At 35.9% G+C, this 57,671-nt stretch carries 40 protein-coding genes (2 of these 40 cut by a window edge); 22 read left to right on the plus strand and 18 right to left on the minus strand.

Features of this window, described 5'->3' with window-relative positions:
• On the plus strand, window positions 1-638 hold the end of the coding sequence (locus ACODST_RS16495; RefSeq protein WP_488933201.1) for a lipopolysaccharide biosynthesis protein. The gene continues 805 nt to the left of window position 1, outside the view; the window shows 638 of its 1,443 coding nt (coding positions 806-1,443); its start codon lies beyond the left edge, outside the window; it ends in the stop codon at window positions 636-638.
• Between the two features lie 87 nt (window positions 639-725).
• Here ACODST_RS16495 and ACODST_RS16500 read toward each other — a convergent pair whose 3' ends face one another.
• The gene (locus tag ACODST_RS16500; RefSeq protein ID WP_488933202.1) at window positions 726-1,865 is read right to left on the minus strand and encodes a glycosyltransferase; all 1,140 of its coding nucleotides are present in this window, start codon (window positions 1,863-1,865) and stop codon (window positions 726-728) included.
• A 109-nt stretch (window positions 1,866-1,974) separates the two neighbouring features.
• Here ACODST_RS16500 and ACODST_RS16505 point away from each other — a divergent pair, with 109 nt between their 5' ends.
• Window positions 1,975-3,084 carry a glycosyltransferase gene (locus tag ACODST_RS16505; RefSeq protein WP_488933203.1) on the plus strand — a complete coding sequence of 370 codons (1,110 nt, stop codon included), beginning with the start codon at window positions 1,975-1,977 and terminating at the stop codon, window positions 3,082-3,084.
• Window positions 3,081-3,488: a sugar 3,4-ketoisomerase gene (locus ACODST_RS16510; protein WP_488933204.1), complete on the plus strand. Its 408-nt coding sequence runs from the start codon at window positions 3,081-3,083 to the stop codon at window positions 3,486-3,488. The genes ACODST_RS16505 and ACODST_RS16510 overlap by 4 nt, the downstream gene beginning before the upstream one ends.
• Here ACODST_RS16510 and ACODST_RS16515 read toward each other — a convergent pair.
• Genes ACODST_RS16515 through ACODST_RS16525 form a run of 3 tightly spaced genes read right to left on the minus strand, consistent with a single transcriptional unit; the run spans window position 3,466 to window position 5,975 of the window.
• Window positions 3,466-4,401, minus strand: a complete 936-nt coding sequence (locus tag ACODST_RS16515; protein WP_488933205.1) for a glycosyltransferase family 2 protein — start codon at window positions 4,399-4,401, stop codon at window positions 3,466-3,468. The genes ACODST_RS16510 and ACODST_RS16515 overlap by 23 nt on opposite strands.
• A 6-nt stretch (window positions 4,402-4,407) precedes the next feature.
• Window positions 4,408-5,292 (minus strand): glycosyltransferase family 2 protein, encoded by an 885-nt coding sequence (locus ACODST_RS16520; protein ID WP_488933206.1) that lies wholly within the window; start codon window positions 5,290-5,292, stop codon window positions 4,408-4,410.
• Entirely contained in the window at window positions 5,292-5,975 is a 684-nt protein-coding gene (locus ACODST_RS16525) for a cell division ATP-binding protein FtsE (RefSeq protein ID WP_488933207.1), read from the minus strand. Before ACODST_RS16525 ends, ACODST_RS16520 begins: the two co-directional genes overlap by 1 nt.
• Before the next feature lie 240 nt (window positions 5,976-6,215).
• Between ACODST_RS16525 and ACODST_RS16530 the strand changes: the two genes are divergently transcribed.
• From ACODST_RS16530 to ACODST_RS16585, 12 genes are all read left to right on the plus strand, one after another.
• Window positions 6,216-9,233 carry a tetratricopeptide repeat protein gene (locus tag ACODST_RS16530; RefSeq protein ID WP_488933208.1) on the plus strand — a complete coding sequence of 1,006 codons (3,018 nt, stop codon included), beginning with the start codon at window positions 6,216-6,218 and terminating at the stop codon, window positions 9,231-9,233.
• Between the two features lie 133 nt (window positions 9,234-9,366).
• The gene (locus ACODST_RS16535; RefSeq protein WP_488933209.1) at window positions 9,367-10,230 is read left to right on the plus strand and encodes a PhzF family phenazine biosynthesis protein; all 864 of its coding nucleotides are present in this window, start codon (window positions 9,367-9,369) and stop codon (window positions 10,228-10,230) included.
• Window positions 10,231-10,373: 143 nt separating this feature from the next.
• The gene (locus tag ACODST_RS16540) at window positions 10,374-12,131 is read left to right on the plus strand and encodes a TonB-dependent receptor (RefSeq protein WP_488933210.1); all 1,758 of its coding nucleotides are present in this window, start codon (window positions 10,374-10,376) and stop codon (window positions 12,129-12,131) included.
• A gap of 131 nt (window positions 12,132-12,262) precedes the next feature.
• On the plus strand, window positions 12,263-12,793 hold the full coding sequence (locus ACODST_RS16545; protein WP_488933211.1) for a GNAT family N-acetyltransferase: 531 nt from the start codon (window positions 12,263-12,265) through the stop codon (window positions 12,791-12,793).
• A 63-nt stretch (window positions 12,794-12,856) separates the two neighbouring features.
• Window positions 12,857-13,306, plus strand: coding sequence for a hypothetical protein (locus ACODST_RS16550; protein WP_488933212.1), 450 nt, complete (start codon window positions 12,857-12,859; stop codon window positions 13,304-13,306).
• 423 nt (window positions 13,307-13,729) lie between these two features.
• Window positions 13,730-15,406, plus strand: coding sequence for an asparagine synthase B (gene asnB / locus ACODST_RS16555; RefSeq protein WP_488933213.1), 1,677 nt, complete (start codon window positions 13,730-13,732; stop codon window positions 15,404-15,406).
• Window positions 15,407-15,719: 313 nt separating this feature from the next.
• Window positions 15,720-17,336, plus strand: coding sequence for an asparagine synthase B (asnB, locus tag ACODST_RS16560; RefSeq protein ID WP_488933214.1), 1,617 nt, complete (start codon window positions 15,720-15,722; stop codon window positions 17,334-17,336).
• A 209-nt stretch (window positions 17,337-17,545) separates the two neighbouring features.
• Window positions 17,546-20,284, plus strand: coding sequence for a M16 family metallopeptidase (locus tag ACODST_RS16565; protein WP_488933215.1), 2,739 nt, complete (start codon window positions 17,546-17,548; stop codon window positions 20,282-20,284).
• 416 nt (window positions 20,285-20,700) lie between these two features.
• Window positions 20,701-22,641 carry a DNA topoisomerase (ATP-hydrolyzing) subunit B gene (gyrB, locus tag ACODST_RS16570; protein WP_488933216.1) on the plus strand — a complete coding sequence of 647 codons (1,941 nt, stop codon included), beginning with the start codon at window positions 20,701-20,703 and terminating at the stop codon, window positions 22,639-22,641.
• A gap of 115 nt (window positions 22,642-22,756) precedes the next feature.
• Window positions 22,757-23,692 (plus strand): malate dehydrogenase, encoded by a 936-nt coding sequence (gene mdh, locus ACODST_RS16575; RefSeq protein WP_488933217.1) that lies wholly within the window; start codon window positions 22,757-22,759, stop codon window positions 23,690-23,692.
• 228 nt (window positions 23,693-23,920) lie between these two features.
• Window positions 23,921-26,896 carry a protein translocase subunit SecDF gene (gene secDF, locus ACODST_RS16580; protein WP_488933218.1) on the plus strand — a complete coding sequence of 992 codons (2,976 nt, stop codon included), beginning with the start codon at window positions 23,921-23,923 and terminating at the stop codon, window positions 26,894-26,896.
• A gap of 97 nt (window positions 26,897-26,993) precedes the next feature.
• The gene (locus ACODST_RS16585; RefSeq protein ID WP_488933219.1) at window positions 26,994-27,599 is read left to right on the plus strand and encodes an acyloxyacyl hydrolase; all 606 of its coding nucleotides are present in this window, start codon (window positions 26,994-26,996) and stop codon (window positions 27,597-27,599) included.
• A 64-nt stretch (window positions 27,600-27,663) separates the two neighbouring features.
• Here the strand turns inward: ACODST_RS16585 and lgt are convergent, their stop codons facing one another.
• The 5 genes from lgt to ACODST_RS16610 all read right to left on the minus strand — a co-directional run bounded on the left by lgt (window position 27,664) and on the right by ACODST_RS16610 (window position 32,777).
• Window positions 27,664-28,596: a prolipoprotein diacylglyceryl transferase gene (gene lgt / locus ACODST_RS16590; RefSeq protein ID WP_488933220.1), complete on the minus strand. Its 933-nt coding sequence runs from the start codon at window positions 28,594-28,596 to the stop codon at window positions 27,664-27,666.
• A 68-nt stretch (window positions 28,597-28,664) separates the two neighbouring features.
• Entirely contained in the window at window positions 28,665-28,913 is a 249-nt protein-coding gene (yidD, locus tag ACODST_RS16595; RefSeq protein WP_488933221.1) for a membrane protein insertion efficiency factor YidD, read from the minus strand.
• A gap of 92 nt (window positions 28,914-29,005) precedes the next feature.
• On the minus strand, window positions 29,006-30,484 hold the full coding sequence (cysS, locus tag ACODST_RS16600) for a cysteine--tRNA ligase (protein WP_488933222.1): 1,479 nt from the start codon (window positions 30,482-30,484) through the stop codon (window positions 29,006-29,008).
• A gap of 132 nt (window positions 30,485-30,616) precedes the next feature.
• Window positions 30,617-31,288 (minus strand): GTP cyclohydrolase I FolE, encoded by a 672-nt coding sequence (folE, locus tag ACODST_RS16605; protein WP_488933223.1) that lies wholly within the window; start codon window positions 31,286-31,288, stop codon window positions 30,617-30,619.
• Between the two features lie 292 nt (window positions 31,289-31,580).
• A complete protein-coding gene (locus ACODST_RS16610; protein ID WP_488933224.1) occupies window positions 31,581-32,777 on the minus strand; it encodes a pyridoxal phosphate-dependent aminotransferase in 1,197 nt (398 codons plus the stop codon).
• A 122-nt stretch (window positions 32,778-32,899) separates the two neighbouring features.
• Here ACODST_RS16610 and ACODST_RS16615 point away from each other — a divergent pair, with 122 nt between their 5' ends.
• The 5 genes from ACODST_RS16615 (at window position 32,900) to ACODST_RS16635 (ending at window position 40,717) form a co-directional block, all read left to right on the plus strand.
• Window positions 32,900-34,225, plus strand: coding sequence for a PDZ domain-containing protein (locus tag ACODST_RS16615; RefSeq protein ID WP_488933225.1), 1,326 nt, complete (start codon window positions 32,900-32,902; stop codon window positions 34,223-34,225).
• A gap of 160 nt (window positions 34,226-34,385) precedes the next feature.
• Window positions 34,386-37,016, plus strand: a complete 2,631-nt coding sequence (locus ACODST_RS16620) for a gliding motility-associated C-terminal domain-containing protein (protein WP_488933226.1) — start codon at window positions 34,386-34,388, stop codon at window positions 37,014-37,016.
• 29 nt (window positions 37,017-37,045) lie between these two features.
• The gene (locus ACODST_RS16625) at window positions 37,046-37,972 is read left to right on the plus strand and encodes a PorP/SprF family type IX secretion system membrane protein (protein WP_488933227.1); all 927 of its coding nucleotides are present in this window, start codon (window positions 37,046-37,048) and stop codon (window positions 37,970-37,972) included.
• Window positions 37,973-37,982: 10 nt separating this feature from the next.
• Window positions 37,983-40,115 (plus strand): OmpA family protein, encoded by a 2,133-nt coding sequence (locus ACODST_RS16630; RefSeq protein WP_488933228.1) that lies wholly within the window; start codon window positions 37,983-37,985, stop codon window positions 40,113-40,115.
• A 119-nt stretch (window positions 40,116-40,234) separates the two neighbouring features.
• On the plus strand, window positions 40,235-40,717 hold the full coding sequence (locus ACODST_RS16635) for a hypothetical protein (protein WP_488933229.1): 483 nt from the start codon (window positions 40,235-40,237) through the stop codon (window positions 40,715-40,717).
• Window positions 40,718-40,798: 81 nt separating this feature from the next.
• Here the strand turns inward: ACODST_RS16635 and ACODST_RS16640 are convergent, their stop codons facing one another.
• Entirely contained in the window at window positions 40,799-41,179 is a 381-nt protein-coding gene (locus ACODST_RS16640; RefSeq protein WP_488933230.1) for a DUF1573 domain-containing protein, read from the minus strand.
• A gap of 288 nt (window positions 41,180-41,467) precedes the next feature.
• Between ACODST_RS16640 and ACODST_RS16645 the strand changes: the two genes are divergently transcribed.
• On the plus strand, window positions 41,468-44,101 hold the full coding sequence (locus ACODST_RS16645) for a valine--tRNA ligase (RefSeq protein WP_488933231.1): 2,634 nt from the start codon (window positions 41,468-41,470) through the stop codon (window positions 44,099-44,101).
• Between the two features lie 113 nt (window positions 44,102-44,214).
• Here ACODST_RS16645 and ACODST_RS16650 read toward each other — a convergent pair whose 3' ends face one another.
• The 6 genes from ACODST_RS16650 to ACODST_RS16675 form a co-directional block, all read right to left on the minus strand.
• Window positions 44,215-45,525 (minus strand): APC family permease, encoded by a 1,311-nt coding sequence (locus ACODST_RS16650; RefSeq protein WP_488933232.1) that lies wholly within the window; start codon window positions 45,523-45,525, stop codon window positions 44,215-44,217.
• 159 nt (window positions 45,526-45,684) lie between these two features.
• Complete coding sequence (locus ACODST_RS16655) at window positions 45,685-47,910, minus strand: TonB-dependent siderophore receptor (RefSeq protein ID WP_488933233.1); 2,226 nt, start codon at window positions 47,908-47,910, stop codon at window positions 45,685-45,687.
• Window positions 47,911-48,141: 231 nt separating this feature from the next.
• Window positions 48,142-48,867 (minus strand): DUF4198 domain-containing protein, encoded by a 726-nt coding sequence (locus ACODST_RS16660; protein WP_488933234.1) that lies wholly within the window; start codon window positions 48,865-48,867, stop codon window positions 48,142-48,144.
• 274 nt (window positions 48,868-49,141) lie between these two features.
• The gene (locus ACODST_RS16665) at window positions 49,142-50,260 is read right to left on the minus strand and encodes an alpha/beta hydrolase (RefSeq protein WP_488933235.1); all 1,119 of its coding nucleotides are present in this window, start codon (window positions 50,258-50,260) and stop codon (window positions 49,142-49,144) included.
• 1 nt (window position 50,261) lies between these two features.
• Complete coding sequence (locus ACODST_RS16670; protein ID WP_488933236.1) at window positions 50,262-51,425, minus strand: PepSY-associated TM helix domain-containing protein; 1,164 nt, start codon at window positions 51,423-51,425, stop codon at window positions 50,262-50,264.
• Window positions 51,426-51,498: 73 nt separating this feature from the next.
• The gene (locus ACODST_RS16675; RefSeq protein ID WP_488933237.1) at window positions 51,499-53,901 is read right to left on the minus strand and encodes a TonB-dependent siderophore receptor; all 2,403 of its coding nucleotides are present in this window, start codon (window positions 53,899-53,901) and stop codon (window positions 51,499-51,501) included.
• A 187-nt stretch (window positions 53,902-54,088) separates the two neighbouring features.
• Here ACODST_RS16675 and ACODST_RS16680 point away from each other — a divergent pair, with 187 nt between their 5' ends.
• Window positions 54,089-55,078, plus strand: a complete 990-nt coding sequence (locus ACODST_RS16680) for a helix-turn-helix domain-containing protein (protein WP_488933238.1) — start codon at window positions 54,089-54,091, stop codon at window positions 55,076-55,078.
• 39 nt (window positions 55,079-55,117) lie between these two features.
• On the opposite strand, the gene ACODST_RS16685 is transcribed toward ACODST_RS16680, so the two are convergent.
• Both ACODST_RS16685 and ACODST_RS16690 read right to left on the minus strand, forming a co-directional pair.
• On the minus strand, window positions 55,118-57,547 hold the full coding sequence (locus ACODST_RS16685; protein ID WP_488933239.1) for a TonB-dependent siderophore receptor: 2,430 nt from the start codon (window positions 57,545-57,547) through the stop codon (window positions 55,118-55,120).
• Between the two features lie 111 nt (window positions 57,548-57,658).
• On the minus strand, window positions 57,659-57,671 hold the final stretch of the coding sequence (locus ACODST_RS16690; RefSeq protein ID WP_488933240.1) for a PepSY-associated TM helix domain-containing protein. 1,124 nt of this gene lie beyond the right edge of the window; 13 of the gene's 1,137 nt are visible here — the last part of the coding sequence; the start codon falls outside the window, past its right edge; the stop codon is at window positions 57,659-57,661.

Raw genomic sequence — 57,671 nt, forward strand, 5'->3', positions numbered from 1 at the left:
CATTTCCTGTTCTGACTACAGTTCAAAATGACAGAGAAAGATTAGTTTCTATTTACAGTCGTATGATTCGTATGTCTGCTTTTCTCATTATTCCCATTATGACACTAATTGCGTTACTGGCCAAACCTATTGTTATACTGCTTTTCACAGAAAAATGGATTTCTCTAATTCCGCTTTTACAATGGATGGTTTTTGCGCGTATTTTTCTTCCTATGAGTGTCATTAATATGAATTTGTTAAATGCCATTGGCCGTTCTGATTTGTTTTTAAAAGTTGATTTGTCTAAACTGCCTTTAACCATAGCAGCATTGCTCATTACCATTTCGTTAGGGGTAAAAGCGGTCATAATTGGTCATGTAGTTACGTCAGCGGTATCGTTTGTTATAAATGCCTATCTGCCTGGAAAATTTTATGGTTACGGTGCTCTTAGTCAATTAAAAGATATGCTGCCTGTTTTTGTGGCAGCAGCAGTAATGGCAGTCGTTGTATTTATAATTACCAGTTTCATCAGCGATATAATCTTTCAGTTGTTTCTGGGCGTTTTTTTTGGGCTTCTGACTTATGGATTTACCTGCTGGTTTTTAAAATTAAAAGAACTAAAAGAAGTCCGGGATTTGTTTTTGAGATTCCGTTTTTAATTCTGTATCTGGGAAAAAGAGAAGAACTATTGAGATATAAAAGTAGGTTTGACAGTTTTCTAAAAGGATAGTGATATAGTAACTCTTTTAATTTTTATTCCAGACAGCAGCATATTCGTGAGCGATTTTTAGATAACTGTGTTCTTTTTCTATAAAAGCCCTTGCCCGTTTACCAATTACCGCAATTTCTGCAGGGTTTTCAATTAAAAAAGATAATTCATTTACCAGATAATCAACATCGGGAATTGCATTTATACAGACTCTTTCCTTTAATTTATAGTATTCTGTAAATTCCGCTTCGGCTCCTGTAAATACTGTTTTTCCTTTTGCCATAGCTTCGAGGGCGTTGTATCCCTGATCATACGTAAAGGCCTGATCAAGCAGAATATGGCACTTATTATAGGAGTTTATATATTGAGCATAAGGAACATTTTGAGACTTGATAATTTCTACTTTGTCAGGATATTTTAGTTTGATCTTATTCAGAGCGGTTTCAAAATAATCGATTCCTTTTTGATAATACGAGTATTGGTTAATTCCTAAAAAAATAACGATCTTATTTTCAATAACCAGTTCTTCAAAAAGTAAAGTATCATGATTTATGGGATACGGAATCAGTTTTTTAAATTTAGGATGCAATTTGTTTGCTTCAATATAATCTAAATCCGTAACAATTATTCCATTGCAGTTTTTAAAAACAAAATCATGTATTTTTTTATAATCAGGAGTTAAATATTCCGGAATATATTCATAGTATCTGTGAAGTGCCGGATTTTGCAGATAAGGCTGAATAAGAGATTTTTTATCTTTATTGGATAAATCAAATTGTAAAGTCAGATAATCTACCCCGCAGGACAGTACAAAGACTTTTTTATTGTTTTTGAAAATTCTTCGAATCAGAAAGAGCTCAAACTTTTTAGTTGTTTTTATAGGGCGCTCATTAATAAACTGAACAACATCGTAGTCTTTAAAACGGTTTGATAAAAAATAGAATCTTAAGCCATGTTCCAGATTTGCGATGTCAAATTGGGTTATTCTATAGATAGCCTGTCTGAAGTAATTCACTACTTTTAATCGGCAGAAAGTATAATCGACAGAGTAATCTACCGGGAAATTTCTAAAGCCGTTGCTGTTTGAAACAATTTTTACAATATGTCCCTGTTTGATTAATCCTTCTTTTAGGGAGTTATGCAGACGGCTGTATTCACCAACAAGCAGAATTTTCATGTTTTAATAATTACAGGGTTTTACAGGATAGCTGCATCTATAAAGAAGAAGGCTGTACGAGCAATTAATTATTGTATTTTCGTTGTAAATTTAGGTATTCAAAAATAATATGCAAACCCCAAAATATAAAATTGCCTTAATAGGATATCGGTTAAATGGCGGAGGACTCGAAAAAGTAATGTCGACTTTATCTGTCTATTTTGATAAAATGGGGATAGAGGTTCATAATATTCTTTTTGTTGATGATATAGTTTTTCCTTATTCAGGTGTTCTCGTGAATATTGGAAAAATGAAAACAGAGACAAACAAAGTTTTTGGTAAACTAAAACTACTGCTGTTTTTTAATAAATATCTGGAGCAGAATCAGTTCGATTTTGTTATCGATTTCCGGTATCGTGTAAAACCGCTGCAGGAATATATTATAGCCGCATTTATTTACAAGGCCAATACAATATACACAGTTCATAACTCCCATTTACAAACCTATCTGCCTGATTCCGGATTTTTAACCAGACAGATCTGCAAAGGGAAACAGGCTGTTGTTTGTGTTTCAAACGGAATTAAAATGCTGGTGGATGAAAAATTTAAGCTTCAGAACAGCGTTTTGATTTACAATCCGGTTGATTTGGAAGCAATAAAAATTAATGCAGACGAAACTGTCGAAATTGAGCTGCCTTATATCATAGCTGCCGGAAGGTTTGATGCTGATAATGTGAAACAATTTGACAGATTAATTAAAGCTTTTGCCAACTCTGTTCTTCCCCAAAGAGGAATTTCGCTTGTATTATTAGGAGACGGACAGCTTAATCGTTTTTATAAAGAAACGGCAGATAAGGCAGGGATTGGAGATAAAGTACATATTTTAGGTTTTAAAAACAATCCTTATAAATATTATAAAAGAGCCTTGTTTATGGTTTTGTGCAGTAAATATGAAGGATTTGGTATGACGCTGATAGAGTCATTGGCATGTGAAACGCCTGTTGTTTCATTTGATTGTGTTTCGGGACCGGGTGAAATTATTGCCCATAAAGAAAATGGTCTTTTGGTCGAAAATCAAAATTTTAAGGCACTTACAGAGAGCATGAATTTATTTGTTGAAGACAGTATCTTGTACAATCATTGTAAAAATAATTCTTTAAACAGTGCCAAACGCTTTTCGATTGAAAAAATAGGGAAGCAGTGGCTGGATTTAATGCGAATTAATATAGTAGTAAAATGAATATAAAAATCATATCTATCCCTAAAATAGAAGAACGCAGAGGTAATCTTTCGGTAATAGAAAACGATACGGTTCCTTTTGATATAAAAAGGGTTTATTATCTTTATGATGTACCAAGCGGTGCAGAACGCGGCGGGCATGCACATAAAAAACTACAGCAGTTTCTGGTGGCTTTAAGCGGCAGTTTTGACGTGGTTCTCAAAGATGGAAAAAAAGAACAGATTGTTACATTAAATAAACCTTATGAAGGATTATTAATTAATCCCGGAATCTGGCGGGAGCTTCAAAATTTTTCTTCCGGTTCTGTCTGTCTTGTCGTCGCTTCCGAGGTATATATTGAAGAAGATTATATCAGGGAGTTTGATGAATTTGTAGAATATTCTAACTGTAAACAGAAAAGTTAAGACCTAGTTTTTTGAAGAAGTTATTTGATTTAAGGAAAAAACGTAGATAAGAAGGCGGCAGTTTTAAAAGAAACCCAATCTTTAAATTGATATTCTGTTTATCGGCATTTTTTAGATAAAATAAACTTTTGTCTTTAAAACCAAATACATAATAGCGGAAACCATATTCAATTCGGTATAAATCCAGAAACTTTTTAAGGGATGCATTTTCCTGTTCCTGTATGCTAAACTGCTCAAAATCCATCAGGCGCATAGTGCTTATACTTTTTTTGGACAGACTGTCCGGAATGGCATTATTATAAACAGCTGTAATTGTATTGGTAATGGCAACCGGGTATTTTATTCCAATTTTTGTCCACAATTCTAAATCCTGACCATTTGTAATATCAGGAGTAAATCCTCCAAGCAAAAGTAAAATTTCTCTTGGAACAGCCAGACACGAAGTCCAGGTAATTCTAAAAGGTTTGTTTGAAGCAAAATAATCTTCAACGATTCCGTAAAAGTCAGGATCAATTTTATAATAGTTGGGAATTTGAAAGTGTTTTTTTGAGGTTCTGATTTTATAACGGGAACAATAAATTCCGCAATCCGGATGGTGGTGATACAAATTGGCTAATTCCTGTAAATGATTGGGAAACCAGTAATCATCAGCATCAAGAAAAGCAACAAGTTTTCCCTTTGATTTTTCTATTCCAAGGTTCCGGGCTGCAGATACACCCTGGTTTTTCTGACTGAAGATTTGAATTCTTTTGTCGTTAAACCTGCTTACTACTGTTTCGCTTCCATCTGAAGACTCATCATTAACAATAATGATTTCATAGTCAGTAAAGGTCTGATCAATAACACTTTTTAAGGTGTTTTCGATATAATCAGCTTTATTGTAAAGCGGAATGACAACAGAAAAAAATACCATGGTCGATTATTTTTGTATATTACAATAATACCCAAGTTTATAAAAATCAAGTAAATATAAGTTTGGGTTTCCTGATTTTAAATTAGAAATAATCAGTTTTTTTGTTAAGCGATAAACGGCTTTTATTATAGTGATAAGATACAGCTGTTTCAAAAAAATATAAGTTCTGCTTAATCGAATACTATTTGGATCAATTTTATGAAATAGAACCAGGCCATGCAGATTTTTAACGGCTCTCTCCGATTTTTCAATAAAAGCAGCACTATTCTCATTATTACAGTGAAGTAAAGAATTGTCGATATGAATAACCGGAATTGAATTCAGACGCAGATTTTCTATGAAAATACAGTCTTCATATCCGTAATCACTTATAAATTCAGGAAAGGGAAATTGTAAAAGAATTTCTTTTCTTAAAAATAAATTCCAGGTAAATACAAAATCGTAATTATTCTGAAGTCTTTTGGTTAAAGATTTAGTTTCCCTCTCTCTGCCATATTTCCATCGAAGTAATTTTTCTCCGGGAGGTATACAATCAGGATAAACCACACCTCCAAAAATTACATCAGGCGATCTGGATAATAATTCAGTATACTTTTTAAGATAAGATTTATCTTCCGGCACAGCATCTGCTTCCATAATCAGGATATATTCATACCTTGATTTGGAACTTAATGAATTAATATTCCTTCCTCTGCCTAAGTTCTCGCTATTGGTAAAAAAAAAGCAATTTTTAAGCGTGCTTATCAGTTCGTTTTCATTAGTGCATTTTTCGCTGGCATCATCCTGTACCAAAATTTCATATTCAATCCCTAAATTATCAGCCTGCTGCTTAAGCTCTTCAACCAGCGGCAGAACATTATAATTATAAACCGGAATTAAAACAGAAAGCATTACACGCTTCTTTGCACCACTTCGAAGATTCTTTCATCTTCGCATTTTAATGTTTTAGAAGGGAATTTCATCAGTAAGGCATAATCGTGTGTTGCCATGATAATGGTTTTACCGTTGGCATTGATGGTTTTTAATACTTCTAAAACTTCAGAGCTGGTCTGTGGGTCAAGGTTACCCGTTGGTTCATCGGCAAGAATAAATTCAGGATCGTTAAGCAGGGCTCTGGCGATCGCCACACGCTGCTGTTCTCCTCCCGAAAGCTGGTGAGGCATTTTGTTCAGGAAATCTTTCATTCCTACTTTGTCCAGTACTTCGTCAATTTTGTATTCCATGGCTTCTTTTTCAGTCCAGCCAGTTGCTTTAAGCACAAAAAGCATATTGTCTTTAATAGAACGGTCCGGAAGTAATTTGAAATCCTGAAATACAATCCCAATTTTACGTCTCAAATACGGGATATCTTTTTCTTTAAGAGTGGCTAAATCAAATTCAACAATATGACCTTCTCCTTCTGTAAGAGGCAGATCGGCGTATAAAGTTTTTAGGAAGCTGCTTTTACCTGAACCTGTTTTTCCGATGATGTAGATAAATTCACCATGCTGAACATCTAAATTAATATGAGATAAAATTCTTCTTCCTTCCTGATATATAGTGACTTCTTTAAGAGATAGTACGGTTTGTGACATAATAAAAATGATTTGAATGGTAAAAGTAATAAGTTAACGAATGTATTCAAAATAAATTTCAATCATTTCTGAATAAAACAGGCAAAAGAATACTTGTTTTGGATAGTTTGACAGCCAGCCTTTTGACGCAGGATCTGCTGTTTTATAGCGGCGATTAAAACTTTTGTTCATAATAAAATTAGGAAACGTTTCGTTATAAACGGTATAAAATGATAAATTTGAATACTAAATATAACTAAAATGCGTAAACTTTCCAGGTTCTTTTTATTCCAAATTATCCTTGTTTCAACTACGATTTCTGCACAAAAATCGGCTATTTATACTTATGAACTAAAGGATTTTGACAAAGCACTGGCTTTATATAACGACAAACAATATGCCTCGGCACAACATATTTTTGAATATGTAAAAAATAATACAGCTCCAACCGAAGAAGTAAAATCAGATTGTGCTTACTACATTGCGAATTGTGCGATTCGCACCAATCAGGCCAATGCTGATGCTCTGGTGGAAAAGTTTGTTGAAGATTACCCAACCAGCACCAAACAAAATCAGGCGTATATTGAAGCGGCCCAGTATTTTTTTGAACAGGGAAATTACCCTAAAGCCCTGCAGTGGTTTGATAAGGTAGATGAAAGTTATATGAGCAAATCAGACTCGGACAAATTCAATTTCCAAAAAGGCTATAGTTATTTTAACGCTAAAAAGAAAAAAGAAGCCACAACCTACTTCAATAAAGTAGTCAACTCTCCGGAATATGGTTCACAAGCCAAATATTACCTAGGTTTTATGGCGTATGAAGGCGACGATTACAAAGAAGCAACGAAATATTTTGATGAAGTTTCAGGCGAAGAAAAATACAAAGAAAAACTTTCGTATTACCAGGCCGATATGAATTTTAAGCTGGGTAATTTCCAAAAAGCAATTGATTTAGGCCAGAAAGCCATGGATAAATCCAATGCCATGGAAAAATCAGAGCTGAATAAAATTATTGGAGAAAGTTATTTCAACTTAAAACAATATGGAAAAGCCATTCCATATTTGGAACAATATGCCGGAAAAAAAGGAAAATGGAACAATACCGATTTTTACCAGTTAGGTTATGCGTATTACGAACAGAAAGAATATGAAAAAGCCATTTCGCAGTTTAATAAAATTATTGAAGGAAAAGATTTCGTAGCGCAAAATGCCTACTATCATTTAGGATTAAGTTATTTAAACAGCGGTAAAAAGCAGGAAGCTTTAAACGCTTTCAAAAATGCTTCTGAAATGGATTTCAATGCCCAGATTCAGGAAGATGCTGCCCTGAATTATGCCAAACTGAGTTATGATATTGGAAATGCTTATCAGACCGTTCCGGGAATTTTACTTGATTTCTTAAAGAAATACCCTAACAATTCCAGCCGGTCTGAAGTAGAAAAACTTTTGGTTGATTCGTATATCTCCACTAAAAACTACAAAGAAGCACTTGTTTTACTGGAAAAAAACAGAACGGCCGAAAATAAAGCGGCTTATCAGAAAGTACTTTTTTACAGAGGACTGGAATTGTACAATGAGTCCAATTATACTGAAGCCGGAAAAATGTTTAAAAGTGCCATAAGCGAACAAAAAACGCCTGAGTTTACAGCACGAGCCACTTTCTGGAAGGCAGAAACTGAGTATCTAAACGATGATATGCAGAATGCCTTATTAACGTACAAACAATTTGCGGGACTTCCGGCAGCAAAATCTACAGATGAATATAAAAACATCAACTACAATATTGGATACACCTATTTTAAACTAAAAGAATACGATCAGGCAGCCAGTTCCTTTCAGGCTCAGATAGACAATTCTAAAGAAGACAAAGTACGTTTGAATGATTCTTATCTGCGTTTAGGCGATTCCCGTTTTGTAAACTCAAAATATGCACAGGCAATGGAAGCGTACGGAAAAGCGATGGACGGAAAAAGTGTCGATGCCGATTATGCGCAATTCCAAAAAGCACTTTCGTATGGTTTTATGTCAAAAAATGATCAGAAAGTCAATGAGCTGAACAATTTTCTCAAGATGTATAAAAAATCAGAATACCGCGATGATGTTTTATTTGAATTAGGAAATACGTATGTGACTGATAAAAAGAATGATTTAGCCATTAAAGCTTACGATCAGTTAATTTCAGAATATAAAAACGGATCGTTTACATCAAAATCTATTTTAAAACAGGGCCTTATTTATTACAATTCAGATCGTGATGAACAGGCATTAACAAAATTTAAGAAAGTGGCTGCCGAGTTCCCAAAAACGCCGGAAGCTCTTGAAGCCGTTTCGACAGCCAGATTAATTTATGTTGATTCAGGAAGGGTAGATGAATACGCGGCCTGGGTTAAAACTTTAGATTTTGTTTCGGTTACCGATGCTGAGCTGGATAACGATACTTACGATGCGGCTTTCAAACAGTACAGCCAAAACAACAGCAAACTGGCAATTACCGGATTTGCAGGTTATGTGAGCAAATTCCCTTCAGGTTTACATGCTTTAGAAGCCAATTTCTACTTAGCACAGTTATATTATGCCGAAGGTTCAGAAACCAAATCAACCCAGAATTATCAATATGTAACCGATCAGCCAAGAAGCGAATTTACAGAGCAGGCCTTAAACAGACTGTCTCAGATTTATTTAAAAGCAAAAGATTGCGATAAAGCCATTCCGGTTTTAGTACGTTTAGAAAGTGAAGCCGATTATCCGCAGAATAAAAACTTCGCTCAGGCCAACCTGATGAAATGTTATTATGATAAAAAAGATTATGATAAGTCAGTCGTTTCAGCTGAAAAAGTTCTGGCTAACCCCAAAGCCGATACTAATGTAAAAGCCGATGCGCAGATTATCGTTGCAAGAGCAGCTATTCAGACAGGAGAAGAAGATAAAGCAAAGGCCGCTTATGCAAAATTGTCTACGACTTCAAAAGGAGAGCTGGCAGCCGAAGCATTGTATTATGATGCTTATTTTAAAACTAAAGAAGGAAAATTTGAAGCTTCGAATACAGCGGTGCAGAAATTAGCCAAAAATTACTCAGCGTATAAATATTACGGAGCAAAGGGACTGGTTTTAATGGCGAAAAATTTCTACGGATTAAAAGACAGTTATCAGGCAACTTATATTTTAGATAATGTAATCAACAATTTTAGTGATTATCCGGACGTAGTAGAAGAAGCAAAGAGCGAGTTGAGTGCTATTAAGCTGGAAGAGTCAAAAACGAATTCATCGATTACGAAATAAGAGTTTTAAGAGCAAAGAGAATAGAATCAAGAGAATAGAGCAAAGAACATAGAATAGAGATTTGAAAGAATAGATTATAGGGTTTATATTCTTTACTCTGTTTTCTATATTCTAAAAAAAGAAAAGAAAAGAAATGAGTTTACCTTTTTATATAGTTGACGTTTTTGCTGATAAGAAATATGCCGGAAACCAGCTGGCGGTTTTTTTGGAGGCAGGAAATTTAAGTACAGAACAAATGCAGCAGATGGCACGTGAAATTAATTTTGCCGAAAGTACATTTGTTACCAGACTGGACAAAGAAAACAATAAAGCTGAGATCAGGATATTTACCCCGGCTCATGAAATGCAGTTTGCAGGTCATCCGATAATTGGAACTTCCTGGATCCTGATGAATAAAGTATGGGATAATGCGCCAGCCGAAATAAAACTTGAAGTGCCTATAGGTCCCATTTCAATTCATAAGGATGATGAGCTGATTTGGTTAAAAGCCGCACAGCCTAAATTTTGGGATATTTTTTCAAAAGAAGATATTACAGTATTCACTAATCTGACCGTAAGCGATTTTGAAAACCAGTTTCCGGTACAGGAAGTAACTACCGGAAGTGCTTTTGTAATGGTAGGATTAAGCAGTAAAAGAGCACTTGAAAATTTGGTTCTGGATAAAGATAAAACAGAGGACTGGCTGAAAAAGAATTGTAAAACAGATCACAGAGCCTTGTATTTTTATTATCTGGAAGATGATAAATTATTTAGCCGAATGTTGTGTATTGAACATAACCAGCTGGTAGAAGATGCAGCAACAGGAAGTGCCAGTACTTGCTTACAGGCTTTTTTATTAAAATATCACAAACCGGAATTTGAATTAATCAATTACCAGGGAGATTATATAGGCCGTCCATCTCAAATATATTTTAAAGGCAGATTAAGTGCAGAGCATTTCGATATTAATATAGGAGGAAAAGCACAGTTTGTTGCCAAAGGAGATTGGGAATCTTAAGAATAAAGAAGAGAGAATAAAGAGAATAGAATAAAGATTTTAGAATATAGAAAGAGAACAAAGAGTTTTTAGCGTAAGAATTAAGAAATAGCATATGTTCTATTTTTTATACTCTTTTTACGATACTCTTAAAAAGAAGAAATATGAAATTAAACTGCCGAAATAAAATCATCGTTTTGCTCGTGTTATTTGCTGCCCAGCTTTCGTTTTCGCAAGTTAAGAAAAATGAAAGTATCGGAACTGAAACGGTAAACGTAGTAAAGCCATATTCGCCAACCATATCAGATGCTTTTAAGGTAAAAGAAATACCATCGCTGGATGACGCGGGAAATCAGCCGAAAGAAACTATAAAATACAGCATCCTGTCTGTTCCTGTAGCTTCTACTTTTACTCCGTCAAAAGGAAATGCTCAGGGGGTGGAGAAATCCAAAAAAGAACGTTTGTTTAATAATTATGCAACACTTGGAGTTGGAAATTACGGGACATTAAATGCGGAGCTTTTTGTAACGCAGGATTTAGGAAATAATGATTATCTGGCCGGAATGCTGCGCCATCATTCTTCTCAGGGCGGTATTAAAGATGTAAACCTGAATGATGAGTTTTATGATACAGGATTAAATATTGGTTATGGTGTGAAAAACCGAGAGGTGTCCTGGGGAGTTGACTTAGGGTACCAGAACCAGGTGTATAACTGGTACGGTCTTCCGGCTGATTTCGGGATGACACTGGCACCGGGAACTCAGGAAGACTTAATAAGAGGGATTAATCCAAACCACTCTTATAACACGATTTCTTTAGGTGGAAATGCAGAATTTAATGAAGGCCTTTTTAGTAAAATCTCCACAAGGTTTACTCATTTTTCAGATAGTTTTTCTTCTTCTGAAAACCGTTTTTATCTAAAGCCGACTTTTAAAGTGGATGTGATGGACCAGGCCGTCAATACCAATATTATTATTGATCATGTAAGTGGTTCTTTTGAACATAATTACGCGTGGGACAATGTTGAACCTTTAAAATACAGTTTGACAAACTTTGGGATTGAGCCAAGTTTTGTAGTTCATGAAAATGAATGGACATTAGAGTTAGGGGCTGGATTGTTTTATGCTTTAGATTCAGAAAACAGTGGTAATAAATTTTATATCTATCCAAAAGTAAATGCTTCTTATAAATTAGTCGGCGATTTGATGATTTTCTATACCGGGGTAAATGGCGGTCTGAATCAGAATTCCTATGCCGATTTTGTGACTGAGAATCCGTTTTTGTCACCTACCTTAAATATGAGGCCAACCAGTACGCAATACAATGTTTTTGCGGGATTAAAAGGAAAACTGGCCAACAATGTGAGTTATAATTTAACCGGTTCTTATTTGAATGAAAAAGATAAAGCTCTGTTTAAAAGCAATGATTATACAGAAGACTTTTCGAACCAGAATTATGCTTTCGGAAATTCATTTGGAGTAGTGTATGAAGATATCAGGACTTTTCGTTTTTATGGGGAATTAAAAGCCGATTTTTCGCAAAACGTTTCTTTTGGAATCAACGGAACTTTTAATAGTTATAATACGGATAATGTCGTGGAAGCCTGGAACCTGCCTTCGATGAAACTGAGTTCAAATCTGGATGTAAATATTACCAGACAATGGTATGCAGGACTAAATGTTTTTTATGTGGGAGAACGTAAAGACATGCAGACCAATCTGGATTTAGGAACAGATCCGGTTGTTACAACATTAAAAAGCTATTTTGATGCCAATGCGCATTTAGGATATAAATACAGCGAACGTTTAACCTTCTTCTTAAAATTAAACAATATCGGAAATCAGGCTTATCAAAAATGGCTGAATTATCCGGTGCAGGGATTCCAGGTTTTAGTTGGAGGAAATTATAAATTCGATTTTTAAAATACTTTATTGAAAGATAGTAAGGCACGAAGTTTTTTAAACAGTAAGTGTCTTTTTAGCCATAGGTTCATGAATTTTTTGGAGTAGATTCGTGAATTTGTGGCTATTTTTATGGTTTAATTTTAATCATTATGGAAGTAGTAATCAGACAGGAAAACAAAAATGATTTTAAAAGCATTTTTCAGCTGATAGAAAAAGCGTTTAAAAATCAGGAATACAGTGATCACAAAGAACAGTTTTTAGTAGAAAGATTAAGAAAATCCGAAGTTTTTATTCCGCAGTTATCTATCGTTGCTGAGGTCGACGGACAGATTGCGGGACATATTTTATTTACAAAACTACAGATTATAAATGAATTGAATGTTTTTGAATCTTTAGCACTGGCGCCGGTTTCAGTTTTACCTGAATTTCAGGGAAAAGGGATTGGATCAAAACTTATTTTGTATGGTCACGAACAAGCAGAAAGATTAGGGTATAAATCGGTTGTTTTGCTTGGACATGAAGATTATTATCCCAGATTTGGATATCAGCGCTGCGATAAGTATAATATAAAAATGCCATTTGATGTTCCTGCAGAAAATTGCATGGTAATTTCGCTTGTAAAAGACGGGCTGAAAGAAGTAAACGGAAGTATTGTATATCCGGATGTTTTCTTTGAATAAAAATGTAAATAAAGAAAAAACCTTTGCATCTTTGTTCCTTAAAACCTCAGAACTTTAAAAAGAATGACTTTCAAAGAAAAAATATATTCCCACTATACACAAATGGTTCAGGACCGGATTGATGTTTTTAAAGACATGATTTCAGGACTGACCGAAGATTCTAAAAACGATGCCAAAGGCTCGGCCGGAGACAAACACGAGACCGCTTTGTCTATGATGCATATCGAGCAGGAAAAACTGACCAGTAAATTAAAGGAAGCTATCGAACAAAAAGCAATTCTGGATAAGATAGACGCTTCAAAAACAACCGAAAACATTACAATGGGAAGTCTTGTAAAAGCAAACGGGATTTATTTATATGTTAGTGTGGCGCTTCCTAAAATTGCCATCGACGGCATAAATGTTATTGCGCTTTCTCCGCAGTCTCCTTTAGGAAATCATTTAATAGGAAACCAGGCTGGTTTTCAGTTTGAAATCAACAAGACACATTACACGATTCAGAGTGTCGAATAATCTGATTTAGTTTGTGAAGACTTTTGTCATAGTTAATTGTCGCAAAGTTTCTCATTTCGAGAAATGATAAATAGTATGCTTAGTTGTCACTGGAGTATTCTCGGGAACTATAATCATTATTTAAAAAATAATTTCAGGACAGTTTTTTCTACCGTCTTTACGAATTTTCTATTAGTACGGAATTAACTCAAAAAATAATTCAATAAACCAACGTAAACTTTAAATTTTAAAGCAGTTTTATGCTCCAAATTAAAATTTTGAAGTTTCAGGCTTGTTTTTACTTCTAAATTTTACATTTTACATGTAAAAAAGAAAATATGGTTTTAAAATGTAACTGAAATAATTGTTTGTGTTTTTCAATTGTAACCAATAACGCATCTTTGCCCTATCAAAATAAAATTTAAAAGTTAAAAATATAAAATTATGTGCGGAATTGTATGTGCCTTTGATCTTAAGCAGAAAGCGGAGACTTTAAGACCTCAAGTATTAGAAATGTCAAAAATCATTCGTCATCGCGGACCAGACTGGAGCGGGATTTACAGCAATGATAAAGCGATTCTGTCTCATGAGCGTCTGGCAATTGTGGATCCGGCTTCAGGAAAACAGCCTTTATTTACAGAAGATAAAAAACTGGTTTTAGCGGCCAATGGTGAAATTTACAACCACAGAGATTTACGTAAACAATTTGAAGGAAAATATAACTTTCAGACCGAAAGTGACTGCGAAGTAATTCTGGCTTTGTACAGAGAAAAAGGAGTAAACTTTGTTGATGAATTAAACGGAATCTTTGGTTTTGCCATTTATGATGTTGACAAAGATGAATATTTTGTAGCCCGTGACCATATGGGAATCATTCCGTTGTATATTGGATGGGACCAAAACGGAACTTTTTACGTGGCTTCTGAATTAAAAGCATTAGAAGGATACTGTACTAAAATCGAATTATTCCCTCCAGGGCATTATTTATCAAGTAAAGACGGCGAATTTGTACAATGGTACAAAAGAGACTGGACAGAATATGATGCCGTAAAAGATAACGAAACCAGTATTCCTGAAATCAGAAAAGCATTAGAAGCAGCAGTTCACAGGCAATTAATGAGCGATGTTCCTTATGGGGTTTTACTTTCAGGAGGTTTGGATTCTTCTATTACTTCGGCTGTAGCTAAAAAATTCGCTCAAAAACGTATTGAGTCAGATGACACTACCGATGCCTGGTATCCACAATTACACTCTTTCTCAGTTGGTTTAGAAGGTTCTCCAGATTTAGCTGCTGCGAGAAAAGTAGCAGATCATATCGGAACTATTCACCACGAAATCAAATTTACAATTCAGGAAGGTTTGGATGCGGTTCGCGATGTAATTTACAACTTAGAAACATATGACGTAACTACAGTAAGAGCTTCAACTCCTATGTGGTTAATGGCAAGAGTAATTAAATCGATGGGAATCAAAATGGTTCTTTCCGGAGAAGGAGCAGATGAGTTGTTTGGAGGATATTTATATTTCCACAAAGCACCAAATGCAAAAGAATTCCACGAAGAAAACGTTCGTAAATTAGGCAAACTTCATATGTATGACTGTTTACGTGCAAATAAAAGTTTAGCAGCGTGGGGAATTGAAGGGCGTGTACCATTCCTGGATAAAGAATTTATGGACGTAGCTATGCGTATCAACCCTCAGGATAAAATGATCAACAAAGAACATCCAATGGAAAAATGGGTAGTTCGTAAAGCTTTTGAAGACATGCTTCCTGAAAGTGTAGCCTGGAGACAAAAAGAACAGTTTTCTGACGGAGTAGGATACAGCTGGATTGATACTTTAAAAGAAGTGGTAGCCAGAGAAGTTTCAGATGAACAACTAGCAAATGCGAAATACAAATTCCCATTGCAGACACCAACTTCAAAAGAAGAATATTACTATCGTTCGATTTTCTCAGAGCATTTTCCAAGTGACGCAGCAGCATTATGCGTTCCTCAGGAGGCTAGTGTGGCCTGCAGTACCAAAATTGCACTGGAATGGGATGAAGCGTTTAAAAATCTAAACGACCCTTCCGGAAGAGCAGTAGCCAGTGTTCATGACGATGCCTACGTTAAAGCATAAGCATTTTTAAATTTTTAATTTAGTATATATTGATGAAAAACGTTCTCAGTTTGAGGACGTTTTTCTTGTCTTAAATTGTTAAATTCTATTTTTCAGGCTTTTATAAAAAGTTTTTAGTAAAAAATTACCTCACTTTTTTTATATTTGGCATTCGCCCAAATAAAGTTAAATCACTAAGATTTAGTATTGAAAATGCAGTAAAGAAAAAAATAATATTTAGATTTGCCTGCATTGAGAAATTTTAATGATTTTTTAATGTTAGACTTAAATTGTAAAGTCAGATACCGAAGAATAAAAATAAAAATAGAAAAGTATGTCTGGATTATTGGCCGTTATTGGAAAAGGAAAAGACCCGCAGTTTGTAAAAGAACTTTCTGAAAGAATGTCGCACAGAGGGCCTGATGAAAGTGATATCCACATTATGGAAAATGGCAGTATACTTTGTCATGAAAGCCTGTCGATTATTGATCTAAAGTCAGGGAAACAGCCAATTCAGGGAACAGATAAAGCCTGGATGGTTCATGATGGAGAAATCTATAATTATCAGGAATTAAAAAATACGGTTTTAAAAGACCATACATTCAGAACCAATTCAGATTCGGAAGTGATTGTTCATTTGTATGAAGAATTTGGATATGATTTTTGTAACAAACTCGATGGTGATTTTGCTTTCGTGATTGTCGATGGCGATAAATATATAGCAGGAAGGGATCCTATTGGCGTGAAGCCTTTGTATTATGGTTTAGATGAAAGAGGGAGGATTTATTTTTCTTCTGAAATGAAATCAATTGCCGATCAGTGCAAATCATTTTCAACTTTTCCTCCGGGACACTATTACACAGCAAAAAGCGGTTTTGTAAAGTATTATCACCCTGAATACGAAGATCATAAAAATGCGACACAATCCCTCGATTTAAGCCAGATACGTGAAAGTCTTATCGAGGCAACCCGAAAACGTTTGTTGAGCGAAGTTCCTGTTGGGGTAATATTGTCGGGAGGTCTGGATACTTCTTTGATTTCCTCTATTGCTTCGAGACTGCTGAAAGACAGCGGTAAAAAACTGCCTTCGTTTTCGATAGGGTTAGATGCAGATTCGCCGGATAATACAGCAGCCCGAAAAGCAGCTGAGTTTTTAGGGACAGACCACCATGAAATACATTTTACGGTAGAAGAAGGAGTCGCCATATTAGAAAAAGTCATTTCGCATATCGAAACCTACGATATTATTTCTGTTCGTTCAGGGGTTCCTATGTATTTATTATCTAAAGCGATAATTGACAAAGGAGTAAAAGTAGTGCTTTCGGGAGAAGGAGCCGATGAAATTTTCGGGGGACATTTGTATTTTAGAAATGCACCTTCGGCAGAAGAATTTCAGGATGAAACTATAGAAAGAGTTCAGAAGCTGTTTACGGCCGATTTACTTCGTGTGGATAAAACCACGATGGCGAACGGAATTGAGGCCAGAGTTCCATTTTTGGATAAGGAATTTTTAGATGTTACCATCCGGATCAAAACGGAAGAAAAACAGCCTAAGACTTACAACGGAATTGAAAAATACATTTTAAGAAAAGCTTTCGATACCCCTGAAGATCCTTATCTGCCAGCAGATATTTTATGGAGACAAAAAGAACAGTTTTCAGACGGGGTTGGATACAATTGGGTAGATGAACTAATTGAGTATTGCGCTTCAAAGGTAACAGACGAACAATTGGCAGGAGCCAGCGCTGAATTCCCGTATAATACGCCAACAACAAAAGAAGCCTATTATTACCGCTCTGTTTTTCATAAATATTATCCACAGGTCAGTGCAGCGCAGACTGTTCGCAAATGGATTCCGAAATGGCAGGAGAATCTTGATCCGAGCGGAAGAGCAAATGCAGCCCATTTAAACGGAAATTTTGAAAGTGTAAAATCAGGAATCGCAGTATAAATAAAACAATATTTTAAATTTCAGATTGGAATTTAAACTCTAGGAAGCCGAAACAAAATAGTAAGTATTTGTTTCGGCTTTTATGTTTTTCGGATATTGTAAAATTTAGTTAAATGTTTAAAATCTTGGTTAATGAAATTTTTTCGTTTAAGAAAAATACTATATTTGACTACCATGAATAAAATTATTAAACCAGTTAAACACAGTCTATGAGAAACTTATTGTTAAGTGGAATTTTATGCTGCTCATTGTTTTCACTGAGCTCCGTCTATGCCCAAAAAAAAACAGAAACACCTAAGTATATTACCAATATCGAAGGTGTAAAAGAGTATTCGTTGAATAACGGATTAAAGATTCTTTTAATTCCGGATGCCTCTCAAAGTAATATGGTGGTCAATATTGTTTACAATGTTGGTTCCAGAAACGAAGGTTACGGAGAGAAAGGAATGGCACATTTACTGGAACACATGCTTTTTAAAAGTACTAAAAATTTAGGGGACATTAAAAAGATGCTTTCTGATAAAGGAGGAAATGCCAATGGAACGACCTGGTTAGACCGGACAAATTATTATGAAGTTTTTCCCTCAAGTGAGGAAAACCTCAAATGGAGTATTGAAATGGAAGCCGACAGAATGATCAATGCAACCATTCTGCAGACAGATCTGGATAAAGAGTTTTCGGTAGTTAGAAATGAGTTTGAAATAGGAGAGAATAATCCTGATGGAGTTTTACAGGAAAGGATTCTTTCAACCGCTTATTTATGGCACAATTACGGAAACAGTACCATTGGAAGTAAAGAAGATATCGAAAGGGTAAAAGCCAATACACTTCGTGTTTTTTATGAAAAATACTACCAGCCGGATAATGCTACTTTGGTGATTGCAGGAAAATTTGATGAGCAGAAAGCACTACAGTATGCCGGACAGTATTTTGGTGCAATTCCAAGGCCAAAAAGAGTTTTGGATAAAACCTATACCATTGAGCCGGCACAGGATGGAGAAAAGTACGTAGAGCTTAAAAGAGCCGGAGACAGTAAAAATATCGGAGCTTTGTATCATACTGCATCATATGCTGATAAAGATTATGCTGCGATCGATGCTTTGGGAGAAATTTTAACAGCAGACCCTTCCGGTTATTTGTATAAAGCTTTGGTTGAAACCCAAAAAGCATCCGGTATTTATTTTTGGCAGCCAACGGTCAGAGATGCAGGCTATATTTATTTTGGTGTTGCAGTTCCTAATGATAAAGATGTTAAGGAGACCAAAGAACTTTTTAGAAGCGAACTTGATAAAATTGCATCGACTAAATATACTGATCAGGATGTGAGCAGGGCTAAAGCGAAAATTATCAAACAAATTGAAACTATTAAAAATAATACTATTTCCTATGCAATTAACCTGACTGAAATTATTGGCGCAGGAGATTATCGTCTGGGATTTTTATACAGAGATGCCATTGAAAAATTAACGAAAGAAGATATTCAGAGGGTAGCTGAGAAATACTTTAAGGCAAATAACCGTACAGTAGGAGTGTTTATTCCGTCAAAAGATGAAGAAAGAGTAAAACCAAATGAATATACTGATGAGCAGCTGCTGGCATTTACAAAAGATTACAAAGGAAAAGCCTTAGAGAAAGAAGCAGCGCCATTTGAAGCCTCCATTAAAAATTTAAAACAGAATCTTGTTGAAGGAAAACTGACAAACGGAATAAAATACGGATTAATTAAAAAAGAAATTAAAGGAGGAAAAGTTCAGGCGAATTTCAAATTTCCGGTAAGTAATGAAAAAGAACTGACAGGTAAATCAGATGTTGCCGGAATTTTGGCTCAATTATTAAAAACAGGTACAAAAACACAGACTAAAGAACAGATTCAGGATAAGTTAGATCAGTTGAAATCGTCAGTTAATTTTAATTTTTCAAGACAAACCTTATCCGTTAGTGTTAGCACTTACAAAGAGCATTTTAAAGAAGTAATGGAGATTTTGGGTGATTTATTGGTAAATTCTACTTTTCCTGAAAATGAGTTAACCAAAACAATCAGCGAATACAATACTTATTTAGAATCCAGCTTAAATGATCCACAGGCAGTTGCCTTTACTGAAATCAGCAGACAGACTACCAAATATCCAAAAGGAAGTATTTTTTACACGCCGACAATGCAGGAACAAATAGAAGCTTTCAAAAAAATCAAACAGTCGGAAATTGTTGATTTTTATAAAAATATTCTGGGAGGAAATAATGGTTTTGGAAGTATAGTAGGAGATTTAGATGCTAAAGCTGTTGGAGAAATTTTAGAAAACACATTTGGAAAATGGAATTCTAAATCAAAATACGAATTAGCATTGCCATCTTATTTCGAAACACAAAAATCAGATAAAGATATTATTACACCAGACAAGGAAAATGCTGTTGCTTTAGGACGCATTAGTTTTAAAATGGATCGAAAAAATGCAGATTACCCGGCATTTGTTATGGCAAATGAAATGTTAGGAAGCGGAGGATTTTTAAGTGCCAGAATTCCGATGAGATTAAGAGAAAAAGAAGGAATTAGTTACGGTGCCGGTTCTTTTATTGATGTTCCGGTTAATAATGATGCTGCTTCATGGAGCTATTATGCTTTTCTGAACCCGACTAAAAAGAATGCGGTAGAAACAGCAGCAAAAGAAGAAATCGCAAAAGCACTAAAAGACGGATTTACGGCAGAAGAATTAAAATCTAATCTGGTGAGCTGGCAGAACGAAAGAAAAACAAGATTAGGAGTTGATAGTACGCTTATGGAATTGGTAAATACGTATTTACAATACGGAGTGCCTCTCGAAGATTATGACAATCTTGAAAATAAAGTTAAAGCTTTAAAGTTAGAGGATATCAATAATGTTCTGAAAAAATACATTTCTCTGGACAGAATGACCTCGGTTTATGCCGGAGATTTTAATAAAAAGCAATAAAGATTAAAAGATACTATTAAAAATCTAAATTCCAGATCAGAGGAATTGTGATACACTAAGCCGAGATGACATGTAAAGATGCGTTTCGGCTTTTTCATATTTTACAAATAATTCTCAATTACCAATTTTCAATTTTTAAATCTTAGAGTCCCTTTCAATTTTTGTTATTCGAATTTGAAATTTGGAATTTGGAATTTGGAATTTCAAAAAGTACTCTCTTTTTTTAGTTATTCCCATTTTTAGAATTTGGAATTTATGAAATTTAGAATTTAATCTCGGCTTTGAAGATTATTTTTTAGTTTTTAAGACAATTGTGTTAATAACTTAAGCGCTTTAAGTCGGAATTTTATGGGTATATAGCCTGCGTTTTTATATATTTGCGTGTTAGACAGTAAATACATTTTAGAATAAATTATATGAGCGAAGAAATCAAGAAGAACAATTATTCAGCAGATAGTATTCAGGCATTAGAAGGAATGGAGCACGTAAGAATGCGTCCATCGATGTATATTGGAGATGTAGGGGTTCGAGGGCTTCACCATTTGGTTTACGAGGTTGTTGATAACTCTATTGATGAGGCGATGGGAGGACATTGTGATACTATTGGTGTTACAATAAACGAAGACGGTTCTGTTACAGTTGAAGATAACGGCCGTGGTATTCCGGTTGATTTACATAAAAAAGAAGGAGTTTCGGCACTTGAGGTAGTAATGACCAAAATTGGTGCGGGAGGTAAATTCGATAAAGATTCGTATAAAGTTTCCGGAGGACTTCACGGAGTTGGGGTTTCGGTAGTAAATGCACTTTCGGTTCACATGAAATCGACTGTATTTAGAGAAGGAAAAATCTATGAGCAGGAATACGAAAGAGGAAAATCATTATATCCGGTAAAACAAATCGGAGAAACAGATAAAAGAGGTACCCGTCAGACTTTTTTTCCGGACGATACTATTTTTCAGCAGACTACGGAGTTCTCTTATGATACGTTATCTGCCCGTATGCGTGAGCTTTCTTTTCTGAACAAAGGAATCACCATTACGTTTACAGATAAAAGAGAAGTGGATGATAAAGGCGAATTCAGAAGTGAAGTTTTCCATTCTGATGAAGGTCTTAAAGAATATATCCGTTATTTAGACGGGAACCGAGAGCCAATTATCTCTCACGTAATCAGCATGGATCACGAAAAAGGTGAAATTCCGGTTGAGGTTGCCCTGATTTATAATACAAGTTATTCTGAGAATATTTTCTCTTACGTAAATAATATTAATACACACGAAGGAGGTACCCACCTGCAGGGTTTTAGAAGTGGTTTAACAAGAACGCTTAAGAAATATGCTGATGCTTCCGGATTGCTGGATAAATTGAAATTCGAAATTTCGGGAGATGACTTCCGTGAGGGATTAACAGCGATTATTTCGGTAAAAGTTGCAGAGCCTCAGTTCGAAGGACAAACCAAAACAAAGCTTGGAAACAGAGAAGTTGTGTCTCCGGTTTCTCAGGCAGTAGGAGAGATGCTGGAGAATTATCTGGAAGAAAATCCAAATGATGCCCGTGTTATTATCCAGAAAGTAATTTTAGCGGCTCAGGCCCGTCACGCTGCCAAAAAAGCACGTGAAATGGTACAGCGTAAAACTGTTATGGGAGGCGGCGGACTGCCAGGTAAATTGTCAGATTGTTCTGAACAGGATCCGGCAAGATGTGAGGTTTACTTAGTCGAGGGAGATTCGGCTGGTGGAACAGCCAAACAAGGACGTGACCGAAACTTTCAGGCGATTCTGCCATTACGTGGTAAGATTCTGAATGTTGAAAAGGCAATGCATCATAAAGTTTTCGAAAACGAAGAGATTCGTAATATTTTTACCGCTTTAGGAGTTACTGTTGGTACAGCAGAAGATAGTAAGGCATTAAACATCGAAAAACTTCGTTACCATAAAGTAATCATCATGTGTGATGCCGACGTCGATGGAAGCCACATTTCTACCTTAATATTAACGTTCTTCTTCCGTTTCATGAAAGAGCTTATTGAAGAAGGACACGTATATATCGCAGCACCACCTTTGTATTTAGTTAAAAAAGGAAATAAAAAAGAATACGCATGGAATGACGTTCAGCGTGACCAGGCGAATGAGAGAATGGGAGGAAGTGCCAATATTCAGCGTTATAAAGGTCTTGGAGAGATGAATGCTGAGCAGTTGTGGGAAACCACCATGGATCCGGAGTTTAGAACCCTGCGTCAGGTAACCATCGAAAGTCTTGCAGAAGCAGACCGGGTTTTCTCTATGTTAATGGGAGATGAGGTGCCGCCGCGTAGAGAGTTTATCGAGAAAAATGCGGTTTACGCAAATATCGATGCTTAATAAAAGGATAAAATAAGAAGTCAATTCGTTTAATTGTTTAATTTTTTTAAACGGTTAAACGAATTGTCGATTTATTAAATAAACAAATAAATTAATAACCGATAAAGTAAAAAATATGAAAGTTACTATTGTAGGAGCAGGAAATGTTGGAGCTACATGTGCTGATGTTATTTCTTATAGAGGAATTGCCAGTGAAGTAGTATTGTTGGATATTAAAGAAGGTTTTGCCGAAGGAAAAGCATTGGATATTACGCAATGTGCGACAAATACTGGTTTTAATACCAAAGTATCTGGAGTTACCAACGATTATTCGAAAACTGCCGGAAGTGATGTAGTGGTTATTACATCAGGAATTCCAAGAAAACCAGGAATGACAAGAGAAGAGTTAATAGGTATAAACGCAGGAATTGTAAAAACAGTTGCCGAAAATGTACTTAAATATTCTCCTGATACTATAATAGTAGTGGTTTCTAATCCAATGGATACGATGACTTATTTAGCTTTAAAAGCTACGGGTCTGCCAAAAAACAGAATAATAGGTATGGGCGGGGCGTTAGACAGTTCCCGTTTCAGAACGTATCTGTCTCTTGCTTTAGATAAACCGGCCAATGATATTTCGGCAATGGTAATTGGAGGCCACGGAGATACTACTATGATTCCGTTAACTCGTCTGGCATCTTACAACGGGATTCCGGTAAATCAGTTCCTTTCAGAAGATGTGCTGGCAAAAGTTGCGGCAGATACTATGGTGGGAGGAGCAACCTTAACAGGGCTATTGGGAACTTCAGCCTGGTATGCTCCCGGAGCTTCTGTAGCCTATTTGGTAGATAGTATTTTAAACGATCAGAAGAAAATGATCGCCTGTTCTGTTTTTGTAGAAGGAGAATACGGTCAGAATGATATTTGTATAGGTGTGCCTTGTATAATAGGTAAAAATGGTGTTGAAGAAATTCTAGATATTAAATTAAACGATCAGGAAAAGGCTTTGTTTGCTAAAAGTGCAGATGCGGTTCGCAGCATGAATGAAGCTCTAAAATCGATTTTAGTATAATAAAAAGCGTAAAAAAAGGAAAAGGCTGCACTTTTGCAGTCTTTTTTTTGAGATTAATTAATAAATAAATTGGTTAATCTTTTCGTTAATTATATATTTGCTCGATTTAAAAAAAATGTAGTAATTCGTGATCTCGATTTTTTAGTTTTAAAAACTCATGTCAGGGCTTATTTTTAGGGAATTTAAAACCAAAAACAAACAATAAAACATAATTAATTTTTAGTAATAATGCAGAATAAAGGACTTATTAAATTTTTCGCAATTCTATTTGCATTGGTAAGTATTTACCAACTTTCTTTCACTTTTGTGGCAAATAATGTCAAAGGTGAAGCTAAAGCTTTTGCAGGGGATAATCCTGATAAAGAGCTAAAATATTTAGATTCTATCGGTAAAGAAAAAGTATTTAGTCTTGGTTTTACAGACTTCACGTATAATGAAGTTAAAAACAAACAGCTAAACAAAGGTCTTGACTTAGAAGGAGGAATCAACGTAATTCTTCAAATCTCAGTAAAAGACGTATTAAAAGGTTTGGCAAACAATTCTAAAAACCCGGTATTTAATAAATCATTAGCTGATGCAACTGCGAATTTAGAAGGAAATAAGACCTATTTAAATAAATTTTTTGAAGCTTTTGAAGCGAACTCAAAAGGAAACGAGAAATTAGCTTCTCCTGATATTTTTGCAAACAGAAGTTTACAGGGAGACGGCGGTATCGATTTCCAGATGACCGATGCTCAGGCTCAGAAAGTAATCAAAAGAAAAGTAGATGAGTCTATCGAAAGTGCTTATAAAGTACTAAGAGAGCGTATCGACAAATTTGGTGTAACTCAGCCAAACATCCAGAAATTGGGAGAAACTGGAAGAATCTTAGTAGAGCTTCCGGGTGCCAAAGATGTAGACAGGATTAAAAAATTATTGGGAGGAAAAGCTCAGTTAGAGTTTTGGGAAACTTTCAAAATTGAAGAAGTAGGAAACTTTTTAGTTGCGGCTAACGAAACTTTAAAGAAAACAGAAGTTAAGAAAACAGAAACTAAAACAGTTGCTAAAGATTCATTAAATGCATTATTAACGGATAGTGCTAAAGATTCTGTTGATACTAAAAAAGGAAATAATCCTTTATTTGACAAAATGATTGTTCAGGGCGGCGGTCCGGTTTTAGGATACTTCGCTGTAAAAGATACTGCTGTAATCAATGATTACTTCAAAAGACCTGAAATCAGAATTTTATTAGGAGCTGATCAGCATTATGCAAAATTTGTATGGAGCAAACCAACTACTGTAAAAGATGCTAAATCAAAAGATGTTGAAGCTGTAGAATTATACGCTTTAAAAGGAAACAGAGACAATACACCTGCTATGAGCGGTGGTGTCGTAACAGATGCTAAAGATACTTTTGACCAAATGGGTAAACCAGCTGTTTCTATGCAGATGAACAGCCAGGGAGCTAAAGTTTGGGAAGAATTAACAGGAAGAGCTTTCTCTCAAAAAGGTTATATCGCTATTGTTTTAGATAACATCGTTTATTCTGCGCCAGGTGTTACAAGTGGTCCTATTGCCGGAGGAAGATCTGAAATTACAGGTTCTTTTGATGTAGCTGAAACAAAAGACTTAGCTAACGTATTAAACGCAGGTAAATTACCAGCTTCTGCAGATATTATCCAGTCAACTGTAGTAGGGCCGTCTTTAGGTCAGGCTGCTATTGATGCCGGAACTATTTCATCTGTATTAGGTTTCTTATTAGTTTGTGCGTGGATGGTATTCTATTATGGTAAAGCAGGATGGTATGCAAACCTTGCCTTATTATTAAACTTACTATTCTTATTCGGAATTATGGCAAGTTTTGGATTCGTGTTAACATTGCCAGGTATTGCGGGTATCGTATTAACATTAGGTACAGCGGTAGATGCGAACATTATTATATACGAAAGGGCGAAAGAAGAATTACGTGATGGTAAATCTTTATCAGAAGCGGTTACAGCATCTTACGGATGGCACGGAGCAATGCGTTCTATTATCGATGCTAACGTTACTCACGTTTTAACCGGAGCGATCTTGTTTATCTTTGGAACAGGGCCAATTAAAGGTTTTGCTTTAACATTACTTATCGGTATCGTAACGTCATTGTTTACTTCTATCTTTATTGCGAGAATTTTTATCGACAGAAATATTGCAGGAAAAGCCGATTTAACTTTCTCTACCAGCATTACCAAAAACTGGTTTACTAATTTCCACTTTGATTTTATTAAAGTTAAAAAATTCACTTATATTTTCTCTTCTGTTGTTACTGTAGTAAGTTTAGTTTCTATCTTCTTCATCAACGGATTAGACGAAGGTGTTGACTTTGTTGGAGGTAGAACATTCCAGGTTAAATTTGAAAAACCAGTGGATGCGAGTGTGGTTTCAGATGAATTATCTGCAGCTTTCGGAACTCCGGTTGAAGCTAAAATTTTAGGAGATGATGATCAGTTGAAAATCACAACTAAATATAAAATTAAAGAAGATGGTGTAGCTATCGATGAAGAAGTGAACCAAAAATTATACAAAGCATTACAGAAGTATTACCCAAATACAACTTACGATAAATTTATCAATTCATTTGATGGTAAAAAAGTTGGGGTTTTACAGGCATCTAAAGTTGGAGCTTCTATCTCTGAGGATATCAAAACAAACTCTTACTGGGCGGTTCTTGGTGCGATGGCAGTTATTTTCTTATACTTAATGGTATCTTTCCGTAAATGGCAGTATTCATTAGGTGCGATTGCAGCGGTAGCGCACGACGTAATCTTTGTATTAGGAATCTACTCTTTATGTTATAAATTCATGCCATTCCATATGGAAATGGATCAGCATTTTATTGCAGCGATCCTTACGGTAATTGGATACTCAATGAACGATACCGTAATTGTATTTGACAGGGTAAGAGAATTTATCATCGGAAACCGTAAAGGTAGTTTCGAAGATATTGTTAACGCTTCTATTAATACTACATTATCAAGAACATTGAATACTTCATTAATGATGATCATTGTGTTATTAACGATGTTTATCTTTGGTGGTGAGTCAATCAGAGGATTTATCTTCGCTATGTTGATTGGTATTATTGTTGGTACTTACTCTTCATTATTTATTGCAACTCCGGTATTGGTAGATACAATTTCAAGTGATGAGAAACACACAATTGAAGACAAACACAATAAAGCATAAGTTTTTAGAAAGCTTTAAAAATTAATTATACTAAAAAGATCCGGTTTTCGCCGGATCTTTTTTTTGTGTTATATTTAGCTGGATTTTAAAATAATATATGCGAAAGAAAATAATATTGGGAGTATTGCTCTTTGTTCTGAAAGCAGCAGCACAAGATTATTCAAAATTCTCTTTGGGGTTTAATTATGGTTTCGGAAGTGAATTTAATAATAAGGATTACACCTTTACCAATCACTTCTATAAGGTACAGTTCTATTATAAGTTAAAAGAAACCAGGCATTTTGAATATCACATTCTGGTCCAGCCTGAAGTTAATTTTGCAGAACATCAATTGTTGAATTTGTATTTTGTAAAACCGGAGACTCCGGATTTTGAAGAAAAAAGAAAGATATATACCCGTTTAAAAGATATTCATGAGTATGTTTTAAATATTGGTTTTTTAGTCCGAAAACCGGTTTCAGAAAGCTGTTCTTTTTATCTTTTAGGCAGTGTAGGACCTATGGTTACAGATACAGAAACCGAAAGAATGTCTAAAGGTTTTGCTTTTGCAGATGTTTTAGCGGTAGGGTTTTCATGGAAATGGAATAAATTGCACTTCGATATTCGGCCGGAACTAAGACATGTTTCCAATGCAGGTCTCAGCAGTACAAATGCGGGGTACAATACAAAAAATATAGAATTTGGTATTTCCTGTCCGTTGTAACAACAAAAAGCCTGATATTTCGACAATATCAGGCTTTTTGTTTTAAAGTAACTTATACAGATTATTATGATGCAGCTAAAGGGTTTCTTTGAGCTCTGATAATAAAGAAAAGACCAATTATTATAAAAGGAATACTTAGCCATTGTCCGGTTGAGAAAAGGCCTAATTCGCTCTCAAAACCGCCCTGGCTTTCTTTTACAAATTCGACTATAAAACGAACTACAAATAAAAGTACTAAAAACAATCCGAACAAGTATCCCGATTTAAGTCTGGCATTCGTTTTCCAATAAAGGAAAAACAGGATGGCAAAGACAAAAATATAACAGAATGCTTCATACAATTGTGTTGGGTGTTTGGCCGGAACCTGTGCCAGTAAATCAGCAAATTTCGGGTCTGTTGCGATAGCAGTATAAGCCTCTTTTGGATTATTGATTTGAGTAGCGTTTACAGCCTCCGCTTTGCTGAACTGATCGTGTAGAAAACGAATTCCAAAAGCAGATGTAGTTTCATGTCCAATGATTTCTGAATTCATAAAGTTGCCTAAACGAACAAAAATAGCACCGCTGGCAACCGGAATTACAACACGGTCTAAAATCCACAATAAAGGACGTTTTAAGATTATTTTGCTGTAATAATACATGGCAATGATAATCGCAATAGCAGCACCATGACTTGCTAATCCCTGGAACCCTGTAAATTGAAATTCAGGTTCGAATTTGAAAGGGAGAAAAATTTCTAGTAAATGGTTTCTGAAATATTCCCAGTCGTAAAAAAGAACATGTCCTAAACGAGCGCCAATTAACGTTGCTAAAACAGTCCAGACAAACAGTGAGTCTAATTTATCTATGGGTTCGTGTTCACGTTCGAATATCTTTTTCATCAGGAACCATCCCAGACCAAAAGCAATTACGAACATTAAACTGTAGTAGCGAATCATGAAAAATCCTAAATCTATTCCTTCTGAAGGATTCCAGACGATGTTTAAGGGCTGTGTCATATAGTGAAATGTTTTGTATATAGATTGTAAAAATAAATATTAAATTGAGAGCAGGTCTTTATAAAAAGTTAATGTTTGTGTGAACATTTCTTTTCCGGAACCGGATCGTAACCTGTTCTTCCCCAGGGATGACAGCTTAAGATTCTTTTTATTCCTAAATATCCTCCGTAAAATAAACCATGAATCTGTAAAGCCTGAATCATATAGGTTGAACATGTTGGTTCAAAGCGACATGAAGCAGGGGTAAAAGGCGAAATTGCAGTCTGATAAAAACGCACCAATATTACAAAAGGATATATTAGAATTTTGGATATCATATTTTAATAATCAGTGGTCATATCTGGTAATCCGTTAAAAGTAAAATTCAAATAGCGCTAAACTTTGGAACAGATTACGAACTTTTATTTTCTTAAATACTAAAAGAGGTGCCTTCTTTACCATCTTTCAGCTGAATGCCTAATGCTGTCAGTTGGTCACGAATCTGATCAGAAAGTGCGAAATTTTTATCAGCTCTGGCCTGATTTCTCATGGCAATAAGCATGTTTACAACACCTTCTAATTTGTCGCTGTTGCTGTCGGTTCCTTTTTCATCACTCAAACCTAAAACATCAAATACAAAAGCATTTATGGCTGCAGAGAATGTTTGCAGGTCTTCGGCAGTTATGGTTTCTTTTCCTTCTTTTAATAAATTGATATAACGAACCCCTTCAAATAACTGCGCAATTAAAATTGGAGTATTAAAGTCGTCATTCATGGCATCGTAGCAGGATTGTTTCCAGGCAGCAAAATCAATCGAACTTGAGTTTCCTGCGGTTAAAGCAGGTAAAGCTTCAAGTGCTTCTGTTAATCTTTTATATCCTTTTTCAGCTGCTATAATGGCATCATCAGAAAAATCAAGGATACTCCTGTAGTGTGCCTGAAGCATAAAGAATCGGGTTACTGAGGCAGAAAAAGGTTTGCTTAAAACAGTGTTGTCACCGCTTAAAATTTCCCCCGGCAGAATATTGTTACCGGTAGATTTTGCCATTTTCTTTCCGTTTAAGGTAAGCATATTGGCATGCATCCAGTAATTTACCGGAGATTGTCCTGTGCAGGCTTCATTTTGTGCAATTTCACATTCGTGATGAGGGAATTTTAAATCCATTCCGCCTCCGTGAATGTCAAAATGATTTCCCAGATATTTAGTACTCATTGCGGTACATTCAAGGTGCCATCCCGGAAAACCGTCACTCCATGGCGAAGGCCATCTCATGATATGTTCCGGTTCAGCTCGTTTCCAAAGGGCAAAATCCTGTGGGTTTCTTTTGTCTGACTGTCCGTCAAGATCACGGGTATTCGCCAGCATATCTTCAATATTTCTACCGCTTAAAACCCCGTAATTGTTGGTTTCATTGTATTTTACGACATCAAAATAAACAGAACCGTTAGCGATATAGCCAATTCCGGTATCAATGATTTTTTTGATGATTTCGATTTGTTCAATAATGTGTCCCGTTGCTGTTGGCTCGATACTGGGCGGTAAAAAATTAAAAGCTTTTAATATATCATGAAAGTCTACTGTATAGCGCTGCACAACTTCCATAGGTTCTAATTGCTCTAAACGTGCTTTTTTGGCAATTTTATCTTCCCCTTCATCTACATCATCAACGATATGACCAACATCAGTAATATTACGAACGTAACGAACTTTGTAATCAAGATGTAAAAAATACCTGAAAATAACGTCAAAAGACATAAAAGTCCTTACATTTCCTAAATGTACATTACTATAAACCGTTGGTCCGCAAACATACATTCCAACATTTCCTTCATGGATTGGTTTGAAATTTTCTTTTTCACCCGAAAGGGAATTGTATATTTTTAGTGGCTGCGTTGTATATAAAGGCATATTTTTAACTTAATTGTTTGTTTTAGGAGCTAATCCTGCTATCCGCTGTATCTTTTATGGCGAACCCCGCCATAAAAGGATGCCGCTTCTATCAGGGCTAGATCATAAATATAATAGAAATAATCGTAAAAATTAGAACTGCGTATCTAATTTAATATAGTCTAAAAATTCTCTTTTTGTTTGCGGCTCTTTGAATTTTCCGCCGAATTCAGAAGTTACGGTACTGCTTTCAATATCTTTAATTCCTCTTGAATTTACACAAAGGTGTTTGGCATCAATAACGCAGGCGACATCTTCTGTTCCTAAGGCTTTTTGAAGTTCCTGAACAATCTGCATTGTTAAACGCTCCTGAACCTGAGGTCTTTTGGCATAATATTCAACAATACGGTTCATTTTGGATAAACCAATAACTCTTCCGCTGGAGATATAAGCAACATGGGCACGCCCGATAATTGGCAGTAAGTGGTGTTCGCAGGTAGAATAAACCGTAATGTTTTTTTCTACTAACATTTCACCGTATTTGTAGTTGTTGTCAAAAGTAGAAGCTTTTGGCTGTTTTGCTGGATTTAAACCTCCAAAAATCTCTTTTACAAACATTTTGGCAACCCTGTTCGGAGTACCTTTTATACTATCATCCGTTAAATCCATTCCAAGGGTCTGCAGAATGTTTTCAACATCTTTTTTAATTTTTTCTATTTTTTCTTCATCAGTTATGTCAAAAGCATCCGGTCTTAAAGGGTTTTTGGCATTACTGCTGAAATGACTGTCACCTATTTCGTCTAAAAAATCTTCGTTATTTATCATTAAGAACTACTATTATAATGGGTATATCTTTTTAAGGCGGTAAAGATAATTAATAAATAGGAAACCTTTTCTATGGTTTTTATTATTTAATCGATCCTTTTTGGATATGATACCATTTAAACTTGTAAAGTAGTTCAGTACATTCTGGTATAATGCTAATACAGTATGAAAATAGTGTGACTTTTATTAGATTATATTGAATACTTAACCGGTACAATTTAAAATCGGTTCAAAATACAAAAGACAATAACGAAAGGGTTATTGTCTTTTGAAAGTGTATGTTTATTTGTTTTTATCTTTTGTTGTAAACCAGTAATGCTTCTTTTAATATGTTTACGGCTGTAATCAGGTCTTTTTTGTTTAATACATACGCAATTCTAACCTGATTAAGTCCCATTCCCGGAGTCGAATAAAATCCTTTGGCAGGAGCAATCATTACCGTTTCACCATTTAAATTATAACTTTCCAGCAGCCATTGTGCAAAATCGTCAGAATCTTTAATTGGTAATTCGGCAATACAATAAAAAGCACCTTTAGGTTTGGTAACAATAACACCTTCAATTTTATTTAATTCAGAGATTAATGTGTTACGGCGTTCTTTATATTCTGCAATGACTTCATCAAAATAACTCTGCGGAGTGTCAATTGCTGCTTCACAAGCGATCTGCTCTATTGTTGGCGGGCTTAAACGTGCCTGTGCAAATTTCATTACAGTAGCCAGAACCGTTTTGTTTTTAGTTACCAGGCAGCCTATTCTGGCGCCGCACATACTGTAACGTTTGGAAACAGAATCCACCATGATTACATTTTCCTGTACATCTTCCAGATTCATTACCGAAAAATGAACATCATCGCCATCATATAAAAACTCACGATATACTTCATCAGCAATTAGATACAAATCATATTTTTTGATTAAACCCGCCAGTTGTTTAATCTCGGTTTCCGAATATAAATAACCCGTTGGATTACCCGGGTTACAAATTAAAATAGCTTTTGTTTTAGGAGTAATCAGTTTTTCAACTTCTTCAATGCTTGGTAAAGCAAAGGCCGTTTCTATAGTAGAAACTAAAGGTACTACAGTGGCACTGGTTGAAGAAGCAAATGCATGGTAATTAGCATAAAAAGGTTCAGGGATAATGATTTCATCACCCGGATCTGTAATTGTGGCCAGCGCAAACAATAAGGCTTCAGAGCCGCCAGTAGTAACAATGATGTCTTCTGAGTTAACGTTTACGTTTTGACGCTGGTAAAATTGAGCTAATTTTTTTCTGTAACTTTCGTATCCGGCTGACGGACTGTATTCGATAATACTTAAATCAATATTTTTTACCGCCTCGATGGCCACTTCGGGTGTCTTGATATCCGGTTGACCAATGTTTAAGTGATACACTTTGTGTCCTTTTTGTTTTGCTAAATCAGCATAAGGAGCCAGCTTGCGTATCGGGGATTCAGGCATGTTTATGCCTTTGTTTGAAATTGTTGGCATGATATTTTTTATTGAAGTGCAAATTTGCATTTTTTTTTCGAATTTAACGTAAACAATGCACACACTTATAAAAATCTAACAATAATAAATATATTTACTAATTTTATAATAAAATATTGTCAATGAAAAAACATATTGTGTTATTTTTTGGTTTATTGCTGCCTTTTTGTGTAAAAGCTCAGGATAGTTTTATTGTTCAAAACCACAAACCAAAGGTGGTGATCCCTTTTAAACTGATTAATAACCTTATTTTTATTCCCATTAAAGTAAATGGAGTAGAACTCAATTTCCTGCTGGATTCCGGTGTCGAAGAAACGATTTTGTTCAGTATGGATGAAATGCAGGAGGTAAAGTTTAATAATGTTGAGAAGATCCGGCTGCGAGGACTGGGATCCGAGACTGAAATTGAAGGCCTGAAATCCACAAAAAACACCTTTGAAACACACGGACTAAAATCAGACAATCATATGCTTTTCGTGATTTTAGACCAGAGCTTTAATTTGTCTTCCCATATTGGTATCCCGGTAAACGGAATTATTGGGTATAAATTTTTCAAGAACAATCTGGTCGAAGTCAATTATGAAAAAAAGAAAGTTATTATACACACTAATAATCCATCGTTTAGAAAAAAGCTGAACAAAAAATTTAAAAGTATTCCTATTACTATAGAAAGGTCTAAACCGTATATTAATACAACTGCTCTTGTTGACGATGTTGAAGTTCCAGCCAAACTGCTCATTGATATTGGTAACAGTGATGCATTCTGGGTTTTTGAAAACGATAAAATTAAACTGCCTAAAAAGAATTTTCCTGATTTTCTGGGAAAAGGTTTCAGCGGCGATATCGAAGGTCACAGGGCCAGAATCCAGAAATTTTCAATTGATGAATTTGACTTTAAAAAACCTATTGTTGCTTTTCCGGATTCTTCATCAATCCGTAATGTTAAGATGGTTCCGGATCGGATTGGTTCTGTTGGGGGTGAAGTTTTAAAACGATTTACAGTCGTTTTAGATTATGCGGATAAAAAATTGTTTCTGAAAAAAAACAGTAAATTTAAAGATCCTTTTACGTATAATAAAAGCGGGATTACAGTTCAGCATAATGGTCTGCAATGGGTTCAGGAAACGGTTCATCTCGAAACTGTTAAAGTTTCTTCGTCATTAAGCGAAGCCGATCAGAATCAGAGTAATACAGGGAATTTTAGATATAAATTTTCACTTAAGCCTGTTTATGAAATTATCAATATCCGTAAAAATTCTGCAGCCGAAAAATGCGGTCTGCAAAAAGGAGATATTCTGGTTTCCATTAATCATGAAAGACCTTATAAATATTCTTTACAGCAGATTAATCAACTCTTAAAATCGGAAGAAGATATTTGGGTGAATCTGGAAGTAGAGCGAAACAGTCTGGTTTTAAAGTTTAGATTCAGGCTGGTCGACGAGCTGTAATTTTAGGGATTGTCATTCTTTGAAATTTTTAGTTGAAAATGTTTTGTTTTGATAATGATTTTTGTAATTGTTTGATTTTTGTGAAAAATTAAGTGTTAAAAATGTTTTTTTATTTAAGCACGGTTAATAATTTATTAAGTTTATCAAAAAATAACAGTTTATGGTCAAAAAATACAAATATTTCTTACGTATAATTTTATTTTTTGTTTTTTTATCATTTTTTCCTCAAACAATAAAGGCCCAATGTGCAGGCGATGATGCCAGTCTTACGGTTTGTGATATTCCAGATCCGGCAAATAAAACGATTGATTTATTTGCATTGTTAAACGGATCTCCGGTTTCAGGCGGCACCTGGACAGATGATAATGCTTCAGGCGGATTAAGTTTAGCAACCGGAATTTTAAATGCCCAATTAGTAAGAGCCAGCGGTATCTATCGTTTTACCTATACGGTTCCAGGTAATGGAGGTTGTACAGATAATTCTGCAACCGTAACTGTAACTATCGGAGGTTACTCCGGTGTTACCTCTCCTAATGCGTCGGTTTGCAGCGCTGTTGTCAATTTTAACCTTTTTCAGGCTTTTAATGGAGTAGATGTCAGTCCTCAGTCAAATGGAAGGTGGCATAATGACACTACAAATGAAAATGTAGAATCAGTTATAAACGTCGAAAATTTAGAAGGGACTTTTTATTTTACTTATACCATGCCGGCTATAGGAACCTGTCCATCGATGTCTTCGACCGCAATTATTACTGTTTTTAGAGCTCCAAAAGCCGGAAGTGCGGCACCATTATATTTGTGCGCCAGTGATGGTCTTACACAATATCAGAATTACGATTTGTTCGATTCCCTTTCAGATTATGATTCAGGAGGAACCTGGATTGATAATAATGGTACAGGAGAACTGAGTTTTTTAGGTGACCATACCATTGATATAGAAAAAATTTACAATACCTATGGCGAAGGAACTTATAATTTTAGTTACCGGGTGCCTTCGTCAAATGCGATCTGTTTTCTTGACCAGAGCACAGTACAGATAAAACTTGAAAAAAAGCTAGATTTTACAGGGGCTGTTGTAGAGGTCAATTCAGATATTTGCGAAAGTGAAATTCCTACTGCCTCTTATAATGTTACAATAATCAAAGGAGGAGGAGAGATTCCTAACGGGAGTTATTATGTTACTTACGATGTTACCGGTTCTTTTGCAGGTATACAAAGGGTTATCGCTAATTTTAATAACGGAGTACTTACTTTTCCTATCAGCGCTGCTTATTTTCAGAGGGTAGGAAGATTTAGAGTTAATATTCTAGGTATAGTAGCTACAACCAGCAGAGAAGCCTGTCAGAATATTTTAGGCAGTTTATCAGATGAGTTAATAGTATATGCAATTCCTGATTTAGACGGAGCTGTAATCGATCCGGTAGTCACCTGTCAGGATCAGGAAGTAGTAATCCAGATTTCAAATGCTTCAAGATTAGCAGATGGAGAATACGATCTGATTTATAATTTGGCAGGAGCCAATAATGTACCGGCACAGGTGTCGAGGATAACGGTTTCAGGAGGTAAAGGTACTTTTGTTGTTCCGGAGATATTTAATTCAAGAAGCGGTAATTCTGTTATAACGATCACTGCGATTACTAATGTGGTTTCTCAATGTGTGAATGCTGCAAATTTACGGGGAGATATTTTGACTAATCCATTGCCGAATGGATCGCTTTTAAGATTGCAGACTCCGAGTGTTTGTCTGGGTGAAAATGTAAATATTACAGTTTCTGGCTTACAGATTTTAACCGATGTTACTTTGTCGTATAAACTCTCTGACAGCAACACTTCAAATGTAGAGACTGTTGATTTATTACCAATTGACGGAGTTGCAAGTTTTGTTCTGCCTCCCGCTTTACTCGTCAATCCCGGAATGACCACAATTTCTATTGTTAAAATTAGAAACAATACTACTACATGCGAAAATGAAGTTGTTGGAATATCAAGTTCTTTTATGTTAAGTCGAATTCCTGTTTCGCCCATTGTAACCGATCAGGCATTTTGTAAAACAGACCAGGCGGCAGTGGCCGAATTACAGCCGCAGGGGAGTCAGTATAAATGGTATATTTCTCCAACAGAAACAACTCCTCTTTCGGGTACTTATGTATTGAAATCAGAAGATTATTATGTGAGAGAAACTTCGCTGTCAGGATGTACTTCCGAACCTTCTAAGGTTACGGTGACGATTAATGATGCACCGCCTCCGGTTTTGAATCCGGACGGACAAAATTTCTGCGGTTTGGATAAACCTACAATTATGAATTTATCAAATAATACCGGTTCGCCTGCTACGGTAGTCTGGTATGATGCACCCAATAATGGAAATCTGCTTCCGTCTTCTACAGCATTAACAGACCGGACCACTTATTACGGATTTGACTTTTCTCCCGGTATAAATTGTTTCTCAGACGAATATCTGGCTGTGACCGTTTCGCTTATAGATTGTGATTCTCCTGAATATTCATTACTGATTCCGGATGGGTTTTCACCGAACGGAGACGGTGTAAATGATTCTTTTGTAATTAAGGACATCGAATTTTTGTATCCGGATTATACACTGGAAATTTTTAACCGATACGGAAACGGGATGTACAAAAGTGATAAGAATAAACCGGCCTGGGACGGAATGAACTATGAACAAAGTGGAATTGGAAGCGGGATAGCTCCAAACGGGGTATATTTTTACATTTTGCATTTTAATAAAGACAACAGGCCGCCTAAACAGGGACGTCTTTATTTAAACCGATAATTCTGTTTTATATCTTAATGTAATTTCCAATGAAAAAAATAATACTCTTTATCAATTTTCTCTTTTGTCTGGTGGTTTCTGCACAGCAGGATCCCGAATATACACATTATATGTACAATATGAGTGTGGTAAACCCGGCTTACGCGACCGGAGTTCCGGCCATGATGAATTTTGGAGGATTGTACAGAACGCAATGGGTTGGTGCTGTTGGTGCTCCAAAAACGTTTACTTTTTTTGCACATAGCGCTGTTACTGATAAAGTTGAAGCGGGTTTGTCGTTTATATCAGACGATATTGGTGATGGTGCTAAAAAAGAAAATAATATCTATGCTGATTTTGCCTATGTTTTAAAGTTAGGAGGAAAGAACAGGCTTTCGCTCGGACTTAAAGCAGGGTTGTCGTCTATGCAGACTAATTTTAACGGATTCCAGTTTACAGATCCGCAGACTGATTTTGCTTTCTCCGAAAATGTAAACGCAACCAAACCTAATATTGGGGTTGGAGCTTATTATTTCAGGGATAATTTATATGTAGGGATATCAGCACCCAATTTATTAAAATCGAAATATATAGAAGAGAAATCGGGAATCAATGCTTTTGGAGCCGAAGAGATTCACACATTTGTAACTGCTGGATATGTTTTTCAGGTTAACGACATGTGGAAAGTAAAACCGGCTTTTATGTCAAAATTTGTTAAAGGAGCGCCTATTACTTTAGACCTTACGGCCAATGTACTGTACAATGAAAAATTTGAGTTAGGAGCCGCTTACAGAGTTGACGATTCGGTAAGTGCTTTGTTCAATATCAATGTAACGCCTACTTTACGAATTGGATATGCTTACGACTACACAATTACTAATTTAGGTCAGTTCAATTCAGGGACACACGAAATTATGCTGTTGTTTGATTTGGATTTATTAGGTAAAGGATTTGATAAATCACCTCGATTCTTTTAAAATGAAAAATATGAAAAAACTACTCGTTATTATATTCGTATTTTCAATACAGTTTATAAAAGCACAAGATCAGGAACTGATTCGGGCAAAGAAATTTTTTGACAGAACTTATTATAGTGAAGCTATTATTTTATATGAAAAATTAGCAGAAGAAAAACCTTCCCAGGAAGTAGTGAAAAATCTGGCCGATTCCTATTTCTATACCAATAATCTCATTAAAGCACAGCAGTATTATCGTCTTTTGATGAGTAAATATAACAGCAGCGATCTGGACAGAGGATACTATTTCAGATATGCCCAGACTTTAAAAGCAACAAATAGCTACGATGATGCCAATAAGGTTTTAAAGGAATATTATGCGAGGTCATCAAATCCCGAAGATGTGGTTAATTTTGAAAAGGATAAAAAAACACTGGAAAATGTCTCTGCGATTGGAAAACGGTTTGAAATCAAAAATCTGCCTGTAAATACGCCAAATTCAGAGTTTGGAGCTGTTGAATATAAAGAAAATCTGGTTTTTGCGGGAGTAAAGTTAAAACCAGGATTGTTTGACAAAAAATTTAAATGGGACAACGAGACCTATTTAAATCTCGTGACCATTCCATTGCAAAATAGGAATTCGTCAGACTCTATTGCCCGCTATTTTGCCCCGGAATTAAAAACGGGTATGCACGAATCAAACGCTGTTTTCACAAAAGATGGTAAAACCATTTATTTTACCAGAAACAATTCTAAAAACGGAAAGAAAAAGAAAGACGATAAGAAAATATCGAACCTTCAGATTTTTAAAGCGGAACTGGTTAATGGAAAATGGTCCAATGTGACTTCACTTCCATTCAACAGTCCCAATTACTCGGTTGAACATCCCGCTTTAAGTCCGGATGAAAAAGTTCTGTACTTTGCTTCTGATATGCCTGGATCTCTGGGTTCCTTTGATATTTATTCGGTTAATATTAATAAAGGTGCATTTGATACGCCAAAAAACCTGGGGCCATTAGTAAATACCGATAAAAGGGAGCAGTTTCCTTTTGTATCGGCAGATAATAAACTCTATTTTTCGTCAGACGGACATTTAGGATATGGTTCACTGGACGTTTTTGTTTCGGATATAAAGGGAGACGAATACTCAAAACCGGTTAATGTTGGTCTGCCTTTGAACTCAAATTCAGATGATTTTGCTTTTACTGTTAATTCAGACACCAAAGAAGGTTATTTTGCATCAAACAGAGAAGGAGGAAAAGGAAGCGATGATATTTACAGTTTTAAAGAAACCAAAGATTTAATCGTAGAAGACTGTAAGCAGTTTATTGCCGGAACAATAACAGATGCCGACACGAAACTGGTATTAGAAAATGCAACCGTCATCCTGCAGGATTCAGAAAACAAAACGCTGAACACCATCACTACATCTGCCGATGGAAAATTCAGTTTCAGGGCCGAATGTGAGGCATCTTACAAGGTTTCGGCATTTAAGGAAAAATATACGAATGAATCCAGGACGCTTACCCTTAATAGTACCAGAGATACCGTAAATGATGCATCGCTGGCATTACGATCTGTAGAAGCCATTAAACAGGAAGAAAAAGAAAATGCCGAAAAGAAAAGACAGCAGGAAATTATTATAGAAGAAGAAAATAAGAAAAAAGGAGAACTGGCTGCTATAGAGCTAAAACAGAAAGAAAAAAAGGCTAAAGAAGCAGAGATCGCAGCCGGAGAAATTAAAAAGAACGAAAAAATAAAACAGATTTTAGAACAGGAAAAAGATGTTGTAAGAGACAAGGACCGTCTGATTATCAAGACAGACCCTATTTATTTTGATTATAATATGTGGTACATCCGTAAAGAATCAAAAGTGGTGCTGGGCAGGGTTGTCGATTTAATGAAGAAATATCCCGGAATGGTAATCGAAATTGGTGCTCATACCGATTCAAGGGGAAATGCTAAATTCAATGAAAACCTGTCTCAAAAAAGAGCCGATTCGACCCGGGAATTTATAATTCAGTCCGGAATTGATCCTAAAAGAGTAACCGCTAAAGGATATGGAGAATCTGTTCCGATTATAAAATGTAAAACAGATGATGCCTGTTCTGAAGAAGATCATGAGTTAAACCGAAGATCTGAATTTGTAATTAAGAATTTATAAAATTAAAAACGGCCCTGATAGAATTTGCAGCTATCGGGGCTTTTTTTATTCATTATTTTTTATGGGATTTCTTTTTTTATTTAATTTTATAAGATAACCATGAAATAAATTATTGAGATATGAAAAACCTAGCCCTTCCGTGCCTGTTAGTAATCTGCCTTGGATTCCAAAGCTGTAAAAATGAAGAGAAACAAAAAGAAGAAGCCGCTGCAAAAGCTGAGGCTGAGAAGATTGTAAAAACAGAATGTTATCAGGCAGTATATGAAAAAGATACCCTTCAGTTAAAACTGAATACTTTAAAAAACGGTAAATTAACCGGAAACATGATCATGAAAGTCGCTCCGACTACAGTAAGAACAGGAGAGGTTGCAGGCGAATTTCATGGAGATACCTTATTTGTCGATTACACGTTTAAGGATTTATCGCAGAAAGAGAAGACCTTTAAAAATCCAATGGCCCTTTTAAAACGTGACAAACAGCTTATTTTAGGCAACGGAACGATGCAGACTACGATGGGAGTTACGTATTTGGTTAAAGACAAACCTATCGATTTTGATCAGGTAAAATATAAATTTGAAAGCGCCGAATGTGCCGAAAAATAAAAATGTAAACCCGGCATGTTCAGATACAAAAAAGCCGTTTCTCGAAAAAGAAACGGCTTTACTATTTTTAAATTTTATTTTTTACAAAACTTCTCCTTTGATTTTAAGGGCGACACGACCATCAGGATAATTGACAGCATTGGTTTCAACTGTAATGGTTTTACGAATAGGACCGTTTGCCATGTTGTATTTCACATCAATTTTACCTTTTTTGCCCGGCATAACAGCGGCGGCAGGTTTGGTAACAACTATAGAACTAACAGTAGACTCGGCACCAATAATTAAAAGAGGAGCATCTCCGGTGTTAGTAAACTCAAAGGAGCGTACTCCATTATCAGTTTTCGAAATTTTACCATAATCAATTGTATTATCCGGGGCTGTAAATTCAATTTTTGGTCCATTTTGTGCATAACCTATTATACTAAACAATAGGACCGCAATAAATGAGGCTGCATTTTTCATCTGAAATTGTTTTTAAGTTGTAAGTAAATATACATTGTTTTAATTAACACACAAATTATTAATTCATTTTTTATAGTGTACTTAATTATTTACTTTTGCTGTCGATTATAATTACAAAAATTGAACCAGTTTTTTGTTTAACTTTTTAATCGTTTATTTGCTTAATCGTTTCGATTGATTTGTAGATGATGCTTTTAAGGCAGAAAACAAAAAAAGACAATTCAATTTGAAATGCAATAATCAAAACCGATTATACGGTTAAACAAATAAACGATTAAACATATATAAATGACAATTCCAGCACAATTTGACGCTAAGACGATTGAGAACAAATGGTACGATTACTGGATGAAAAACAACTATTTTCATTCAGAACCTGATCATAGAACGCCGTATACTATTGTAATTCCGCCTCCAAACGTCACTGGTGTCCTTCATATGGGACATATGCTGAACAACACTATTCAGGATGTTTTAATCAGAAGAGCCCGTCTTAAAGGTTTTAATGCCTGCTGGGTTCCGGGAACAGACCACGCTTCTATTGCTACCGAAGCCAAAGTAGTGGCTAAGTTAAAGGCGGAAGGGATTAATAAAAACGATTTGACCCGTGAAGAATTCCTAAAGCACGCCTGGGAATGGACCGATAAATATGGCGGAACCATTCTGGAACAGCTTAAAAAACTGGGAGCTTCCTGCGATTGGGAAAGAACCAAATTTACAATGGATCCGGATATGTCGGCATCTGTAATTAAATCATTTGTTGATTTGTATAACAAAGGATTAATTTACAGAGGATACCGTATGGTAAACTGGGATCCGGAAGCCAAAACTACTTTGTCTGACGAAGAAGTTAATTACGAAGAACAACAGGGAAAATTATTTTTCTTGAAATATAAGATTGAAGGAACTGAGGAATTTTTGACCATTGCCACAACACGTCCGGAAACTATTTTTGGAGATACTGCTATCTGTATCAATCCAAACGATGAGCGTTTTACCCATTTAAAAGGTAAAAAAGCTATCGTTCCAATCTGCGGAAGAGTGATTCCAATTATTGAAGATGAATATGTAGACATTGAATTTGGAACAGGATGTTTGAAAGTAACGCCTGCGCATGATATGAACGATAAAACTCTTGGTGAAAAACACAATCTTGAAATCGTTGATATTTTTAATGAGGATGCTACTTTAAACAGCTTTGGATTACATTTTCAGGGAAAAGACCGTTTTGTGGTTCGTACTGAAATTGCAAAAGAACTGGAAGAAATTGGAGCTTTGGCAAAAACAGAAATCCATTTAAATAAAGTGGGAACTTCTGAAAGAACCAAAGCGGTTATTGAACCAAGATTGTCAGACCAGTGGTTCCTGAAAATGGAAGAATTAGTGAAACCGGCCATTAAATCGGTTTTGGAAACGGGAGATATTAAGTTACATCCAAAACGTTTTGAAAACACTTATGCGCATTGGTTAAACAATATTCGTGACTGGAACATCTCACGTCAGTTATGGTGGGGACAACAAATCCCAGCATATTATTACGGAGATGGAAAAGAAGATTTTGTAGTGGCTGAAAATATCGAAGATGCTTTAGCTTTAGCAAAAGAAAAAACCAACAACCAACAACTAACAACCGACAACCTTAAACAAGATGTTGATGCGTTAGACACATGGTTCTCATCTTGGTTATGGCCAATGTCTGTTTTTGGCGGTATCATGGATCCTGAAAGCCCGGATTTCAAATATTATTATCCAACAAATGATTTGGTAACAGGCCCGGATATTTTATTTTTCTGGGTGGCAAGAATGATTATCGCAGGTTATGAATATGCTGATGATAAACCATTTACAAACGTATATTTAACAGGCTTGGTTCGTGATAAACAGCGCCGTAAAATGTCTAAATCATTAGGAAACTCTCCTGATCCTTTAGATTTAATTGAAAAATTTGGTGCAGATGGAGTTCGTGTAGGATTGCTTTTAAGTGCTTCTGCAGGAAACGATATCATGTTTGATGAGGAATTATGCCTTCAGGGAAAAGCGTTCTCAAACAAAATTTGGAATGCTTTCAAATTGATTAAAGGTTGGGAAGTTTCAGAAACTATTGCACAGCCAGAATCATCAAAAGTGGCAGTCGAGTGGTATGAAGCTAAATTACAGCAGACTTTAGTTGATATTGAAGATAATTTTGAGAAATACAGAATTTCAGATTCATTAATGGCGATTTATAAATTGGTGTGGGATGATTTCTGTTCTTGGTTCTTAGAAATGATCAAACCAGCTTACCAACAGCCAATTGACAGTGTAACTTTTGCGAAAGCGATCGAAATGTTAGAAAACAACTTGAAGTTATTGCATCCATTTATGCCTTTCCTGACGGAAGAAATCTGGCAATTAATTGCTGAAAGAACTCCAGAAGAAGCTTTAATTGTTTCAACCTGGCCGGAAGTAAAACCATTTGATGCTAAATTAATTAGCGATTTTGAAAACTCAATTGAAGTAATTTCCGGAATCAGAACGATCAGAAAAGACAAAAATATTCCGTTTAAAGATGCCATCGAATTAAAAGGAATCAATAGCGAAAATGTTTCAACTTATTTTGATTCAATTATCACTAAACTTGGAAACGTTTCAGCTTTCGAATATGTTTCTGAAAAAGTAGACGGTGCATTGTCTTTCCGTGTAAAATCAAATGAATATTTCATTCCGATTACTGGAAACATTGATGTTGAAGCTGAAATCGCAAAACTGACAGAAGAATTAAATTATACAAAAGGATTCCTGAAATCAGTAGAAGCCAAGCTTTCAAACGAGAAATTCGTAAACGGAGCACCTGAAAAAGTGCTTAATTTAGAGAAACAAAAACAAGCTGATGCTTTGGCAAAAATTGCTACAATCGAGCAGAGTTTGGCTGGATTGAAATAAGCAATATAGTTTTCTATTAATTTTATATTAAACCCGACAGGTTTTTAAAACCTGTCGGGTTTGTTGTTTTTAAGAACATGATTTTTTTGAAAATAAAATTCGTGAATTCGTGGCTATTTCTTCTTCAAAGCCCAAAACAAAGGATAAGAAACAATTGTAATCGCAACAATGATAATAAAGCTTTTTGGATCACTGTAAATAAATCCTGCAAGTATTGCTATGGAAAAAATGATTGCTATTATTGTTGTCCACGGATACCAAAAAGAACGATAAGGTCTTGGCAAATCTGGTTCAGTAGTTCTTAGTTTTAAAAGAGAGTAATAGGCCAGTCCCCAAACGATTATAGAGATAAAAGCAGCAAAAGAAAACAAGACTTCAAATGAACCTATACAGATTAAAAACAAACTGAAAAGAGAAGAAACCAAAAGAGCAACAATAGGAGTTCCGCCTTTATTGACTTGTGTTCCTTGTTTGATAAAAAATCCGTCACGGCTCAATCCGTAAAGAATCCTTGGCGGAATCATCATAAAGGCATTTAAAATACTGATTAAAGAAAAAATAGAAATTACGGTTACGATTTTTGCTCCGCTGTCTCCAAAAATAATTTTGGCAACATCGGCTGCAGCAAGATTTGATTTAGCCAATGTTTCAATTGGTAAAACATGAAAAAAGGCTGCATTTACCAAAACATAAATAGCCACGACAAGCAAAACACCGCTGTACAATGATTTCGGAATGTTTTTGCCTGGATCATCATTTTCTTCAGCAAAAAAGCAAACAGCGTTCCAGCCGTTGTAAGTTCCAATTATTAATTGTAATGATTTAAAAAAGCCAAATAAAAGCCCGATTTGAAAGATGGAATTGTCTGTTTTGATTTTTGGAACTTCGACTCCGGTATACGTAAAACAGGCAATAACTAAAGCGACAAAGCAGATAACTTTTAATAGACTGGTAATCTGCTGAATCACACTTCCGTTTTTTACACCGCTTAAGTGTAGTAAAACAAAAGCAATGAGTAACGAAATTGACATTACCGTAGAATAATTAGCCAATTCTGGAAATAAAATAATAGTATATTCACTAATCACAATACAGTAAAAAGCTGGCGGAATAGCATTGACAATATAATCGTACCAACCCGACAGGAAGCCCGCATAGTCACCAAAAGCCCTTTTAATATAATTATAGGATCCGCCGGCTTTTGGCAGCATGGTTGCTAATTCTGAATACGAATTGGCTCCCAGTAAAACATACAAACCGCCAAAAAGCCATGATGCCAGAATAAGCCAGTAATGGTGCAGCATTTCTGCAATAGTTCCTGGTGTTCTTAGAATTCCAACTCCAATTGTTCCGCCAATTAATACGGCAATATTAAAACTGAGACCTAATGTTTTCTTTAATTGGTTTTTGGCAGCATCTGACATATTCGGAGTTTAAATTTAAAATAGTATACAACGGCAAAAGTAATTATAAATAGGGGACATTTTGAACCCAAATAAAAAACCTCACCTTTTACAGATGAGGTTTGAATTTTCCGAAAACATTTATTTCTGATTTTCAGAAAAAACGCTAATTCAAATATTTTAGAATTTATAACGTAAACTGGTCATAACCTGACGCGGCGCTATTGGGTTTACGCTGTAATTTTCGTGAACGGTATAATTTAATTCATTGGTAATGTTGGATAGTTTACACAAAATAGAGATTTTTCTCCAGGTATAACCGGCCGAAGCATCGATTGTGGTATAACCTTTTATTGGAATTTCTCTGTGGTAAATACCATCAGGATATTTAGGGTCATTACTGTACTGATCGTTCCATCCGCCTAAACGGTCTCCAATATAATTTCCTATGGCACCTATAGATACTCCTTTAAAGAAACCTTCCGGTACTGTATAAAAGAAACTTAAGTTAGCTGTATTAGCAGGAGTTCTTACCAAACGGTCTCCTTCGATAAAACTTCCGTTTAAACCAGATGTTTTAGTGTAACGCATATCATTATAGCTGTAACCGGCAGTAATATTTAAACCTTCAATAGGTCTGGCAGTAATGTCAACTTCAATTCCTTTACTTTTAGTTTCCCCGCTTAACACTTTAATACTTGTATCAGTATTTAAACTTCCGTCGGCTTTAAATTCAGCTGTCTGGGCCAGATTGGTGTTTACAATTTGGTAAACCGTCACATTGGTACTTAATGCCCCTTCCAGAAAATCAGTTTTAACACCGGCTTCGTACTGGTCAATAATAGAAGGTTCGATTGGTTTTAAATCAGCAGTAGTTCCTGTGTTAGGAGTAAAAGAAGTAGAATAACTTCCAAACACCGAAATGTCTTCTCTCGGCTGGTATATCAATCCCAATTTTGGCGAAAAAGCATTGTCCAAACGTTTTGGCGTAATTACCGGAACAGCATCTTCAGGGCTCAATGTTTGTACTCCTGCATCAGAGATTTCTTTATAAGTGGTCACTTCAGCTTCCTGCCATGACCAGCGTATACCGGCTAAGACTTTAAATTTTTCGGTCACTGAAATAAGGTCCTGAAAATAAACTCCAAAACGGTTAGTTTCTGTTTTGACTATCTGAGTGGTTCGGGCATCCGGAATATCATTTTTCTGTGTTGACGGATCAAAGCTGAAAAGGTTGATAGTATCGTAGTTTGCCGGGTTAAATGCAAAAGTATAAGCCGTTGCAAACGAATTTTCCCAATCGGCACCCGTAAAGATCTGGTGTTTTACAGATCCGGTACTAAAATTTCCCTGAAGACTCAACTGATCTCCCAGTATTTGTTCTAAGTTTTGATTTTGAACCAATGGTCTGGTCCACTCTCCATTGTCTTTTACTGAAGATAGTTGTGCGGTTGATTTTGAAGTTCTGTTGTAATTTTGGTAAGAACTATTGAAATTGAGCTTCCAGTTTTTGTTAAAATCGTGGTTTACTAATGCGGAAGCACTGGCTGATTTAGTATTTCCGTTTGACCATAGAGATCCGTAAAAAGTATTTCGCGGCAGATCAAGAATTCTGGTCCCGATAATTCCTGTTCCAAAATCCGGAGTCCAGTCAGCAGTCAGATAATCTCCCTGAAGCGTAATCTGTGTTTTTGGGCTTACTACAAAAAGTAAAGACGGATTTACATATAAACGTTCATTTTTTACGACATCTCTAAAGCTCTCTGAATTTTCATACGAGCCATTAATTCTAAAAGCAATTGATTTAGTAAGGCCTCCATAAAAATCAAAAGCAGGTTTGTAATAAGAAAAACTACCTGTTTGCATTGATATTTCTCCGCCAGTTTTAAATTGAGGCGTTTTAGTAACAAGGTTAAGAATTCCTCCCGGAGCAACGTTTCCAAACAACAGGGCAGAACCTCCTTTTAGAAATTCAACCTTATCTAAACCGGAAACATCGGGAATTGATCCTGCATTGTAACGGAATCCGTTTTTAAACATATTATTGGCCGACATATCGTAACCTCTGGAGAAAAAAGATTCCTGAGCGCCTCCACGTGCAGAACCCACATACACCCCGTTGGCATTTTTAAGAACTTCGCTTAAGCGGATTGCCTGCTGCTGTTCGATAACTTCTGCACCAATAACTTGTATGGACTGCGGATTATCCATTGGTTTTAAACCTGAACGGACTGCGGTTACCGGTTTTGGTTCTTTGTTTTTCGTTACGACAACTTCATTTAAGATTTCTCCTTTTTTATTTTTAACAGTATCGGTAACAGCTGCACCTGATTCATTGCCCGAATAATTTTGTCCATAGGAGGCAAAACTGAATAATCCTAAAGCAAATAATAGATTATATTTCATTGGTATTTATTTAGATTCAATAAAAATTACTGAATGCAAATATAGATACAGGGATAGCTTAACATAAAATTATGAAGAGGTTTTCTTACTTAAAAGTGTATTAGTTTTGCCTTAAGATTTGCTTAAGATTTTGTGTTTTAGAATTTAATTTAGTATTAAAAAACAAAAAACCTTGTCCGGCTGAACAAGGTTTAATTATAAGATAAAATCTAAAAAGAACAGTTTCGAAAATTATTTAACTGTAATTAAGTAAGTAGCCATTTTCCAGATTTCATCGTATTTTTTTCCGTTATGGTCTCCTGAAGCTTTTTCAGTGTAAGCAAACTCAACCATGTAGTTTCCTGGCCAGATTGGTGTAAAAGAAACTTCCCCTTTGTCATTAGACCATAGTTCTTTTTCCCAGCCATTTGGAGCGATAACTTTAATTTTTTGCGATTTTGCAATAGCACCTTCGTATAAAGCCGAAACGGTAATTGGCGCATTCTTTTTCAAAACATCTGCATTTTCAGTAAAAACACTAATGATGTTAGTATTCGCAGAAGCCAGATTACCGGCTGCTTTGTTTCCTACTACTACCGTTGCACTTGAGTTATAGTCTAAAACCATAGTGCCGTAAACATCCTTTACTTTATGGTGCATGGCAATTGTATAAACCCCGTCTTCATCCGGAGTAAAGAAAGCCTGGTATTTATTATCTAAAGCTTTTGTAGTAAGTTTTGTTTCTTTTTTGGAAGGAGAAATCAATACCAGTGAAAAATCTTTTAAATCAGAAAACCATTTGTCTGCTTTTGTAATATCATTGTCTGAGTATTCTCCAAAGTAAATTGAAATTTCCTGGGCTTTTCCTTTTGTACCAGTTGCTTTAGTTTCAATCCAAAGGGCATGAGCAAACAACTGAGGTGCTGCAAAAAGCATTAAAAAAGCAAAAGTTATTAATTTAAAAGTTTTTGATTTCATGATAATGTGATTTAAAATTAGTATTAAAAAAATCCTTTGCCGGTGCTCCGGATTTTTAACTCATTGGTTATTATTTTGCAGTTACAAATGTAAGGTTTAATATGAGGTAAACAATACTTATTTAGAATAATTATTAATAATAAGAGCAAAAAATAAGGTAATAGTATCTTTGTGAAAGCCCTGCTGCGCAATACAGCAGGGCTGCCCAAAAAAAATAAAACAAAAAAATCAGATGATTGATGATTGAAAAAGCAATATTGGATTAAAGCCCGGTTTAGTTTCGGGTTTCATCAGCTGTTTTCGGGTTTTTCTTTCTCTCGTAAGCTTTTTCTAAACTAAGAGCTGCATTTTTACTTTTAGGATAATATTTTTCGGCCCATTTAAAAAACACAATGGCCTGGTCGGTACGGCCGATATCCAGAGAGTAATTGCCCATCCAGTCGAGATAACTTTCTGAAGGGACAAAAGTAAACCCGGTTTCTTCAGAAAGTTGAGCGTACTGTTTCCCGACCAATGAAGGATCCAGAACTGCCTGTTTAACCTGAACGAGATGTGATTTAAAAATGAAACGCAGTCCATCGTATTCTGACGGAATGGGGATGGTGCCGTGATCTTCATTTTCATAAAATTTAAAGTCCCATCGCAGGTTTTTAGGCTTCTTTTCTTTTAATAACTTTTCAAATTTGCGGATGGCTCTTGCCATATCTGTTGTGGTGTCCTGAGGAATACTGATTTTGTTGGCCATGGCAATATAAATAGTACGCTTTTTAAAATCTTTGGTATTAAAAAGCGAATCGGCTTTTTGGATCATTATTTCATTGTCCCACCAAAGGCTGGGATCTATAATGATATACGAATTAAAAAGATTCGTATAGTTTAAAAGGACATTTGTGGCTGTTAATCCTCCAAAAGAATGTCCGTTTAAAATGTTGTAGCCCGAAGTCCTGTAATGGGAATCGATATAAGGGCGGAGTTCTTTTTCTAAAAATGTTATGAAATTAGGATTTCCACCGCTTTGGTTGAACATTTTTTTCTTCGGGTCAAAAAAGGCCTGACGATTGGCCTCGGTAGGAGTGAGATCACGTGTCCGGTTGGTATTGGTAATTCCTACCACAATCATTTGTGGAATCATGGCATAAGGACCTTTTGCGAGCGATTGTGCCAGTCCGGTAAAGGAATGAAAATTACTCTCGGCATCTAATAAATAAACTACCGGATATTGGGCCGGCGCAAACTTTGTGCTGTTATAATCCGGCGGCAGGTACACCCAGAAATTACGCTCTTCATTTAAAGCTTTCGAAAAAATACGATGCCTGCTTCCGATGGTAATACTGTCCTGTGCTGACAGCTGGACAAACCAGCTTAAAAACAGTAGTAAAAGAATCTTTTTCATTTTAAACAGATTTAGTTTTTTTTGTTTTATTACGGCGTCCGTACCAGATTAAGAATCCGGTAACGGGAAGAAACATGCATATCAGGCCAATAATCAGAGTCAGGGTTTTGCCCAGCCACCCGGCCCAGAAACCAATATGCAGGTTCATTGTCGTATCGTCTATATGCAGGCCGTTTAAAACTTTTACAGGAATTTCCATTTCCTGGCCTGTATAACGGTTTATAGCAAAGGTTTTTCCGTCCTGAACTCCTTTTAGTCCAATATCTCTGGCTGCCACGGCATAAATAGTCGTGATACTGTCTTTAGAAGCTACAGACAACTTTACCTGTTCTGCAGTTGTATTTTTGGCAAATAAATTTTGGATAACAGGATGTAATGGTGCAAAAGTCCGGGTACTGTCATATTCCGGTTTTATATCCCTGATTTCGGCATAGGCTTTTGGAATACCTCCAAATATTTTATGAGTTGCTGAGTTTAATGTTTTGTTCACAATGATTAAACCCGTAATTGTAATCATAAGGGCCGGCATCAGATTATAAAAACCGGGAACGTTATGCAAATCGTAATTCAGGCGTTTAAAAGAAGCGTTTCTTTTAATGGTAAAGCTCTGAGTCCTTGTAGAACGATTCCATTTTTTAGGCCACCATAAAATAAGTCCGGTGATGAGTTCGATTAAAAATATCCAGACCGAAACTTCTACTATGGTATTTCCGGTTTTCCCAAACGGAATATGACCGCTGTGAATGTGGGCAACCACATAGAAGAAATCGTATGCTTTTCCCGAAACCATTACTTTTCCGGTGTAGGGATCAATCCATGAAAACTGTAAATCACGGTCTTTGGTCGAAGAAGCCAGTTTAATAGTTCTTTCCGGATTTCTATAGGTGATAAAATAACTGGCTTTCCGGTCCGGAAGCTGTTTTTTAAACGAAATCAGGATTTCTTCAGGAGTTAATCTTTTTTCTTTTACTTCAGGGACATACCATGAATGATAAGCCAGTCCGTCAATAATATTATCGCAAAAAATAAAGAGCACTCCGGTAAGGGAAACAATAAAAACAATGAGACCGGAAGTAAGTCCAAGCCATAAATGCAGCCAGTGATTAAGCCGGCTCCATTTGCTTTTGGTTTTCTTTTCCTTTTTTCTAATTGGATTCTGGGTCATACTATAAAAACGGTAAAAACCAGGCAGACATCATCAAGGATAGCCGGCCTGGTTGTAACTAATTAAAAAAGAATTAAAATTTCAGGGTCACGTTGGCTACTAATTGTCTCGTTGGCATCATGTTCGCCCAGTAGTCAGAGGTCCAGTATTCTTTATTGGCAATATTGTTTAATTTTAAACCAATCCTGAATTTTTGTTTTTCATAAAAAACAGTGGCATCCATAACTGTATATCCATTTATGGTAAAGGTATTTTCATCGTTGGCGAAACTGTCACTTTGTGAGTTTCCGCCAAAACCAAAACCAAGACCTTTAATTTTTCCGTCTAATATTTTATAGCTTAACCAAAGGTTGGCCACATTTTTTGGAGCACCATAAGGTGTATTTCCTTCCATTTCACCTGAGGTATATTCACTTTCATTATAGCCATACCCCATAATTACATGGAAACCTCTAAACGGATTGGCAATTAAATCGGCTTCAAAACCTTTACTGCTCTGGGTTCCGTCCTGTACAGGAAAAGTGTTGGTGTAACGTACTTTGTCTTTCACTTTTATGTCATAATAACTCAAAGTTCCGTTTAGTTTTCCGCCCAGTAATTCCACTTTTACACCTCCTTCTAACTGATTGGCCTGTTCCAGTTTAAAATCAACTTTTACAGTTGGGCTCTGGTCGGTTTCAGAAGGCCCGACGTTTGTGAACCCGTTCATATAATTACCAAAAACCGATACTCTGCCTTTTACAATTTGATAAATTAGTCCCATTTTTGGAGAAAGCGCATTTTGATTGTATTTCTCAATTCTATCCTCATAGTGATCAAAACGGGCACTGACCATCCCGATTAATTTATCGGTAAAATTGATAACATCAGAAGCATAGACACTTGTAGTTCTTAAATCCCTGTTGTTTACTACCCATGGCTCGTCCATATCAGCAATAAGCTGATGGTATTTTTCCATATTGATAAATGGGGCATCTCCGTTTATTGGTGTAAGCGGATTTCCGGCTGCGGCATCATAAGAATTAACCATCCATCTGTTGTCGTTAGTGCTCAGATAAGTATAGTCAAGTCCTATAAGCAGACGATTTTTTAAGCTTCCAATAGTAAAGTTTCCAATAAAATTCTGCTGAATCTGGCTTGTTTTAAAAACGCTGTTAACATTCATCAGACGACGTTGTAAAAGAGGCAGTGCCGCAGCATCAGGATTGTTGTTGATTAATAAAAACAGGTAATTGGCTTTATTATTTGTAAAGGCGTTAGAAAAGTTAGTCTGAGAAACCCACTGATCTGACAATTTGTAAGTAGCTCTGGCAAAAATATTAGTAGTTTTGGCTTCAGACTGCAAATCATCTGTGGTGTATGATTTTTTAAAATCAAAACCAAAGTCATCATAGCTCTTATAAGGAGAAGCGGCAACGTTTAAATTTCCGAGCCCTATGTAGGTTGAGTTACGGCTTCCGTTGTACATTTCAACATCGATATCAAAAGTCAGCCTGTCATTTACCAGATAAGTAAAGGAAGGTGCTATTACAAAAGTGCGGCTTTTGCCAAAATCCTGCCATGTTTTCTGGTTGTCCAAAGCAGCATTGATTCTGAAAAGCATCGTTTTGTCTTCGTCAATAGGAGTATTGTAATCAATAGTAGTCCGGCTCAGTGCCCAGCTTCCGGTGGTATAACTTACTTCTCCTTTAGTTGTTTCAAAAGGTTTTTTAGTGACCCTGTTTACAAGTCCTCCGTAAGTGGTTAAGGTAGAGCCAAATAAAGTAGCCGAAGGTCCTTTAATTACTTCTATGCTTTCTAAATTTACAGGATCGCTCATAGTTACCCAGTTGGTGCTCATTCCGTTACGGATAGATCCGGCAGCCGAAGCTCCGCTGAATCCTCTCATTCTTAAACTTAACCCCACTCCTCCTGAGCCTACACTCTGGGTTACATTGCTTAATCCCGGAGCCGTAGTCAGGGCGCTTCTGAAATCTACAGCAATCTGTTCCTGAAAAAGTTCTTTAGGAACAACGGTATAAACCTGTGGGTTTTCAAGATTACTAATAGGTAAACGGGCGACATATTCACTTTTCTTCTCGGCGAATTTTTTAGCTCCCGAAACCACCACCACTTCCTGAAGTTCTTTTAAGGAAGATTCTAACTGAAACGATACGTTTGTGGTTTCATTTGCCGTTACAGTAACCTGCTGCTGTAATGGCGTATGTCCCATCATATTGATTGCAATCTGATAGGTCCCTGAAGGGATTTTATGCAGCATGAAAACCCCGTTCTCGTCGGTCAGGGCTGATTTTTTTAATTCAGGAATTGCGATAGTTACCGATCCGGCATTTTGGTCGTCGGAGGTTATTACGGTTCCTTTTATAGAGCCTGTATTTTGCTGTGCAAAAGCATTGGTAAATAAAAAGCAGCATAGGAATACCGCATAAACAGGCGTGTTTAACATTTTTCGTAGATTGGTTTGAATAAAAAACATTCTGTGTTTATTTAGATTAGTTATAAATTGGTAATTTTACGGCAAAAGTAGTGTGTTGGCAGAAGCACCATAAACGCAATAAGGATTATTATAAACGCAAAAGGTATTTTTTGAATGGTCTTATAACGAGTGAGTTATAAGTGAATAAAATACATTTAATAAGCCGGAGATACAATTTATTTCAGGAATGAAAACAGTGATGAGAAGTGACATCTTTAAAAATGAAACGGTCGTGGTAAACGACCCGATCCGTTTTAATAAAGAAGATCTTATCGAGAAAAAAATCAATTACGATCATAAGGGGATCAAAGGTGTTATTACGGATATCATGCTGGACGGAATTCATTTGGTAGCCCGTGATATTACGATCGAAAACGGTTTGTATTCGATTGAAGTCGAACATGATTTTTCATTTGTAAAGCTTCATATTGAAATGGAAGGTGATAATGAATACTGTCCGGAAAATGCTGCTGAAAGCGGTATTTATATACCTCAGGGACATTACAATTTGTTTTATTTTCCCAAAATTAAAGGAGTTTTACATTATAAAACGAAAAGAAGAAGAACGCTTGAAATTACTTTTACAGAAGCATATCTGCAGCAGCTTTTTTATCCGGATTTAAGTGCGACGATCCCGTTACTGGCTCAGGCATTAATGAACCGCACCGAATATATAATGTGGGAAAAGAGCAGGAGTATTTCTCCTAAACTGAATCTTTTAATCGAAGATATACTGCAGTGTTCCTATTCCGGAGCCATTAAAAAAGCTTTTTTGGAATCAAAAGTGGTCGAGATTCTTTCGTATTTGTTTACGATTATTAATGAAGAAGAAAATACGAAGGCGAATGTAGAATTAAGTGCCTGCGATTATTTGAAAATTCTGGCGGTAGAAAATATTCTAAAAACACAGTTTACAGAAAAACATACACTGGCAAGTCTGGCAGCACAGGTAGGACTGAACAATTTTAAAATTAAGAAATATTTTAAACAGGTTTTTAATACTACTGTTTTTAATTACCTCACACAGGTGCGTATGGAATATGCCAAACATCTTATTCTGGAAAAAGATATGCCGGTCTGCCTGGTTTCGCAGGAACTCGGGTATAAGAACCCGCATCATTTTACGGTGGCTTTTAAAAAGACTCTGGGATATTTACCCAGTAAATTAAAAAATTAAAAGGAACTAATTTTTTACGTTAGTTCCTTTTTTGTATTCTTAAAATTTATAAGCAAAACTGGCTACGGCATTTCTGGGTTTCTGCGGATTTACAGTAGACCAGCCTCCGTTATAGTAATCTTTATTTCCAATATTGTTTACATTTACGGCTATACGGAATCTGGATCCGTTGTAGAATACTGATCCGTTTAAAACGGTATATTCCGGCAGGATAAATTTTCCGGTCACAGCGCTGTCTAAAATAGCATTATCGCTGGCATAGTTACCTCCAAAGCCTAATCCGAAATTTCTTAAGATACCTTCATCAAACTTATAGGATGCCCAAAGATTTACCAAATTTTTAGGACCGGCCCAAAAAGGTCTTTTCCCCTGATCTAACCAGACATTATTTTCATCTCCTTTGGTGATTTTACTGTAGTTATAGCTGTACCCGGCAATAATACTTAAGCCTTTTAGAGGGGCTGCGTTCAGATCCATTTCAAAACCTCTGCTTTTTGCTTTACCGCCCTGCGCACTATACATTGGGTTGCTGGTTACTAAATTAGCCACATTGATATCATAGTAGCTCAAAGTAGCTGTTACTTTATCTGAAAACAAATCGGCTTTTATTCCTGCCTCTAACTGATCAGCGTGTTCCGGTTTGAAAGTCTGGGAACCCACAAAATTTCCGTCATTGTCGTATATTGCTGCTGGAGCGATATTTTTAAATCCGTTCATATAATTGGCAAAAACAGCTAATTGATCTTTAACAGGCTGATACACTATTCCAAATTTTGGTGATAAAGCGGTCTGGTTGTAATTATCGTCATCTGTTTTAACGTTTCCTTCGGTATCAAAATAATCAACCCTTAAACTGGCCATGACCATAAAAGTTGGAAATATATTCAGTACATCTGAAACATAAGCGCTGTAAGTGGCATCTTTTGACTGATAATCCGGTCCGGGTTCTGCCGCAAGTAAATTCTCAACAGAGGCTGTGGTAAGGTAATTTGGATTAAGGTCATCAAATTGTCTGATTTCGCCCTGTGGTGTAAGGTTATAAATTTTGGCATAACCGGTACCTCTGAAAGTTACATCTCTTTTAAAATAATCTAAACCGGCAATTAAACGATTTCTCATGGGGCCGATTTTAACATCGGCAATAAAATTCTGCTGGATATCTGTAGTAGCTGTCTGCGAATTTTCGTTGGTAATCCATAAACCAAAATCCCCGTTTCCGTCTTCATTATCATAAATGTAAGAGTAGTAGCCTTTTGATTTGGATGTCCCTCTCGAAAATACCGTTTGAGAAGTCCATTTAGAAGAAATTTTATAATTCATATGTGCCTGCAAATTAAATCGCGGATTTTTGATTGGCAGGTTATTGCTGTAGAATGATAAATTGGTATTGTAATTCAGTTCATCCAGATTGGCAAATTGCAGCGGGGCATCTCGTCCTAAAAACAACATAGACGGTGTTGTTTTTTCTTCCTGCATAAACTCGGTGTTAACTAAAAAAGACAGTCTTTCGTTTACTTTATAAGACAGGGAAGGAGCTATAAAATAAGAAGTCCTGAAACCGGCATCCTGAAAACTGTTCTCCGTTTGAAAAGAGGAATTAATTCTAAACAAAACATCGTTATTATGGTCCAGCGGAGTATTAAGATCTACTGCAGCCCTGTTTAAACCAAAGCTTCCTGTAAGGTAAGAAACCTCGCCTCCAAAACCACTGTAAGGTTTTTTAGTAATGGTATTAATAAGTCCGCCGTAACTAACCAGACTGCTCCCGAATAAAGTTCCCGACGGGCCTTTTATAACTTCGATACGTTCGATATTGGCAGGATCCAGTGTACCGCTGGTAAGTCCTGGTAAACCGTTTACAATATTGGCCTGAACCTCAAACCCGCGAAGCGAGTAATACGAACCGCCATCGCCTCCGCGTCCGGTAGATTCCCATAATTTCTGAATTCCCGGTACATTTTTCAAAGCGTCTTCATAATTGGTAATTGCCTGTTCTTTCATCAATTCAGAAGAAACTATGTTGTAAACCTGCGGGTTTTCGATGTTTTTAAGCGGCATTTTCGAAACATAATTGCTCTGCTTCGGAAAAGCTTTTCCTCTGTTACCGTTAACCACTACTTCTTTTAACTGTTTATTGGAAACGGTCAGCTGTAAAGTAAGGGGTGTAACTTTATCGGCGGTAACCGTTACCTGTCTTTCGAGTGTTTCATACCCGGTCAGTGAAACTTCTAAAGTATAAAGGTTTGGTTTTATACGGTTAAATTCAAAAGCGCCATCTTCGTTAGTAATGGTACCGTATTTTGAATTTTTAAGGATAATATTTACACCAACGGCCGGTTCACCGTCTGATGTCGTTATTACTCCTTTAATTTTACCTGTGTTTTGCTGGGCAAAGACAGGACAGCTGAAGAGAAGCAGTAAACAGATTTTGGTAAGGATCTGATTAAAGCGGGGATTAGAATAATTCATAGAGTTTCTTTTTTTTTTGGGAAATGTTTATTATTTAGAACAAATAAAAACAGCCCAAATGTAGAAATTATAATTTCTTTAACAAAAGCTGAGGGCTGATAAATAAACAGTTTATCTCTTTTTT

The sequence above is a fragment of the Flavobacterium sp. FG19 genome, assembly GCF_057809475.1.

Bases quoted from the DNA above. Each gene is read 5' to 3' on its own strand.
- ACODST_RS16500 (WP_488933202.1), bottom strand. From the start codon at position 1,865: ATGAAAATTCTGCTTGTTGGTGAATACAGCCGTCTGCATAACTCCCTA.
- ACODST_RS16505 (WP_488933203.1), top strand. From the start codon at position 1,975: ATGCAAACCCCAAAATATAAAATTGCCTTAATAGGATATCGGTTAAAT.
- ACODST_RS16510 (WP_488933204.1), top strand. From the start codon at position 3,081: ATGAATATAAAAATCATATCTATCCCTAAAATAGAAGAACGCAGAGGT.
- ACODST_RS16515 (WP_488933205.1), bottom strand. From the start codon at position 4,401: ATGGTATTTTTTTCTGTTGTCATTCCGCTTTACAATAAAGCTGATTAT.
- ACODST_RS16520 (WP_488933206.1), bottom strand. From the start codon at position 5,292: ATGCTTTCTGTTTTAATTCCGGTTTATAATTATAATGTTCTGCCGCTG.
- ACODST_RS16525 (WP_488933207.1), bottom strand. From the start codon at position 5,975: ATGTCACAAACCGTACTATCTCTTAAAGAAGTCACTATATATCAGGAA.
- ACODST_RS16530 (WP_488933208.1), top strand. From the start codon at position 6,216: ATGCGTAAACTTTCCAGGTTCTTTTTATTCCAAATTATCCTTGTTTCA.
- ACODST_RS16535 (WP_488933209.1), top strand. From the start codon at position 9,367: ATGAGTTTACCTTTTTATATAGTTGACGTTTTTGCTGATAAGAAATAT.
- ACODST_RS16540 (WP_488933210.1), top strand. From the start codon at position 10,374: ATGAAATTAAACTGCCGAAATAAAATCATCGTTTTGCTCGTGTTATTT.
- ACODST_RS16545 (WP_488933211.1), top strand. From the start codon at position 12,263: ATGGAAGTAGTAATCAGACAGGAAAACAAAAATGATTTTAAAAGCATT.
- ACODST_RS16550 (WP_488933212.1), top strand. From the start codon at position 12,857: ATGACTTTCAAAGAAAAAATATATTCCCACTATACACAAATGGTTCAG.
- asnB (WP_488933213.1), top strand. From the start codon at position 13,730: ATGTGCGGAATTGTATGTGCCTTTGATCTTAAGCAGAAAGCGGAGACT.
- asnB (WP_488933214.1), top strand. From the start codon at position 15,720: ATGTCTGGATTATTGGCCGTTATTGGAAAAGGAAAAGACCCGCAGTTT.
- ACODST_RS16565 (WP_488933215.1), top strand. From the start codon at position 17,546: ATGAGAAACTTATTGTTAAGTGGAATTTTATGCTGCTCATTGTTTTCA.
- gyrB (WP_488933216.1), top strand. From the start codon at position 20,701: ATGAGCGAAGAAATCAAGAAGAACAATTATTCAGCAGATAGTATTCAG.
- mdh (WP_488933217.1), top strand. From the start codon at position 22,757: ATGAAAGTTACTATTGTAGGAGCAGGAAATGTTGGAGCTACATGTGCT.
- secDF (WP_488933218.1), top strand. From the start codon at position 23,921: ATGCAGAATAAAGGACTTATTAAATTTTTCGCAATTCTATTTGCATTG.
- ACODST_RS16585 (WP_488933219.1), top strand. From the start codon at position 26,994: ATGCGAAAGAAAATAATATTGGGAGTATTGCTCTTTGTTCTGAAAGCA.
- lgt (WP_488933220.1), bottom strand. From the start codon at position 28,596: ATGACACAGCCCTTAAACATCGTCTGGAATCCTTCAGAAGGAATAGAT.
- yidD (WP_488933221.1), bottom strand. From the start codon at position 28,913: ATGATATCCAAAATTCTAATATATCCTTTTGTAATATTGGTGCGTTTT.
- cysS (WP_488933222.1), bottom strand. From the start codon at position 30,484: ATGCCTTTATATACAACGCAGCCACTAAAAATATACAATTCCCTTTCG.
- folE (WP_488933223.1), bottom strand. From the start codon at position 31,288: ATGATAAATAACGAAGATTTTTTAGACGAAATAGGTGACAGTCATTTC.
- ACODST_RS16610 (WP_488933224.1), bottom strand. From the start codon at position 32,777: ATGCCAACAATTTCAAACAAAGGCATAAACATGCCTGAATCCCCGATA.
- ACODST_RS16615 (WP_488933225.1), top strand. From the start codon at position 32,900: ATGAAAAAACATATTGTGTTATTTTTTGGTTTATTGCTGCCTTTTTGT.
- ACODST_RS16620 (WP_488933226.1), top strand. From the start codon at position 34,386: ATGGTCAAAAAATACAAATATTTCTTACGTATAATTTTATTTTTTGTT.
- ACODST_RS16625 (WP_488933227.1), top strand. From the start codon at position 37,046: ATGAAAAAAATAATACTCTTTATCAATTTTCTCTTTTGTCTGGTGGTT.
- ACODST_RS16630 (WP_488933228.1), top strand. From the start codon at position 37,983: ATGAAAAAACTACTCGTTATTATATTCGTATTTTCAATACAGTTTATA.
- ACODST_RS16635 (WP_488933229.1), top strand. From the start codon at position 40,235: ATGAAAAACCTAGCCCTTCCGTGCCTGTTAGTAATCTGCCTTGGATTC.
- ACODST_RS16640 (WP_488933230.1), bottom strand. From the start codon at position 41,179: ATGAAAAATGCAGCCTCATTTATTGCGGTCCTATTGTTTAGTATAATA.
- ACODST_RS16645 (WP_488933231.1), top strand. From the start codon at position 41,468: ATGACAATTCCAGCACAATTTGACGCTAAGACGATTGAGAACAAATGG.
- ACODST_RS16650 (WP_488933232.1), bottom strand. From the start codon at position 45,525: ATGTCAGATGCTGCCAAAAACCAATTAAAGAAAACATTAGGTCTCAGT.
- ACODST_RS16655 (WP_488933233.1), bottom strand. From the start codon at position 47,910: ATGAAATATAATCTATTATTTGCTTTAGGATTATTCAGTTTTGCCTCC.
- ACODST_RS16660 (WP_488933234.1), bottom strand. From the start codon at position 48,867: ATGAAATCAAAAACTTTTAAATTAATAACTTTTGCTTTTTTAATGCTT.
- ACODST_RS16665 (WP_488933235.1), bottom strand. From the start codon at position 50,260: ATGAAAAAGATTCTTTTACTACTGTTTTTAAGCTGGTTTGTCCAGCTG.
- ACODST_RS16670 (WP_488933236.1), bottom strand. From the start codon at position 51,425: ATGACCCAGAATCCAATTAGAAAAAAGGAAAAGAAAACCAAAAGCAAA.
- ACODST_RS16675 (WP_488933237.1), bottom strand. From the start codon at position 53,901: ATGTTTTTTATTCAAACCAATCTACGAAAAATGTTAAACACGCCTGTT.
- ACODST_RS16680 (WP_488933238.1), top strand. From the start codon at position 54,089: ATGAAAACAGTGATGAGAAGTGACATCTTTAAAAATGAAACGGTCGTG.
- ACODST_RS16685 (WP_488933239.1), bottom strand. From the start codon at position 57,547: ATGAATTATTCTAATCCCCGCTTTAATCAGATCCTTACCAAAATCTGT.